53 protein-coding genes, 1 tRNA gene and 1 pseudogene (1 of these 55 cut by a window edge) are annotated in these 57,671 nt (G+C 51.6%); 27 read left to right on the top strand and 28 right to left on the bottom strand.

Going from position 1 to position 57,671, the window contains the following annotated elements:
- The 8 genes from rseP to BM025_RS16290 form a co-directional block, all read left to right on the top strand.
- A protein-coding gene (gene rseP / locus BM025_RS16325) for an RIP metalloprotease RseP (RefSeq protein WP_306455996.1) crosses the window boundary here: on the top strand, positions 1-477 show its final stretch. 846 nt of this gene lie to the left of the window's left edge; 477 of the gene's 1,323 nt are visible here — the last part of the coding sequence; its start codon lies beyond the left edge, outside the window; its stop codon occupies positions 475-477.
- A 588-nt stretch (positions 478-1,065) separates the two neighbouring features.
- Positions 1,066-3,408, top strand: a complete 2,343-nt coding sequence (bamA, locus tag BM025_RS16320) for an outer membrane protein assembly factor BamA (RefSeq protein ID WP_085850478.1) — start codon at positions 1,066-1,068, stop codon at positions 3,406-3,408.
- 95 nt (positions 3,409-3,503) lie between these two features.
- Positions 3,504-4,091, top strand: coding sequence for an OmpH/Skp family outer membrane protein (locus BM025_RS16315; protein WP_139204586.1), 588 nt, complete (start codon positions 3,504-3,506; stop codon positions 4,089-4,091).
- A 218-nt stretch (positions 4,092-4,309) separates the two neighbouring features.
- On the top strand, positions 4,310-4,768 hold the full coding sequence (gene fabZ / locus BM025_RS16310) for a 3-hydroxyacyl-ACP dehydratase FabZ (protein WP_085850480.1): 459 nt from the start codon (positions 4,310-4,312) through the stop codon (positions 4,766-4,768).
- Between the two features lie 53 nt (positions 4,769-4,821).
- On the top strand, positions 4,822-5,619 hold the full coding sequence (lpxA, locus tag BM025_RS16305; RefSeq protein WP_085850481.1) for an acyl-ACP--UDP-N-acetylglucosamine O-acyltransferase: 798 nt from the start codon (positions 4,822-4,824) through the stop codon (positions 5,617-5,619).
- A gap of 10 nt (positions 5,620-5,629) precedes the next feature.
- Positions 5,630-6,412 (top strand): LpxI family protein, encoded by a 783-nt coding sequence (locus BM025_RS16300; protein ID WP_085850482.1) that lies wholly within the window; start codon positions 5,630-5,632, stop codon positions 6,410-6,412.
- Positions 6,409-7,575, top strand: coding sequence for a lipid-A-disaccharide synthase (lpxB, locus tag BM025_RS16295; protein WP_090875433.1), 1,167 nt, complete (start codon positions 6,409-6,411; stop codon positions 7,573-7,575). The genes BM025_RS16300 and lpxB overlap by 4 nt, the downstream gene beginning before the upstream one ends.
- Before the next feature lie 118 nt (positions 7,576-7,693).
- Positions 7,694-8,173, top strand: a complete 480-nt coding sequence (locus BM025_RS16290; RefSeq protein WP_085850483.1) for a hypothetical protein — start codon at positions 7,694-7,696, stop codon at positions 8,171-8,173.
- Between the two features lie 88 nt (positions 8,174-8,261).
- Here BM025_RS16290 and mnmA read toward each other — a convergent pair whose 3' ends face one another.
- Positions 8,262-9,419, bottom strand: a complete 1,158-nt coding sequence (mnmA, locus tag BM025_RS16285) for a tRNA 2-thiouridine(34) synthase MnmA (protein ID WP_085850484.1) — start codon at positions 9,417-9,419, stop codon at positions 8,262-8,264.
- A 126-nt stretch (positions 9,420-9,545) separates the two neighbouring features.
- On the opposite strand from mnmA, the gene sciP reads away from it, so the two are divergent.
- From sciP to BM025_RS19635, 5 genes are all read left to right on the top strand, one after another.
- The gene (gene sciP / locus BM025_RS16280; RefSeq protein WP_085850485.1) at positions 9,546-9,824 is read left to right on the top strand and encodes a CtrA inhibitor SciP; all 279 of its coding nucleotides are present in this window, start codon (positions 9,546-9,548) and stop codon (positions 9,822-9,824) included.
- Positions 9,825-9,932: 108 nt separating this feature from the next.
- A complete protein-coding gene (gene ctrA / locus BM025_RS16275) occupies positions 9,933-10,646 on the top strand; it encodes a response regulator transcription factor CtrA (RefSeq protein ID WP_085850486.1) in 714 nt (237 codons plus the stop codon).
- A gap of 121 nt (positions 10,647-10,767) precedes the next feature.
- Positions 10,768-12,876, top strand: a complete 2,109-nt coding sequence (gene ligA / locus BM025_RS16270; protein WP_085850487.1) for an NAD-dependent DNA ligase LigA — start codon at positions 10,768-10,770, stop codon at positions 12,874-12,876.
- Complete coding sequence (gene recG / locus BM025_RS16265; RefSeq protein ID WP_085850488.1) at positions 12,873-14,966, top strand: ATP-dependent DNA helicase RecG; 2,094 nt, start codon at positions 12,873-12,875, stop codon at positions 14,964-14,966. The genes ligA and recG overlap by 4 nt, the downstream gene beginning before the upstream one ends.
- A gap of 111 nt (positions 14,967-15,077) precedes the next feature.
- Positions 15,078-15,200, top strand: a complete 123-nt coding sequence (locus tag BM025_RS19635) for a hypothetical protein (protein ID WP_280139353.1) — start codon at positions 15,078-15,080, stop codon at positions 15,198-15,200.
- 194 nt (positions 15,201-15,394) lie between these two features.
- On the opposite strand, the gene BM025_RS16260 is transcribed toward BM025_RS19635, so the two are convergent.
- Positions 15,395-15,826: an iron-sulfur cluster assembly scaffold protein gene (locus BM025_RS16260; RefSeq protein WP_085850555.1), complete on the bottom strand. Its 432-nt coding sequence runs from the start codon at positions 15,824-15,826 to the stop codon at positions 15,395-15,397.
- A 64-nt stretch (positions 15,827-15,890) separates the two neighbouring features.
- Between BM025_RS16260 and hisI the strand changes: the two genes are divergently transcribed.
- The gene (hisI, locus tag BM025_RS16255; RefSeq protein ID WP_085850489.1) at positions 15,891-16,250 is read left to right on the top strand and encodes a phosphoribosyl-AMP cyclohydrolase; all 360 of its coding nucleotides are present in this window, start codon (positions 15,891-15,893) and stop codon (positions 16,248-16,250) included.
- Between the two features lie 6 nt (positions 16,251-16,256).
- Here the strand turns inward: hisI and gluQRS are convergent, their stop codons facing one another.
- The 5 genes from gluQRS to BM025_RS16230 all read right to left on the bottom strand — a co-directional run bounded on the left by gluQRS (position 16,257) and on the right by BM025_RS16230 (position 22,488).
- A complete protein-coding gene (gluQRS, locus tag BM025_RS16250) occupies positions 16,257-17,099 on the bottom strand; it encodes a tRNA glutamyl-Q(34) synthetase GluQRS (RefSeq protein WP_085850490.1) in 843 nt (280 codons plus the stop codon).
- Positions 17,099-18,442, bottom strand: coding sequence for a methylenetetrahydrofolate--tRNA-(uracil(54)-C(5))-methyltransferase (FADH(2)-oxidizing) TrmFO (trmFO, locus tag BM025_RS16245; RefSeq protein ID WP_085850556.1), 1,344 nt, complete (start codon positions 18,440-18,442; stop codon positions 17,099-17,101). Before trmFO ends, gluQRS begins: the two co-directional genes overlap by 1 nt.
- Positions 18,443-18,533: 91 nt before the next feature.
- On the bottom strand, positions 18,534-21,317 hold the full coding sequence (gene gyrA / locus BM025_RS16240) for a DNA gyrase subunit A (protein WP_170842216.1): 2,784 nt from the start codon (positions 21,315-21,317) through the stop codon (positions 18,534-18,536).
- 122 nt (positions 21,318-21,439) lie between these two features.
- On the bottom strand, positions 21,440-21,913 hold the full coding sequence (locus BM025_RS16235) for a disulfide bond formation protein B (protein WP_085850491.1): 474 nt from the start codon (positions 21,911-21,913) through the stop codon (positions 21,440-21,442).
- A complete protein-coding gene (locus BM025_RS16230) occupies positions 21,910-22,488 on the bottom strand; it encodes a YqaA family protein (protein ID WP_085850492.1) in 579 nt (192 codons plus the stop codon). Before BM025_RS16230 ends, BM025_RS16235 begins: the two co-directional genes overlap by 4 nt.
- 138 nt (positions 22,489-22,626) lie before the next feature.
- Here BM025_RS16230 and ypfJ point away from each other — a divergent pair, with 138 nt between their 5' ends.
- A complete protein-coding gene (gene ypfJ / locus BM025_RS16225; protein WP_085850493.1) occupies positions 22,627-23,496 on the top strand; it encodes a KPN_02809 family neutral zinc metallopeptidase in 870 nt (289 codons plus the stop codon).
- Between the two features lie 156 nt (positions 23,497-23,652).
- Positions 23,653-23,739 (top strand) — tRNA-Leu (locus tag BM025_RS16220).
- A gap of 142 nt (positions 23,740-23,881) precedes the next feature.
- Here BM025_RS16220 and BM025_RS16215 read toward each other — a convergent pair.
- Together BM025_RS16215 and BM025_RS16210 are read right to left on the bottom strand one after the other, a co-directional pair.
- Positions 23,882-24,115, bottom strand: a complete 234-nt coding sequence (locus tag BM025_RS16215; RefSeq protein WP_085850494.1) for a hypothetical protein — start codon at positions 24,113-24,115, stop codon at positions 23,882-23,884.
- 385 nt (positions 24,116-24,500) lie between these two features.
- Positions 24,501-26,234 carry a thiamine pyrophosphate-requiring protein gene (locus BM025_RS16210; RefSeq protein ID WP_085850495.1) on the bottom strand — a complete coding sequence of 578 codons (1,734 nt, stop codon included), beginning with the start codon at positions 26,232-26,234 and terminating at the stop codon, positions 24,501-24,503.
- 107 nt (positions 26,235-26,341) lie between these two features.
- Here BM025_RS16210 and BM025_RS19765 point away from each other — a divergent pair, with 107 nt between their 5' ends.
- Together BM025_RS19765 and BM025_RS16200 are read left to right on the top strand one after the other, a co-directional pair.
- Complete coding sequence (locus tag BM025_RS19765) at positions 26,342-27,076, top strand: IclR family transcriptional regulator (RefSeq protein ID WP_085850496.1); 735 nt, start codon at positions 26,342-26,344, stop codon at positions 27,074-27,076.
- A 32-nt stretch (positions 27,077-27,108) separates the two neighbouring features.
- Entirely contained in the window at positions 27,109-27,651 is a 543-nt protein-coding gene (locus BM025_RS16200) for a 2,4'-dihydroxyacetophenone dioxygenase family protein (RefSeq protein WP_085850497.1), read from the top strand.
- 2 nt (positions 27,652-27,653) lie between these two features.
- On the opposite strand, the gene BM025_RS16195 is transcribed toward BM025_RS16200, so the two are convergent.
- The 7 genes from BM025_RS16195 to BM025_RS16165 all read right to left on the bottom strand — a co-directional run bounded on the left by BM025_RS16195 (position 27,654) and on the right by BM025_RS16165 (position 34,425).
- A complete protein-coding gene (locus tag BM025_RS16195; protein WP_085850498.1) occupies positions 27,654-28,421 on the bottom strand; it encodes an SDR family NAD(P)-dependent oxidoreductase in 768 nt (255 codons plus the stop codon).
- A gap of 10 nt (positions 28,422-28,431) precedes the next feature.
- Entirely contained in the window at positions 28,432-29,883 is a 1,452-nt protein-coding gene (locus BM025_RS16190) for an aldehyde dehydrogenase (protein ID WP_085850499.1), read from the bottom strand.
- Between the two features lie 12 nt (positions 29,884-29,895).
- On the bottom strand, positions 29,896-30,606 hold the full coding sequence (locus tag BM025_RS16185; RefSeq protein ID WP_085850500.1) for an ABC transporter ATP-binding protein: 711 nt from the start codon (positions 30,604-30,606) through the stop codon (positions 29,896-29,898).
- Complete coding sequence (locus BM025_RS16180; RefSeq protein WP_085850501.1) at positions 30,599-31,327, bottom strand: ABC transporter ATP-binding protein; 729 nt, start codon at positions 31,325-31,327, stop codon at positions 30,599-30,601. Before BM025_RS16180 ends, BM025_RS16185 begins: the two co-directional genes overlap by 8 nt.
- Positions 31,324-32,238, bottom strand: coding sequence for a branched-chain amino acid ABC transporter permease (locus BM025_RS16175; protein WP_244515882.1), 915 nt, complete (start codon positions 32,236-32,238; stop codon positions 31,324-31,326). The genes BM025_RS16180 and BM025_RS16175 overlap by 4 nt, the downstream gene beginning before the upstream one ends.
- A gap of 2 nt (positions 32,239-32,240) precedes the next feature.
- Positions 32,241-33,104: a branched-chain amino acid ABC transporter permease gene (locus BM025_RS16170; protein WP_085850503.1), complete on the bottom strand. Its 864-nt coding sequence runs from the start codon at positions 33,102-33,104 to the stop codon at positions 32,241-32,243.
- An 82-nt stretch (positions 33,105-33,186) separates the two neighbouring features.
- Positions 33,187-34,425, bottom strand: a complete 1,239-nt coding sequence (locus tag BM025_RS16165; RefSeq protein WP_085850504.1) for an amino acid ABC transporter substrate-binding protein — start codon at positions 34,423-34,425, stop codon at positions 33,187-33,189.
- Positions 34,426-34,613: 188 nt separating this feature from the next.
- Here BM025_RS16165 and BM025_RS16160 point away from each other — a divergent pair, with 188 nt between their 5' ends.
- Entirely contained in the window at positions 34,614-35,471 is an 858-nt protein-coding gene (locus BM025_RS16160; RefSeq protein ID WP_085850505.1) for a helix-turn-helix domain-containing protein, read from the top strand.
- A gap of 237 nt (positions 35,472-35,708) precedes the next feature.
- Here the strand turns inward: BM025_RS16160 and BM025_RS16155 are convergent, their stop codons facing one another.
- The 4 genes from BM025_RS16155 to BM025_RS16140 form a co-directional block, all read right to left on the bottom strand.
- Positions 35,709-37,940, bottom strand: coding sequence for an ATP-binding protein (locus BM025_RS16155; protein ID WP_170842215.1), 2,232 nt, complete (start codon positions 37,938-37,940; stop codon positions 35,709-35,711).
- A gap of 958 nt (positions 37,941-38,898) precedes the next feature.
- Entirely contained in the window at positions 38,899-39,207 is a 309-nt protein-coding gene (locus BM025_RS16150) for an antibiotic biosynthesis monooxygenase (protein ID WP_085850507.1), read from the bottom strand.
- Between the two features lie 44 nt (positions 39,208-39,251).
- Entirely contained in the window at positions 39,252-40,781 is a 1,530-nt protein-coding gene (gene lsrK / locus BM025_RS16145) for an autoinducer-2 kinase (protein ID WP_085850508.1), read from the bottom strand.
- A gap of 3 nt (positions 40,782-40,784) precedes the next feature.
- Complete coding sequence (locus BM025_RS16140) at positions 40,785-41,723, bottom strand: sugar-binding transcriptional regulator (protein WP_085850509.1); 939 nt, start codon at positions 41,721-41,723, stop codon at positions 40,785-40,787.
- A 230-nt stretch (positions 41,724-41,953) separates the two neighbouring features.
- Here BM025_RS16140 and lsrA point away from each other — a divergent pair, with 230 nt between their 5' ends.
- From lsrA to BM025_RS16115, 5 genes are all read left to right on the top strand, one after another.
- A complete protein-coding gene (gene lsrA / locus BM025_RS16135; RefSeq protein WP_085850510.1) occupies positions 41,954-43,435 on the top strand; it encodes an autoinducer 2 ABC transporter ATP-binding protein LsrA in 1,482 nt (493 codons plus the stop codon).
- The gene (locus BM025_RS16130) at positions 43,428-44,438 is read left to right on the top strand and encodes an ABC transporter permease subunit (protein WP_085850511.1); all 1,011 of its coding nucleotides are present in this window, start codon (positions 43,428-43,430) and stop codon (positions 44,436-44,438) included. Before lsrA ends, BM025_RS16130 begins: the two co-directional genes overlap by 8 nt.
- Positions 44,435-45,418, top strand: coding sequence for an ABC transporter permease subunit (locus tag BM025_RS16125; protein WP_085850512.1), 984 nt, complete (start codon positions 44,435-44,437; stop codon positions 45,416-45,418). Before BM025_RS16130 ends, BM025_RS16125 begins: the two co-directional genes overlap by 4 nt.
- A gap of 33 nt (positions 45,419-45,451) precedes the next feature.
- The gene (gene lsrB / locus BM025_RS16120; protein WP_085850513.1) at positions 45,452-46,468 is read left to right on the top strand and encodes an autoinducer 2 ABC transporter substrate-binding protein LsrB; all 1,017 of its coding nucleotides are present in this window, start codon (positions 45,452-45,454) and stop codon (positions 46,466-46,468) included.
- Between the two features lie 62 nt (positions 46,469-46,530).
- Positions 46,531-47,772, top strand: a complete 1,242-nt coding sequence (locus BM025_RS16115; protein ID WP_085850514.1) for a class II aldolase/adducin family protein — start codon at positions 46,531-46,533, stop codon at positions 47,770-47,772.
- A gap of 339 nt (positions 47,773-48,111) precedes the next feature.
- Here BM025_RS16115 and BM025_RS16110 read toward each other — a convergent pair whose 3' ends face one another.
- Positions 48,112-49,002, bottom strand: a complete 891-nt coding sequence (locus tag BM025_RS16110) for a LysR family transcriptional regulator (protein WP_085850515.1) — start codon at positions 49,000-49,002, stop codon at positions 48,112-48,114.
- A gap of 98 nt (positions 49,003-49,100) precedes the next feature.
- On the opposite strand from BM025_RS16110, the gene BM025_RS16105 reads away from it, so the two are divergent.
- On the top strand, positions 49,101-49,598 hold the full coding sequence (locus BM025_RS16105) for a lactoylglutathione lyase family protein (RefSeq protein ID WP_085850516.1): 498 nt from the start codon (positions 49,101-49,103) through the stop codon (positions 49,596-49,598).
- Positions 49,599-49,661: 63 nt separating this feature from the next.
- On the opposite strand, the gene BM025_RS16100 is transcribed toward BM025_RS16105, so the two are convergent.
- A complete protein-coding gene (locus BM025_RS16100; RefSeq protein WP_085850517.1) occupies positions 49,662-50,525 on the bottom strand; it encodes a delta-class carbonic anhydrase in 864 nt (287 codons plus the stop codon).
- A 610-nt stretch (positions 50,526-51,135) separates the two neighbouring features.
- Between BM025_RS16100 and BM025_RS16095 the strand changes: the two genes are divergently transcribed.
- Entirely contained in the window at positions 51,136-52,110 is a 975-nt protein-coding gene (locus BM025_RS16095; protein WP_085850518.1) for a LytTR family DNA-binding domain-containing protein, read from the top strand.
- A 424-nt stretch (positions 52,111-52,534) separates the two neighbouring features.
- Here BM025_RS16095 and BM025_RS16090 read toward each other — a convergent pair whose 3' ends face one another.
- Together BM025_RS16090 and BM025_RS16085 are read right to left on the bottom strand one after the other, a co-directional pair.
- Complete coding sequence (locus BM025_RS16090) at positions 52,535-52,933, bottom strand: ACT domain-containing protein (protein WP_085850519.1); 399 nt, start codon at positions 52,931-52,933, stop codon at positions 52,535-52,537.
- A gap of 16 nt (positions 52,934-52,949) precedes the next feature.
- On the bottom strand, positions 52,950-53,267 hold the full coding sequence (locus tag BM025_RS16085; RefSeq protein ID WP_085850520.1) for a DMT family transporter: 318 nt from the start codon (positions 53,265-53,267) through the stop codon (positions 52,950-52,952).
- Between the two features lie 220 nt (positions 53,268-53,487).
- On the opposite strand from BM025_RS16085, the pseudogene BM025_RS19760 reads away from it, so the two are divergent.
- Positions 53,488-53,805, top strand: a pseudogene (locus BM025_RS19760) (IS110 family transposase); the annotation flags it as partial.
- 97 nt (positions 53,806-53,902) lie between these two features.
- Here BM025_RS19760 and BM025_RS19230 read toward each other — a convergent pair.
- From BM025_RS19230 to BM025_RS19225, 4 genes are all read right to left on the bottom strand, one after another.
- A complete protein-coding gene (locus tag BM025_RS19230) occupies positions 53,903-54,235 on the bottom strand; it encodes an NUDIX hydrolase (protein WP_170842214.1) in 333 nt (110 codons plus the stop codon).
- A 286-nt stretch (positions 54,236-54,521) separates the two neighbouring features.
- Positions 54,522-55,397 (bottom strand): hypothetical protein, encoded by an 876-nt coding sequence (locus BM025_RS16070; protein WP_085850522.1) that lies wholly within the window; start codon positions 55,395-55,397, stop codon positions 54,522-54,524.
- A 633-nt stretch (positions 55,398-56,030) separates the two neighbouring features.
- Complete coding sequence (locus BM025_RS16065; RefSeq protein ID WP_170842213.1) at positions 56,031-57,002, bottom strand: tyrosine-type recombinase/integrase; 972 nt, start codon at positions 57,000-57,002, stop codon at positions 56,031-56,033.
- A 357-nt stretch (positions 57,003-57,359) separates the two neighbouring features.
- Positions 57,360-57,533 (bottom strand): hypothetical protein, encoded by a 174-nt coding sequence (locus BM025_RS19225; protein WP_170842212.1) that lies wholly within the window; start codon positions 57,531-57,533, stop codon positions 57,360-57,362.
- Between the last annotated feature and the right edge of the window lie 138 nt (positions 57,534-57,671).

Here is a 57,671-nt window from a genome sequence, read left to right as displayed (position 1 = left end):
CGTGATTTGCCATTGCCTGACGGCGGGTTTGAAACCCGTTGGTTGATTGGTATCAGCGGCGGATTTTTCTTTAGCCCTGCCACGGAAACTTTGCCGTTTTGGGACGCTGTCACAACGTCTGCACGCCAAGTGTGGGGCATCATCACCATGTCTGTGTCTGCCATCGGTCACATGATCACGGGGGCCATTTCCACCTGCAACATGTCCGGCGCGATTGGCATGGCGCAATTCGTAGGCAGCGCACCAACTTTAGGTGATTACATTGGCAATATTGCGCTGATTTCCACCGCCATTGGGATGCTGAACCTATTTCCAATCCCTGTTTTAGATGGCGGGCATCTGGTGTTCTACGCCTATGAAGCGATACGCGGTAAGCCTTTGCCCGACCGCGCTGTCAACCTAATGATGATGATCGGTATGGCTGTTATTTTGTCTATTATGGTTCTGGGGCTGTCCAGCGATCTGTTCTGTAAATAAAGCACAATCAGCGGTTCGCAGGCGTCCCATTGGGCCAGTTTGATGTACAATACTCATTCAAGATTATAGGGCCGCCGCGTGCTGCGGCCCCATTCTTGCCATAATTTTTTGTTAATTATATTTTTAAGGTAAATATAAAATTTTACTGGATGTGTGTTTTTTGGGGAATATTCCTCAAAGAGTTTTCCTCGAAACCACGTCTATATGTAGAGTGAGGTCAATCATGACAGCAATCATAGCGAGTTATAACAGCATTTCTATGCTGGCCAGTTTGAACTGGGATCGCCTTTTATACGGTGCGACTATCGCCGTCGCACTTGTTGTTGGTTCCATGTTTGGTAATCTATTTTTATAGACCCGTAGCATCCAAACACATCGCAAAAGAGATGCTCAACTGACGTTGGGTGATGTTTATGTTGCACGCTATACCACTAAGATAACGCTGAAAGAGCTAGGGCACCCCGCTGGTTGCCCTTTTTGCTGTGGGGCAAAGAGATGCCGCTTAGACACGCTGGATGCGCGCGCCTTTTGACAAGGGCAAATATTCCCGTTACTCAACTTATAACTTGGGTCAATGAGAAAGCTGTCATGCGGTTTCAAAAACGTGGAATTCACACCATCCTGCGCGGCTCTTTGCCGCGTGCTCTTGCACTTTCATGTGCAGCTTTTGCAATGGGATCAACCTCTTACATTGCTTTTCCCAGTGCTGCTTATGCGCAAGAGTTTCGGTTTAACTCTGTCGCGATTGAAGGCAATGGACGGGTTTCTTCAGATACGATTTTGTCCTACGCGGGAATCGTGCGTGGGCAAGGGGTCTCTGCCGGCGAATTGAATGACGCATATCAACGTGTTTTGGGCTCCGGATTGTTTGAATCTGTTGAATTTGTGCCAGAAGGCGCGCGTTTGGTGATTAAAGTCGCTGAATTCCCAACCGTGTCGCGGATCAACATCGAAGGAAACAGCAAGGTCAGTGACGACAGTTTGCTGCCTGCGATCAAAACCCAAGCCCGCCGCGCCTATTCCCCCGCAACGGTCGAATTTGACGCTGCCACGATTACAGAAATTTATGAGACCAAAGGCCAATTGGCCGCCACAGTCACGCCGCGCATCATCCGCAGAAACGACAACCGCGTTGATGTTGTGTTTGAAGTGACCGAGGGCAAAGGCGTTGAAATCGAGCGCCTGACATTCGTGGGTAACCGCGATTTCTCGGACACACGTTTGCGCCGCGTTTTGGAATCCAAGCAAGCTGGCGTATTTCGCTTTTTGGTTGGCCGCGATACATTCGCCGAAGACCGTGTTGAATTCGACAAACGCGTTTTGACGGATTTCTACACGTCACGCGGTTATGTCGATTTCGAAATTTTGAATGTCGCCGCTGAATTTTCACGCGAACGCAATGCGTATTTCTTGACGTTCAACGTGCGCGAAGGCCAAAGCTTTGATTTTGGCACTGTCAGCACGGTGTCTGAAGTGCCCGAAGCGGATGCTGCTGAGTTCAATAAAGTTCTCAACATTCGCTCTGGCCAGACATATTCACCGGTTGCCGTTGAAAATGTCGTTGAGCGTATGGAACGTTTGGCGACCAAAAAAGGCATCGATTTCTTGCGCGTTGAGCCACGCGTCACGCGCAATGATCGCTCACAAGCGCTCGATATCGAATTTGTGCTCATACGCGGCCCACGTGTTTTTGTGGAACGTATCGACATTGAAGGCAACGCCACCACACTGGACCGTGTTGTACGTCAACAGTTCCGCGTTGTTGAGGGCGATCCATTCAATCCCCGCGAAATCCGCGAATCCGCCAGCCGCATTCGTGCGCTTGGGTTCTTTAGCGATGCACGGGTTGATGCCCGCGCCGGCTCTTCTGAGCAGCAGGTGATTGTGGATGTAGACGTTGATGAGGCACCAACAGGTAGCTTTTCATTCGGTGCAAATTATTCGGTGTCTTCGGGCGCTAACTTGATTGCGTCTTACAGCGAATCGAACTTTTTGGGCCGTGGACAGCGACTGTCCTTTAACCTGACCACGCAACTTGATGACGGGAACCTGTCGTTCAATTTTGTGGAACCAGCGTTCCTTGGTCGCGATGTGGCCTTTGGCCTGTCCGCATCATATGGGCTGTCAAACCCAAGCTATTCCGATCACACAGAAAGACAGCTGTATGTATCGCCAAGCCTAACATTCCCCGTGTCTGAGCGTGGTCGTTTGGCTGTACGCTACCGTGCTGGGATGAGTGAACTGACAAACCCCGATGCTAATGTTCTACCTGATATCATCCAAAGTGATGTTGATGATGGGCGGGTCTTTGAGCAATCTGTCGGCTACACTTATAGCTTTGATACGCGCCGCAATGGTGTCAATCCAAATGCAGGGTTCTCATTTAAATTCAGCCAAGACTATGCTGGCCTTGGGGGCGATGTCGCATATCTGCGCAGCACTGCCGAACTTGCAGCCGAAACCAAAGTCATGAACGAAGCGGTGACTTTGCGCGCCAGCATCGAAGGCGGTGCCATCAAGGGCGACGGCATGGACACGCGTGTTTCAGATCGTTTCTTTTCAGGTACATCTATCATTCGCGGGTTTGAACCTGGCGGCATTGGCGCACGCGATCAGGCCGATGCGGATGGCGTTGCGTTGGGTGGCAATTACTACGCCGCTGCACGTTTAGAGGCGAATTTCCCATTGGGACTGCCAGAAGAATACGGGATCAAAGGCGGGTTGTTCTTGGATCACGGGTCTGTCTGGGGGCTTGATAATAACATTGATGCAGCCGGCAGCGATGATTTGAACTGGCGCACGGCTATTGGGGCGTCCATCTTTTTGAAAACCCCCATTGGTCCTTTGCGGTTTAACTTTTCACGGGCCTTGCAAAAAGAAGACTACGACAGCGTGCAAAACTTTGATTTGACCATCGCGACCGAGTTCTAAACGTGAGGCAGATCTGGTCAGTTTGTTTGGGGATTTGTGCCAGCGCAGTGCTTGTTTTGACATCCGCTGCGGCACAAGACACCTTGGACACGCCAATGGATCTGCCTCGTGTTACGCTTGATACAAATGCTGCAACGCCCGCGCCCTCTGGGCAGGTGTTGCATGCGCCGATCATTGCGTTTGACCGAGAAAAAATCTTTCTCGAGTCCAAACTGGGACAGGCGCTTGACGCGAAAATTGAAACGTTGCGCGCCGAACTTGTGGCCGAAAATGATGAAATCTACGCAGATTTAGAAGCAGAAGAACAAAATCTTTCAGCTCTTAAAGACAGCTTGTCCAGCGCCGCTTTCAAATTTAAAGCGGATGCGTTTGACGCCAAAGTGACCGCCATTCGATCAGAGCAAAAGGCCAAATCAGATGCCGTGCAGCAGGCTTATGACCAAGGAGCGCGTGATTTTGAGCAAAATTTGAATGTTGTTCTCACACAGATTGCCCGCGAAGTGGGCGCCGTTGCAGTGTTTGAACGCAAGCAAATATATTTGATGTCGGGCAGTATTGATATTTCGGTCGAAGCCGTCAGGCGATTGGATGCCCAGATAAACACTAAGTCAGACACGGATGCAGACATCGAAGGCAAAGATGATATCGGGGCAACTGTCCCCACTGATACGACTGACCCGTAGACAAAGCCATAAACGAACATGCTGACTTGTCAGGACAAGGCACCATTGGTACACACATGCTCTCACGCACAAACGTGACACTGCGTGGCCAGCCTTGAAATGCCCCAACGACCACCGACGATTGGAGGCGCTGGACTTTCGGACGCAGTCTGAGCATGATCAGGTTACAAACAACAGGCCCACAAGGGCAAAGACACGAAATACGACAAGGGACGAACATGACAGAGAGCTTCAAAACAGCAGATATCGATCTTATTCAGCGCATTATCCCGCATCGGTATCCGTTTTTGCTGGTAGACCGCGTTGTTGATATCAATGGCGCAGAGACCTGCACTGGGCTTAAAAACGTCACTTTCAACGAGCCACATTTCCAAGGTCACTTTCCAGGTGCCCCCATCATGCCCGGTGTGACTATTGTCGAAGCGATGGCGCAAACGGCGGCGGTGATGGTTGGCGTGGAAAACGGTCTCGCTGACAAAGATTTTCTGGTCTATTTCATGTCTATCGAGGCCTGCAAATTTCGCCGCAAAGTCGTTCCCGGCGATGTGTTGAAAATGCACATCACCACCAAACGCGGTGGCGGCAAAGTGTGGAAATTCGATGGTCGCGCCGAAGTAGATGGCGAGCTTGCGTGCGAAGCATCCTTTACCGCGATGATGGATTTGCCCAAAGAGTGATCTGATCTCTCAATGTGCCTGACCGCAAGACGACCTTACATTCGGAGCCCTCGATGAGCATAGATCCAAGTGCCAAAATTCACCCCTCAAGCATCATCGAAGACGGCGCTGTTGTGGGGCCAAACTGCGTCATCGGCCCGTTTTGTCTGGTGGGGCCGCAGGTCGTTTTAGGGGCTGGCGTCACGTTGAAAAGCCATGTTGTTGTGTCTGGTGACACAAACATTGGCGATGACACGGTGATCTTTCAATTCGCCTCTATCGGTGCGATCCCACAGGATTTGAAATACAAAGGCGAGGCGACCAAATTGGTCGTCGGCAAGCGCAACCGTATTCGCGAATATGTCACGCTGAACCTCGGAACCGAGGGTGGTGGCGGTGTCACGCGTCTTGGTGACGACAATTTGCTTATGGCCTCAGCGCATGTTGCACATGATGCGCAGATCGGCAATCGAGTGATCTTGGTCAATTCCGTTGCCGTCGCGGGCCACTGCGTGATTGACGACGATGTTATCATCGGCGGACTGTCTGGCATTCATCAATTTGTGCGCATTGGCCAAGGGGCTATCGTTGGCGCTTTGTCTATGGTCACGGCAGATGTCTTGCCGCTGGCTTTGGTACAAGGGCCACGCGCTGAATTGGACGGTCTCAATCTGGTGGGGCTCAAGCGTCGCGGCGTGCCACGCGATGACATCAACCAACTGCGTGCCGCGTTTCAGATGCTCAAACAGGGCGAGGGATCGTTCAAAGATCGTGCCGCGCGCCTGTCAGAAGATTTCGATAGCGAATATGTGGCGCGGATGATTGCCTTTGTCATGGGCGACAGTGATCGCGGGTTTTTAACACCTAAATAGGGTCTCACGCATGAGCAGAACTGCTATCATCGCGGGATCAGGGGAACTGCCACGGCTTTTGGCCGCTGCTTTGGATGCCCCTGTGTATGTGACCCTTGATGACACGTCAGTGCCCGATGGTATTGAACACATCCCTGCACGGATCGAAAAGCTTGGACGGCTGTTTAAGGCGTTAAAGCAAAGTGATGTTACATCCGTGGCTTTTGCGGGTGCCATGGCGCGCCCCAAAGTGAACCCTGCTTTGCTGGACCGCCACGCGCTGCGTTTGGCCATGTCTTTGGGCAAGGGAGATGACGCGTTGCTGCGCGAAGTTCTGGCGGTGTTTGATGACCAAGGTTTTGCGATCAAAAGTGCTGTCGATATTTGCCCTGACTTGGTGTTGGATCATGACACGATTTGGGGCACAAAGCCCAGTAAACAAGACGACAAAGACGCCGCACGTGCGCTTGAGGTGTTGGGCGCTTTGTCCCCCTTGGATGTCGGCCAAGGCGCTGTCTGTGCTGGCGGGATGATGTTGGGAATCGAGACGTTGCAGGGCACGGATTCAATGCTTGGCTATGTGGCACAAACCCCCGAACATCTGCGCCGCGCCAAAGGCGTGTTTGTCAAAGCTCCGAAACACTCACAAGACTTGCGCATCGACATACCCACCATTGGTCCAAACACAATTGACGCCGTTATCGCGGCTGGTTTGGCGGGGCTGATCATTCCGGCAAGACAGGTCATCGTGCTTAATCGCATGGCGGTTAAATCCCGCGTTGAAGAGGCAGGTATTTTCCTGAAAGCTCAATGAACACTGACGCCCTAAACTTGAAAGTCTTTATCATCGCTGGCGAGCAGTCTGGCGATAAATTGGGTGCCGCTGCCATGGCGGGGCTGAAATCTTTGCACAATGTGGATTTTCGCGGTGTTGGTGGGCCTTTGATGGCCGAACAAGGTCTGGAAAGCCTATTCCCGATGGATGAATTGTCATTGATGGGCATCATGGAAATCTTGCCCAAGTATTTTCACCTCAAACGCCGTATTCGCGAGACTGCCGAGGCTGCAATCGCATGGGCACCTGATGTGATTTTGACCATCGACAGCCCTGATTTTTGCCTGCGCGTCGCGGATATTGTCAAAGCGCAATCCGATCTGCGCATTTGCCATTATGTTGCCCCGACTGTTTGGGCATGGCGTCCTGAACGGGCTGCTAAAATGGCCGCAAAAGTCGATCAAGTTCTGGCGTTATTTCCGTTTGAACCGCGTTATTTTGAGGCCAAAGGGTTGCGCTGTGATTTTGTCGGCCATCCTGTGTCGACCGAATATGTCGCCACAGACGCCGAAGTCGCGGCATTCCGCGCTGAATTCCAAATCAACAAGGCGCCTTTGGTTCTGGTCCTGCCGGGATCACGTAAAGGCGAGGTTGCAAGGCTTTCTGATGATTTCGGTGCTGCGCTTGGCCTGTTTGCTAAAACCCATCCCGATGCGCGTTATGTGTTGCCCATGGCTGGTCCTGTTGAGGCGCTTGTGCGCGAGAAAATCGCCGATTGGCCCGTGCAACCGATCTTGATCAAATCCAGTGACAAATATGCCAAACGCGCCGCGTTCAAAGCCGCAGACATCGCTTTGGCGGCGTCTGGTACTGTGTCGCTTGAACTTGCGGCCAACCAAACGCCGATGGTGATCGCCTATAAAATGCAATGGCTGACGCAAAAGATCGTTGAGCGTAAATTGCTGATCGACACCGTCACTTTGGTCAATTTGGTGTCTGAGACACGCGTTGTACCGGAATATCTGGCGCAAAAGTGCCAGCCTAAAGAGATCGCAAAAGCGCTTAGTAACGTTCTGCAAAACCCAGATGCGCAAACCGCAGCGCTTGATTTGACCATGCAACGTTTGGGGCAGGGTGGTGACGCCCCCGGTTTGCGGGCGGCACGGGCCATTTTGGATGGAGTGCGCAAAGCAAAACCTTAACTTTGATTTGCACGGATCACAGTCCGCTCGCGGAGTTTCTATCGGTTGTGAAGAGACGTTTCTTGTTGTTGATGTGGCGTGCTCGTACGTAAGCGCGACACATCAAAAAGAGAAAATTATGCAAACCGTTCAATCCCTTACAAACACGAAAATTCTATTATCTGTCGTCCTTGCAGGTTTGATCGGCGAAATTGCCTTTGAACTTTATGCGTGGTTGATCTCGCCCGCTCTGTTTGGCGTCACCTTGCAACCGTCTAATCTGGTGATTGCGATGACTGCGAAATTTACAGGGGTGAAACTGTCCCACATCGCGGCCTTTCCGATTCACTTTGTGATTGGAGCGCTTGGATTTGGGGTGTTCACCTATTTGATCCGTCTGCTGATGCCGACGCGCGTTTGGTTTACGGGGTTTGTATCAGGGTTCATCTTGTGGTTCGTCGCCCAAGGTCTTTTGGCCCCAGTTATTGGGCGGACATTTATGATGGGTTTTGGCACATATACGCAGTCATCCTTTATCGGGCATGTTGGAATGACGATCATCATGGCGCATCTGATGGCACTGCTTATGAAGCGTTCTGTGGAATTGCCTGCACCCTAACTGCGAAAAAGCCCATGTGCAGACGTATTCTTACGCACACATGGGCCATTTTCATTTTATAGGGCTCAAAATCTAATAGCGTTCAGGGTTAATACCCGCGCCAAATCCAGCCGCCACCAAAGATGCGCGTGCTGTTATCATCATAGAACACGCACGCTTGGCCTGCTGAGACGCCTTCTTCAGCGACGATCAATTCCACCTCGGCTTCTGTATCAGAAATAGGGCGAATGATTGCTTCACGTGGTGGACGGGTTGAGCGCACACGAACCAATACATGCCATTCTTTACGTGATGACAGCGGCTCATCGCCCAGCCAATTGATTTCACGCACAGGAATTTTGCGCGTGGCAAGCATGTCTTTCGGGCCAACGATGACCTGTTTTTTATCGACATCCAATTTGACCACATAAAGCGGATCAGCCAAGCCACCGATGCCAAGCCCGCGACGTTGACCGACAGTGTAATGCAACACGCCGTTGTGCTGGCCCAAAACAGTGCCATCGGTGTCGACAATGTCACCCGGTTCCGCAGCCCCAGGGCGCAGTTTTTCAATCACAGAGGCATAATTACCGTTTGGCACAAAACAAATGTCTTGGCTGTCGGGCTTGTCCGCCACGGCCAATCCGTATTTTGCCGCCAAAGCGCGTGTTTCGGCTTTTGAGGCAAGGTGCCCCAATGGAAAGCGCAGATAATCCAATTGCTCTTCTTTGGTTGAGAACAAGAAATAGCTTTGGTCACGGTTTGCGTCGGCTGCGGAATGCAACTCCGCACCGTTCTTGCCCATTTTACGCTGAATATAGTGACCTGTGGCCATGCAATCGGCGTCCAAATCTTTGGCCGTGTTCAAAAGGTCTTTGAATTTCACCCGCTCGTTGCAGCGAATACAGGGCACAGGCGTCGCGCCCGCCAAGTAGCTGTCGGCAAATTCATCGATCACCGCGTCTTTAAACACGTTCTCGTAATCCAAAACGTAATGCGGAAAGCCCATTTCTTCGGCGACGCGCCGCGCATCGTGAATATCACGTCCCGCACAGCATGCGCCTTTTTTCGACAAAGCTGCGCCATGGTCGTACAGCTGCAAGGTCACTCCAACGACATCATAGCCCTCTTCTGCCAATTGCGCCGCCACAACAGAACTGTCGACGCCGCCAGACATGGCAACGACAACGCGTGTCTCAGATGGGGGCTTGGCAAAGCCAAGAGAGTTGATCGGATGTGTGGTCGTATCAGTTGCAGCATTAAGCATGAACAAAACCTTTCCAGAAGATGTTCAGAATATATGAAAATCCTATATATTCTCAATGGCAGGTTTCACCACCCATTAAGACCCTTGCGTCACAACAAATACGTAAAGTTGATGAGGGTGAGGCCCATGTATTTAAAAAAAGTAGACGGCCCGCGCGCCGTAACCTTGCCAAATGGCAGTATTATGACCCGCGCAGACCTACCGCCGCCTGAAACACGGCGCTGGGTGGCATCGCGTAAAGCCATTATTGTTAAAGCTGTTGCATTTGGACTGATTCCTTTGACCGAGGCCTTGCAGACCTATGGATTGAGCGAGGAAGAGTACAATTCTTGGAAGAATGCCATTCAGAATCATGGTGAAGTCGCTTTAAAAGCCACTTCAGTCCAAAAATATAGACAACCTTAGGTTGAATATACTAAAAGGTTAAAACTGGTAACGTGTGGTTAACCATTTTTGATCAATAATTTTATCCAACGAGCGTTCGATAAAATTTAGCAACGGAGACCCAAAAGTATGCGCATTCTGCTGGTCGAAGACGATCCCACAACTTCTAAAAGTATCGAGTTGATGCTGACACACGCGAATCTTAACGTCTATACGACTGATTTGGGCGAGGAAGGGATCGATCTCGCAAAACTCTATGATTATGACCTTATCCTACTGGATCTTGGTTTGCCTGATATGAATGGCCATGAAGTATTGCGCCAATTGCGCCTCGCACGGATCGAAACCCCCATTTTGATTCTATCTGGTGCCGATGACACAGATAACAAAATCAAAGGATTCGGATTTGGCGCGGATGATTATCTCACCAAACCATTCCACCGTGAAGAATTGGTTGCCCGTATTCACGCGATTATCCGGCGGTCTAAAGGGCATTCACAATCTGTGATCGGCACGGGTAAAATCGAAGTCAATCTTGATGCAAAAACGGTTTCTGTGGAAAATAAACCCGTTCATCTGACAGGCAAAGAATATCAAATGCTTGAACTTCTTTCGCTGCGCAAAGGTACAACGTTGACCAAAGAGATGTTCTTGAACCACCTTTATGGTGGCATGGATGAACCAGAGTTGAAAATCATTGATGTGTTCATTTGTAAGCTACGCAAAAAATTGTCCAATGCGACAGACGGCGACAATTACATCGAAACTGTCTGGGGGCGCGGCTATGTTTTGCGTGATCCTGATCCAGCAGATATGCATACCCCAATGGCCATTGGCGCCTAAGTTGGCCAAGCAACACTGCGGTTGTCGCGGCAGTGTTCAAGCTTGTCATTGAATTCTCCCACTGGACCTCTCCGCTGTGCTCTCCTAAAACTTTCGGAGACAAAGTTGGAGAGGTTTCTTTATGTGTGTGGACGTGGCTGTCAGTGAGTTGACCGAAGATCAAGCGCGTAGCGAACTTGCGCGCCTGTCAAAGGTTCTACTTGCCGCAAATAATGACTACTACACAAAAGACGCAAAACTGATTGATGCGGATTATGATGCGCTTAAATTGCGTAACGCCGCGATTGAAAAACGGTTTCCTCAGCTAAAAAGAGACGACAGTCCAACGGATCAGGTCGGTGCTACGCCAAGTGCAGGCTTCGGTAAAATCACACATGCTGTTCGCATGTTGTCTCTTTCAAACGCGTTCAATGACACAGACGTGGAAGAATTTGATGCATCGGTTTCCAAGTTTTTGGGCACGTCAGACGGCATTCTTTACACGGCTGAACCCAAAATCGATGGGCTATCCCTTTCAATAAGATATGAGCAGGGACAACTTGTGCACGCCGCAACGCGCGGTGATGGCGAAACAGGTGAAAACGTCACGGAAAATGCCAAAACAATCCAAGACATTCCTCATCAAATCCAAAATGCTCCTGATATCTTAGAGGTGCGCGGCGAAGTTTACATGAGCCATGCTGACTTTGAATCACTTAACGCGCGTCATGCTGAGCGCGGCGGTAAGGTTTTCTCAAATCCCCGCAATGCCGCAGCGGGCAGTTTGCGCCAACTTGATGTCGAAATCACGCGCGCGCGCCCGTTGAAATTTTTTGCCTATGCATGGGGTGCGCTGTCCACGCCTTTATCAGACACGCAAATGGGGGCGATTAATGCACTGGAATCTTATGGTTTTTCCACAAATCCACTCACCAAACTATGTGCCTCACCGCAAGAAATGATTGCCCACTACCGTGAAATCGAAGCACAACGTGCGACCCTTGGCTATGATATTGACGGCGTCGTCTACAAGGTGAATGACCTTGCTTTACAAGGCCGTCTTGGGTTTCGCTCCACCACGCCACGTTGGGCAATCGCACATAAATTTCCTGCAGAATTGGCTTGGACGCGCTTGGAAGCCATTGATATTCAAGTCGGGCGCACTGGTGCTTTAAGTCCCGTTGCCCGTTTGTCACCCGTGACGGTTGGCGGGGTTGTTGTTTCAAACGCGACGCTCCACAATCAAGATTATATCGAGGGGCGCGATGGTAAAGGCGCTGACATTCGAGGTGGAAAAGACATTCGTGTCGGTGATTGGGTGCAAGTCTACCGCGCTGGCGATGTCATTCCCAAAATTGCCGATGTCGACATCACAAAACGCACTGGCGATGAGGTGGCGTTTGTTTTTCCAAATGTTTGCCCCGAATGCGGGTCCGAAGCTGTTCGCGAAGATGGTGATGCCGTTCATCGCTGTACAGGTGGGATGATTTGCCCCGCACAAGCCATTGAAAAGTTAAAGCACTTCGTCTCGCGCGGTGCTTTTGATATCGATGGCTTTGGCGCCAAGCAGGTTGAGCAGTTTTACAATGATGGCTGGATTTCTGAGCCCAGCGATATTTTCATGTTAGAAGAACGCTACGGATCGGGGCTGCAACAGCTGAAAAACCGCGAGGGTTGGGGCGCGAAATCTGCGCAAAAACTTTTTGATGCTATCTCTGATAGACGAGAAATCGATTTGGCACGCATGATCTTTGCGCTTGGCATTCGCCATGTGGGCGATAGCTCGGCGGCATTGCTTGCGCTTAATTATGGCGATTGGACCTCATTTGAGGCGGCAATGACCAATGCGACGATTGGCGAAGGCACCATATGGGATGATCTTTTGTCAATTGATGGCGTCGGTGCGGTCATGGCCAAGTCTTTGATTCTCGCGTTTCATCAAGACGCCGAGCGTGCCTCGATCGACCGTCTGGCTGCGCATTTAACCATAAAAAACGCACAAAAACCGGCCAATGACAGTCCTGTCACGGGAAAAATCGTTGTTTTCTCGGGGACTTTGGAAAAGATGAGTCGTGCAGAAGCCAAAGCTACAGCTGAAAGTCTTGGGGCTAAAGTCTCTGGATCCGTATCTGCCAAAACTGATATTTTGGTGGCTGGACCAGGGGCCGGATCGAAAGCTAAAAAGGCAGCGGAACTTGAGATTTTGACATTGGACGAAGACGGTTGGCTTGACCTGATTGGTGGATCATGAGCGCATCACGCCCTGAAATTTTATTTCCATTGTTCGCCGGACTTGAAACTCTGGCTGGCGTGGGGCCCAAAACCGCCAAGTCGTTGAGCGGTCTATCTGTCGAAAAACCACGTGATTTGTTGTTTACCCTGCCGCATGCCTTGATCGATCGACGTCGCATTGACACGGTTCAGGGGGCTCGTTCCGGCGATGTCGTGACCGTTGAAATCACGGTTTTGCGCCATTTGGTTCCCAATCGCAAAGGGTTGCCACATCGGGTTTTTGTTCAAGATCAACGAACAGAATTTCAAATTGTGTTCTTTCGCGGCGCGTCTGATTGGATTGAAAAACAACTTCCCGTTGGTGAAACCCTTTTAGTGTCTGGCAAAGTTGAGTTGTACGAAGCGCAAATTCAGATACCGCACCCCGATCATATTCTTGCCGTGGATCGAGAAAGCGAGCTGCCTCATTTTGAGCCAGTCTATCCGCTTACAGCTGGTGTGACGCAAAAAATAATGGCCAAGGCCTGTGCTGATGCCATTGATAAAACGCCAGATTTTGCGGAATGGATTGACCCACACTTGCGATCACGCGAAGGCTGGCCGAGCTTTCGGACTGCATTACTTACGGCGCATAACCCACTCAGTATAGACGAAATATCCCCAACATCGGCTGCCCATCAAAGGCTTGCTTATGATGAATTTTTCGCACATCAATTGACGTTGGCACTGGCGCGCACATCCGTTAAATCGAAACCTGGACGAGCGTCGATTGGCGATGGTCGCCTGCGGGCGCAAGTCTTAAAGGCGCTTGCGTTCAAGCCAACCGGGGCGCAGGGCCGCGCCATGGATGATATCCAAGCAGACTTGGCGTCGCCAGAGCGGATGAACCGGCTTTTGATGGGTGATGTTGGATCAGGCAAGACATTGGTTGCCTTTATGGCGTTGCTGATTGCGGTGGAATCCGGCGGCCAAGGCGTTTTGATGGCGCCGACAGAAATTTTGGCACGCCAACATTTGGCTGATCTCAAACCCCTTGCGGAACAGGCCGGCGTTGTTCTTGAGTTGTTAACAGGGCGTGACAAAGGCAAGGAACGCAAAGCTAAATTGAGTGCGCTGAAGCGCGGAGATATTCAAATTCTTGTGGGCACCCATGCGGTGTTTCAAGAGGATGTGATTTTTCACGATCTTAGGCTGGCAATTGTGGACGAACAACATCGGTTTGGTGTGACGCAGCGCATGGCATTGGCGGACAAAGGGCGTTTTTCTGATGTGTTGGTTATGACAGCAACACCGATCCCACGGTCTTTGTCTTTGGCACAATTTGGCGACATGGATGTGTCAATTTTGGATGAGAAACCGGCGGGTCGCATGGCGATCAAAACGGCGCTCAGTTCAACTGAGCGGATCGATGATGTTGTGGCGCATTTACGGTCTGCTGTGGATGCGGGGCGCCAAGCGTATTGGGTTTGTCCACTTGTTGGCGAAAGCGAAGTGATGGATCTGGTCGCTGCAGAAGAGCGGTTTAAACATTTACGTGCCGCTTTGGGCGAGGGAAAAGTCGGTTTGGTGCATGGCCAAATGGCGTCTGAGGAAAAAGACCGTACAATGGCCGCGTTTGCAACGGGGCAATTGGCGGTTCTTGTCGCAACGACTGTTATTGAAGTCGGGGTGAATGTGCCCAATGCATCTATTATGGTGATTGAGCGGGCAGAACATTTTGGTTTGGCGCAGTTGCATCAGTTGCGAGGGCGCGTGGGGCGCGGGTCTGTCGCGTCAACCTGCCTGCTGTTGTACCAAGCTCCGCTGAGTGAAACGGGACGTCGGCGTCTTGAGCTTTTACGAGAAACCGAGGATGGGTTTCGGATTGCAGAAGAGGATTTGGTAATGCGCGGGGCAGGGGATTTGCTTGGTACCGCGCAATCTGGCGTACCAAAGTTCCGCATTGCCGATATTGAAACTCAATCTGCGCTGATGGCACTGGCACAAAACGATGCCCGTAAATTTCTATTGGATGATCCAAAGTTAAAATCTGAGCGCGGGCAGGCTGTGCGTGTTCTACTTTGGTTAATGGAAAAAGATCGTGCAATTCGTTTAATTACAGTAGGTTAGGCGCGATATTGACATTTTGTTCGCAAATGTTCTTAAAAAGTTCTTTACACGAGTCGTTAAAAATGAGAACAAATAGGCAACAAACTGTTAACCTCTCGAAAGGACGACAAGATGATCCGCGATATCAAATCCGTTGTAGAACGCTCAAAGGGCACTTTGGTCGAAGATATGATTGGTGCAACTGCACTTTTGGTCATCTTGTTTGGCGGACTTCTTGTCCCTGCATTTTTCTAAGTTTCTGCCCGTAATCTGAACGCAGTTTGCCACCTCATGTCCCAATGGGTGTCAGCCTAGCTTACCTATTCATGTTTGCTTGCGGAGCCTCAACCCCGTTGTCCAGCGTTCAGATTTCTACTGACCCGCCGCCTTCTGTTGTGAAGTGCGGCGGTTTTTTTTGCTCAGTACATGATGGAAAAACCGGTGAAAAATCAAGCAAGCGACGCCAATGCTTTGTGAGCTGCCGTCAAAGATAGCAAAATAGAAGCATGTCTATTTTTGTACTCACGTGCAGGCAAAAGTGCCTCAAACCCGTCAAAGGGTGCCGATGGGACTGGCCCATCTTGTTTGAGAAACGCAGTGAATTGGCTCAAGGCTTGGGCAACGTCATCGAGATTGCGACCAATGATATTTTGCCCCACAACAGCCGCGGCAGCTTGGCCCAAAGCGCAGGCTTTCACATCTTGGGCAAAGTCCGTGATACGACCATCATCGGCGGTAACATCAACGGTGACAGTCGACCCGCACAGTGGCGCACGTTCGCGCACGGTGGCATCAGGCGCATCAAGGCGACCGAGATGGGGAATATCGGCAGCCAGCGCCAAAAGGCGGGCGGAATAGAGCGCAGCGAGATCTGTCGACATGGTTTGCCTTTCAACGACTTGGGTCTTAGATAGGGCATGCGGTAGCCCATTGAAAGGACCGGCCATGACGTTTGATCCCAGTTCGCTAAAATATGATGACAAGGGGCTAATCCCCGCCATTGCGCAGGACGCAGATTCTGGCGAGGTGTTGATGCTGGCTTGGATGAATGCGGCGTCTGTAGCCATGACGCTTGAAACCGGAAAAGTGACCTATTGGTCGCGTTCGCGTCAGTCGTTTTGGATCAAAGGCGAAAGTTCCGGCCATGTGCAAAAGCTGGTCGATTTTCGCTATGATTGTGATCGCGATTGCATCTTGGTCACCGTCAACCAAATGGGTCCTGCCTGTCACACAAATCGGAGGTCCTGTTTTTACACCGCTGTACGCGATGGTGAAACGGTGGAATTGATGCAGCCAGAGGTATGATGCGACTTAAAGAAGTCCAACCATCTGTCTGATATCATTTGGTGTTGCGCCGTCATTGCGATATTTCGAAATGGCGCGCGCGTCATCGCGTTTGGCCAAACGTTTGCCTGCATCGTCGCGGATCAGATCATGGTGATAATACTTCGGTGGCTTGTGTCCAAGTAGATGCAGTAGCAGCACTTGAACTTGGGTGAACTCAAACAAATCGACACCGCGCACCACATGGGTGATGTCTTGGCGGATATCATCAATGGCTGAGGCCATGAAATACGCCGCAGTTTGAATGTCTTTGCGCCCGATAATAATGTCACCTACGTCACGCATAAGTGCATTTTTATCAATGTGATATGTACCTTTATTGATTTCACCCAACTCTTCAAACACAAGATCCATATTGCCTAAGGTGTCACAAGCGCGATCCATATGTAGACGGATTGCATCGCCCTCGGCGCGGTCCGACATGGCGCGGTGTTTGCAGGTTTGCGGATAAAGGTGGTGCGGCGCGCCTTCTTGTGGGGCAGACAGGGCCGCAGCGATGTCTTTGCGACTACACCGACACGGGTACGTCAACCCTTGTGAGATTAGTTCTGCAAGGCTCTGATTGTATACATCTAAGTTCTGAGATTGAAACAGAGGTGCCGCATCCCATGTGATGCCAAGCCACGTCAAATCATCCAGGGTTTGTTGCACGTATTCAGGTTTTGATCGCTCTAAATCGGTGTCTTCAAATCGCAGCAAAAAGCGCCCGCCATTGGCGCGCGCCATGTCATACGCGATCAACGCAGAATAGGCGTGCCCGAGATGCAGCGGCCCTGTTGGGCTTGGTGCAAATCGGGTCACAAATGACATTAACTTTGACCTTCAAGCCATTGATTAAATGTTTCTTTAGCGCGATCAGTATAGGCTTTGTAACGATCTTTGCGACCGCGTCGCCCGCCTTTGAGACCTTCAACAGGTGGGAACAGGCCAAAGTTCACGTTCATCGGCTGAAACGTTTTTGCTTCTGCGCCGCCCGTGATGTGATGGATCAGCGCGCCCATAGCTGTGTTGCCATTAGGGGGCGTGATGGGCGTGCCCAAGATTTCATGAGCGGCTAAACGACCAGCCAGCAATCCCATAGCGGCAGATTCTACATAGCCTTCGACACCCGTGACCTGACCTGAAAAACGCACATTTGGCTTTGATTTCAAACGCATCTGATCATCAAGCAATGTGGGAGAGTTCAAAAAAGTATTGCGATGAATGCCGCCTAGACGGGCAAATTTTGCCTCTTCCAAGCCGGGTATCATCTTAAAGACCTCGGCCTGAGCGCCGTATTTCATTTTAGTTTGAAAGCCGACGATGTTGTACAAAGTGCCTAGTTTATTGTCGCGGCGCAGCTGTACCACGGCATAGGCTTTGGTTTCTGGGTCATGCGTGTTGGTCAGGCCAACAGGTTTCATCGGGCCAAAACGCAGCGTTTCACGGCCGCGCTCGGCCATGACTTCGATCGGCAAACAACCGTCGAAATAGCCAGCTGTTTCGCCCTCGTGGAATTCGGTTTTATCAGCCGCCAAAAGTGCGTCGATGAAAGCCTCGTATTGGTCTTTGGTCATCGGGCAGTTGAGATAGGCTTTTTGCTCTTCTTCTGTCTCGCCTTTATCGTAACGCGACTGCATCCACGCCACATCCATATTGATGCTGTCGCGGTAAATGATCGGCGCGATGGCATCGAAAAACGCCAGACGATCTGCGCCGGTTTCTTTGGCAATCGCTTCACCAAGTTTGGGCGAGGTCAGGGGACCTGTGGCGAAAACCCACGTGCCCTCGGATGGAATTTCATTCACTTCGCCATATTCAATCGAGATATTTGGATGAGCGTTGATTTCTTGCGTCACAAATTCGGCAAAGGCTTCGCGGTCGACAGCCAAAGCACCACCAGCGGGCAATCGGTGTTTTTCGGCAGCGGCCATGATCAAACCATTGGCCGCCCGCATTTCCCAGTGCAAAAGCCCAACGGCATTTTGTTCATCGTCATCGGATCTGAACGAATTGGAACAAACCATTTCGGCCAAATTACCCGTTTGGTGTGCAAAGGTTTCAACCTTGGGCCGCATCTCGTGGATCACCACTTGTACGCCCAAATTGGCAGCTTGCCACGCTGCCTCTGATCCGGCCATTCCGCCGCCAACGATGTGTAATATCTGTGTCATGCCGCTCATCTAGCCCAGTGCTGCGAGAATTTAAAGGAAAAGCGGAGACTCCAGGAGAGCCCCCGCCAAAATCGAAAGACACGTGCGACGTTTAGCTGTCGCTTGGTGTCTGTGGTGACGCGTCTGTGGCATCGGTGTCGGTCGCTTCAACCTGATCTTCTTCATCACTTTCCGCGATGTAGGCGACAGAGACGACTTCTTCGCCTTTTCCTGTGTTGAACACCTTAACACCACCCGCAGAGCGCGAGCGGAACGAGATGCCTTGCACAGGGCAGCGGATCGATTGACCTTTTGAGGTGGCCAGCATGATTTGATCGTCCAAAGTCACAGGGAAGGACGCAACAAGAGCCCCGCCGCGCATGGCTTTGTCCATCGCTGTCACGCCCATACCGCCACGCCCGCGCACGGGGTAATCATGGCTGGACGACAGTTTGCCAGTACCGCCTTTGGAAATGGTGACCAGCAATTCTTCTGCGGCCTTCATTTCCTCAAAGCGCTCTGGTGAGATCGCACTTTCGACGGCGTCTTCATCGTCATCCGTGCCCTCGACCTCATCCGCGCCAGCTTGCGCACGACGCATTTTCAGATAGGCGGCGCGTTCTGATGCTTCGGCCTCGAAATGGCGGATCACAGACATCGATACGACTTCATCATCGGTCATTTTGATGCCACGCACACCGAGCGAGGCACGCGAGTTGAACACACGTACATCAGTCACAGGGAACCGGATCGCACGACCAGAAGAGGTGACAAGCATCACATCATCGTTTTCATCACAGATGCGGGCGTTGATCAGGCGAGTGCCTTCGTCTTCGCCCTCAAATTTCATCGCGATCTTGCCGTTGGCTTTGACATTGGTGAAATCTGACAAACGGTTGCGGCGCACAGAGCCTTTTGAGGTGGCAAAGATGACTTGTAGATCATCCCATTCCACTTCTTCACGGTCCACAGGCATGATCGCAGCAATGCCGACGCCGGTTGGAATGGGCAAAATGTTGACGATCGGCTTGCCTTTGGCGGTACGACCACCAAGTGGCAAACGCCATGTTTTCAGCTTGTAGGCCATACCGTCATCCGTAAAGAACAACAGTTGCGTGTGGGTGTTGGCAACGAACAGCGTGGTGATCACGTCTTCGTCTTTGGTCGCCATGCCAGACAGACCTTTGCCGCCACGCTTTTGCGCACGGTAATCGGCCAAAGGCGTACGTTTGGCCCAGCCAGAGGACGTAATGGTCACGACCATGTCTTCTTTTTCGATCAGATCTTCGTCAGAGGCATCGCCAGACCAGTCAACAATTTCGGTGCGACGTGGCACGGCAAACAGGTTTTTCACCTCTGTCAGCTCATCGGAAATGATCGACATAATGCGTTCGCGTGAGGCCAAGATTTCAAGAAAATCTTTGATTTTGCCTGCAAGTTCTTGCAACTCGTCAGTGACTTCTTTGACGCCGATCTGTGTCAAGCGCTGCAAGCGCAGATCAAGGATCGCGCGGGCTTGAACTTCGGACAGGTTGTATGTGCCATCTTCGTTGATGGTGTGCGACGGATCATCGACCAGCTTGATATAGGGCGCGATGTCTTGGGCAGGCCAACGACGTGTCATCAGTTTCGAGCGGGCTTCAGCTGCATCGGCAGAAGACCGGATGGTGGCGACAACTTCGTCAACGTTGGTCACAGCCACAGCCAAACCACACAAGATATGCGCACGATCACGTGCCTTGCGTAGTTCAAACGCAGTGCGGCGGGCGACAACTTCTTCGCGGAAGATAATGAAGTTGGTCAAGAAATCGCGCAATGTCAGCTGCTCGGGGCGACCATTGTTCAGCGCCAGCATGTTACAGCCAAAGTAGGTTTGCAGCGGCGTAAAGCGGAACAATTGGTTCAGCACAACTTCGGGTGTGGCATCGCGTTTCAATTCGACCACGACCCGCACACCGTTGCGATCTGATTCATCTTGAACGTGCGAAATGCCTTCAACGCGCTTTTCGCGCACAAGTTCTGCGATCTTTTCGATCATCGTCGCTTTGTTGACCTGATAGGGAATCTCATCAACAACGATGGCATAACGGTCTTTGCGAATTTCTTCGACGCGGGTTTTCGCGCGAATGATCACGGACCCACGGCCTTCAAGATAGGCTTTGCGCGCGCCAGCACGCCCCAGCATCATCGCCCCAGTGGGGAAATCCGGACCAGGGATGATTTCCATCAAGCGTTCCATGGACAGATCGGGGTTTTCGATCATGGCCAAGGTCGCATCAATGACTTCGCCCAAATTGTGTGGCGGAATATTTGTCGCCATCCCCACAGCGATACCACCAGCGCCGTTGACCAGCATATTGGGGTAACGTGCGGGCAAAACAGTGGGTTCGCGGTCTTTGCCGTCATAGTTCAGCGTGTAATCAACGGTGTCTTTGTCGATATCTGCCAGCAAATAGGCGGCAGGTTTGTCCATACGCACTTCGGTATAGCGCATCGCAGCTGCCATATCGCCGTCCATAGAGCCAAAGTTACCCTGACCATCAAGCAAGGGCAGGGACATGGAAAACGGCTGAGCCATCCGCACCAAAGCGTCATAGATCGCAGAGTCACCATGCGGGTGATATTTACCCATCGTGTCGCCAACAGCACGCGCAGATTTACGGTAGCTTTTGTCGTGGGTGTTGCCAGCCTCATACATCGCAAACAAAATGCGGCGATGCACAGGTTTTAGACCATCGCGCAAATCCGGAATGGCACGGCTCACGATCACGCTCATTGCGTAATCCAGATACGAGCTTTTCATCTCTGCGGTGATAGAGATCGTCGGCCCGTCGTGAAACATTGGCTCGCGTGGTGTGTCGTCTTCAGACTCAGGAGTTTGTGGAGTGTCGCTCACGATGTCCGCCTGTGGTTGTTATGAGGTCTATATATCGTTGACCTGCAGTCTAACCCAGACAGGATATAGGGTGCAATGACTCATTGCCCCTCAGAGGCGATACAAAGCGTTCAAATGGGGGCTTAGGCGTGCTTGCGCGCAGCGACCAACCAAATCGCCACCAAAAGCGCTGAAAACGCGAAATTATAGCTTGCCATAGACAGCCCTAAAAATTCCCAAGACACTTGATCGCACATCACAATGGCATCCACCGGTGAGCCGGGCAAAAGATCGCCCCCCGTCAGGCCAGACAGCGCATCGCCGCCACCTGTACAAGATGTCGGACCTTCCCACCATTTGCGCTCAACCCCAGTGTGAAAGGCGCCCAAGCCTGCGGTGACGGCCGCGGCCAGCGCGCCAAACCAAAGCAAAACACGTGATTGCACGCCCATGTAGGCCGCGCCAACAAAAATCGCTACCACATGAGGCCAGCGCTGCCATAGGCACATTTTACAAGGCGCATAACCCAAAGCTTGAAAGAAAAACGCCCCAAGAAGCAAAGCAAGCGATCCGCCGGCTGCCAAGGCAACAAGTTGTGTACGTGTAAGATTTTTCATATGAATTTCACAGCGCAAAAGCCGCCCAATAAAAGTACAACAAAGGCAATGAACATCAGTCCAAGGCGCTTTTCGATAAAGGTGCGAATGGGTTCACCGAATTTCCACAACAACGCGGCCACAATAAAGAACCGCAAAGCCCGTGCGGTGATTGAGGCGGCGATAAAGATGGGCAGGGACAATGCCGTCGCGCCAGATAAGATCGTGATCACTTTATAAGGGAACGGGGTGACGCCAGCTATCAGCACAGCCCAAGCGCCCCATTCATTGTATTTCAGCGCGAATTCATCAAAATACGCGTCTTTTCCGTAGAATTCCAACACAGGTCGGCCAATTGTCTCGAATGCGCCATATCCTATGTAATAGCCCAACATGCCGCCCGCGACAGATGCGGCTGTGGCCACAAAAGCAATTTTAAAGGCGGCTTTGGGACGTGCAACAATCAGCGGAATCATTAAAATGTCAGGCGGGATGGGAAACACCGAGCTTTCCACAAAGGCGACAAAGGCCAATGCCCAAAGCGCGCGTGGGTGCTGTGCCATGGACAAAGTCCAGTCATATAGCCGTTTCAACATGTGCCTGATGTCCCTGCTGCTTGTTTTAACTCTTTTGGCTGCATTGTTCCCTTAGCGTCAAGGTCCGATAGAGCTTTTTCCCTTGTGAGACGGCTTGCTGACGCTAATGTGAGCAGGTTAAATTTTGAGGGTAGAGTAATGAAGTGGCAAGGTCGGCGCGGTTCGCGCAATATCGAAGATCGTAGACGCAGCAGTGGCGGTGGCGGTGGTCGGGCAACGGGTGGCAAAGCTATTGGCGGCGTTGGTTTGATCGCGGTGCTAATTATTGGCTATGCGCTTGGCATTGATGTCACACCTTTGCTCAATCAGGTCGCGGGCACAGGCAGCACCACATCGCAAAGCAATCAAATAACAGCGGCCGATGAAAAAGCGGCACAGTTTGTATCTGTAACATTGGCGGACACCGAAGAAATTTGGACGGACCTGTTTCAAAGCCAAGCGCGCACCACATACCAAGCCCCTGTTTTGGTGCTGTATAAAGATGTGACCCAAAGCCCTTGTGGTGGGGCTTCTGGCGCGACGGGGCCGTTTTACTGCCCAGGTGATAAAAAGGTCTATCTCGACACGGCGTTTTTCACCACGATGGAGCGTCAACTTGGGGCAGGGGGTGACTTTGCTGCCGCCTATGTGGTTGCGCATGAAGTGGCGCATCACGTGCAAAACGAATTGGGCATCTTGGGTCAAGCCAATCAAGTGCGGGCACAATCGTCAACTGAGGGCAGTAATGCCATTTCTGTGCGTATTGAACTGCAAGCCGATTGTTTTTCCGGCATCTGGGCGCGTGAAGCTGACAAACGCTTTAACACGCTTGAGCGTGGCGATATTGCCGAAGCCTTGAATGCGGCCAAACAAATCGGCGATGACACGCTACAAAAGAACGCAGGGCGCGTGCCGCAACCCCATACATTTACCCATGGCACCTCGAAACAACGCCAAGCTTGGTTCAAAACGGGTTACAACAGTGGTGATCTGCGAGATTGCGATACATTTTCTGCAGATCGCCTTTAGAGCAACCCCAGTAAAATAAGGCGCGTGCGGGTGTCCGAAAAATAAAATGACATTTTTTTTGCAAGAACTGTCATATCCCTCTTGTGGACCCGCGCGCGCTTCGCTAAATCCCCTCTACGACGAAGCGAACGGTCTTAACGACCTTGAGTTTCATCTGCCCGCGTGGTGGAATTGGTAGACACAGGGGATTCAAAATCCCCCGCTGTAACAGGCTTGGCGGTTCGAGTCCGCCCGCGGGTACCAATATATATAGGGTTGTCCACCAACCCAACCTACGATGAGTAAACTGAATGTTTGCTCAAAACACACATTCCAAACTTTATAGCTTTAGTCATGAGATTTGAGATCAAAATCTCGCCTTGTGTCTGCTATTTGCGTTCAGTCGTCAGTCAATCTGAGCCTCATTTTTGACAGCGCTAGCGCATGCAACCTGCGCACCGATGCCGACCTCTTTCGCCACTGTGACGCGGGAGTGCAGACGGCGCTCTGTTACAGCTTCACCCAGTAAGATTTCCTCTGGCGAGATCGGCCAATCATCGAGAATGCACTCTCGCAAGATGTTACAGAATGGGGCAAATCCATCCTCTACCGGATTCGTTTCGTTGAAGGTCTGATACATCGCACCGAAGGTCCTATTCGGTTCATCAGGGTGTCCTTTGGTCGACACAGCAATCTGGTCGACTGCATTGTCGTTCGTTTAGTTTCAAGCAAGCGTTATGGATTTGTGTCCGTGTATGGGAGGAATGATGACGCTTTATTTCACTTTTTACTCTTAAGTGACGCGCAGATAAAGGAATTGTCGATAGGCAACAGATTCAAGGCTGAAGTCAGGGCTAATTCAAAGAACAGTCGTCAGCAAGTTAGGCGAATTGATGAAATGATTGCACCGTGAATACAGCAAATTATTCACCCCCAAGTCTCTAATAGGCGCGTTTGTCTAACTGTATTGGGATGAGGTTGATACATTTTCGAATGCCTTCTTTTGCTTTATAGGACGTACCGGTTCAATGAGGCGCGGTTCTTGCAATCGCGATGTTAAGCAGCACTTGCCTGCGTTCTGTCGTTGCCACCTTTATGGCGCGGTCCAACGCGTCGGGTAAATCGGCGCCATCAGTAACTGTTTCGGTCCAGGCGCGGCTGGCTTCAGCGGTACGGGTAAAATCCGGGCTGGGCCGGAGCGAGGTCAGCGGCACTTCGTTAGAGGCACGTGCGGCACCCTCAGGATACAGCCCTTCGACCGAATGGCGCACAGCACCCCATTCTTCGTTGTTCAGAACGAGAACGATCACGGGAATATTCTGTGCCTCTGCGACGAGGTGGCAGGCGGTGGGGTTGGCAAACATGTAGCTGCCGTCCCCCATAGTGGCAAAGACCAACCGGTCGGGGCAGGCCATCTGTGCGCCAATGGCGGCGGGGAACCCCCAGCCAAGGCCGCCTGAATGAGGTTCTTGAAAATAGCTGTCGGGCTGGTCGAGGTCCAGCGGCATGAGAGGACACCCGAGTTCATGAAACACAGTGGCGCGGCGGCCATGCTGTTTGGCCTGTGCTTTGATGGCCCGGCCAAGACATAAACTGACCCACTCCTTGGTCATCGGCGCGCCAGAGCCGCTTTGCGCCGCTGCGATCATATTATCCCTGTTGGTTTGTGCGGCCAATGCGATGCTTTCACGACGGGCTGCAAGGCGTATCAGATCCGTTTTTTGATCAGCCATTGTCAGGGTGAGCGCGTCGATTATGCGGTCAGTTGGCCCCGCTAACGTGATATCTGCCGCAAAATTGCGGACTGGTGTACGTGTGAAAAGTGGATCGGGTCCGGCATGGATCACTATTACATCATCACGCAGCTTCACTTTATCCGGAAACCAAGGCGCAAGGGCATCAAGGACCAAAACCACATCCGCTTCGGCCAGCAAAGGTTCTGGATCGGCCCCCACCTGACACGGGTGGGATAAGGGGAGCGCCAATTGGTTGGACCAATAGTGCGATAAAGGCAGGGCATAGGTTTCGCACAAGGTCTGAAGAGTAGCAAAGCCTGCCGCGTTGCCTGCTCCGCGCTGCGCAATAACGAGCGGCTTTTCAGCGTGCGCCAATGCTTTGGCCGCGCGTGCCAGATTGTCAGGATCAGGGGCGGTAATGACGGGGGTCATGCGTGAAGGCGCGTCAAGCCCGGCACGCGGGCATGGCTCGCAGAGCACCTCGCGTGGCAGACTCAGATAAACTGGTCCCTTGGGTGTCGAATTGGCAACAGCCCAAGCGCGGTCCATCAACTCAGAGATCTGATCGGCAAAACGCAACTCGTAGTGCCACTTTGTAGTCTCGCGAATGAGAGCCTCTTGATCGAACATCTCTTGTCCCCAGCCAATAGGGACAGTGCGCGCGCCAAACCGCGTGTGTTCGGTCACTGGGGTGCGACCAGACATCAAGATCATCGGCACTTGATCACACCACGCGTTGATCGTGGCCGTTGCACCGTTTGCCAAGCCTACATTGGTATGCAGCAACACCGCTTGCGGGCGGCCCGTCATTTGCCAATAGCCATGCGCCATCGACACTGCCGCATGTTCGTGGGGAACGGTAATGGGCGTCGGTAGGTCAATCCCAGCGTGACGGGCTTCGATCAATCCTTCGATGATCGGCGGAAAATCAGTGCCCGAATTGGTAAAAACATAGTCCACACCGAGCGCTTTAAGTTTGCCGAAGATTGCGCCTCCGGCGGTAATTGAGGACTTATCATTCATTCGTAAAACCTTTCGAGCGACATTATTATTGCATATAGTGAGATTCTATTTGCACATAATGAGATTATTGGCCACATTAGGTCAAGCCTATTTCGGAGATCATACCAATGGCCACTTCGCTCAACTTGTCTGTTATGAAAGCTTTCGATGCGCTTGACCTTTTTGATGAAACCCGTCCGGAGTTATCAGTAGAGATCGTGGCCCGCGAATTACGAATGACCAACGCGACGGCGCACCGGTTCATGACCACCCTCGAAATAGCCGGAGTACTGACCGCTGTCCGCCGTGGGGTCTATGCTCCTGGTCCTCGACTGTCTCGCTTGGGGCGTATGGCGGAGGATCTTTCGCCGTTGCCGCCCAGTCTTCAAGCCGTCCTCGACAGGCTGAGGCAGGACTTGGGGGAATCGATAATGGCTTGTCGTTTTACGCCACGCGGACCGCTTTGTGTCGCAGTGTCGCTCGCGCAGCGCCCGATCTCGGTTCAGATCCGGACAGGGACCACCTTGCCGATGACGTGTACCGCGCAGGGTCGGTTGTTCCTTGCCGGAATGCCGCCGCGTGACCGGACGCAATGGGGCATCTCACAAGGCGAATGCCAAAAAACACTGACCGCATTAGAGCCGCTTTTGACCCGTTTGCAGTCTGAGGGCCACGCGCTGAATCAGGGCTATAATGAACCAGACATTGCTGCGATTGCGGTGCCGATCACGGTGGCAGGCCGCACAGTCCTGACCCTTTCCGCTTTCGGAACACTAAGTCGATTTGACGAAAGTTTTTTCAAACGCGCTGAAAGGGTTATGAAGTTGGCGGCAGCCGATCTGGTGGCCGAGATAACTCCCTGAGCAACCTAAAATGCAAGAAAAGGAGTATACAAATGAATGATGAGTCCAAAAATACCGGTGCGGAATTCTGGCGTGATCTTAAACCCATCACGAAAGTATTCCAGCCGGACGCAAGGCCGGAAGTCTATTTGCCCAATGTCGCTGACGACGACATGCGGTACTATGTTCCATTCACAGAAACGGTCTTTTCCAAGCCGCTTTGGATATCGCCTAGCAAAAATCAATGGTGCGACGTTTTGATGGCGACCGGTCCGGGGTTGGTGAACCGACATTACCACCCGCACGAGGTCTTTGCCTACACGATCTCGGGCAAGTGGGGGTATCTTGAACATGATTGGATCGCCACCGCGGGCGACTTTGTCTACGAGACGCCCGGCGAAGGGCACACCCTTGTGGCTTACGAGCACGAAGACCCGATGAAAGTGTATTTCAAGGTCACCGGCCCTTTGATCTGGTTGGACGAGGACGGTGAGCCTGATGGCTATTTCGATGTTCATCAGTATATCGCCATGTGCAAAAAACATTACGATAAGTCAGGAATCGGTGCTGCCTATATCGAGGGTCTCTTCCGCTAAAATCACGCCGACATGCCACCATCGGCCATAAGCACATGGCCGGTGGTAAAGGACGATTGCGACGAAGCGAGATAAAGCATTGAGGCCGCTATTTCGTCGGCCGTACCATGGCGCCCCATAGGGATAATCTCGTCGAAAAATGCGGTGCCGTCACGCCCGATTTCGGCGCCCAGACCATCCTCCACTCGTTTTTGAAACCCGTTGGCGATCGGCCCTGGTGCAATGGCATTCACCCGAATGCCACGTGGGGCAAGGTCTTTTGCCAAAACGCGCATCAGACCAGTGAGCGCGTGTTTGGCGGTGATGTAGGCGTACACACCGGGATCGCCCCGCGTCGCAGCCACGCTTGAGGTCAGCACGATGCTTCCGCCTTTGTTCATGTGAGGAACACCGTGTTTTGCCAGCAAGAAAGCACCGCGTACATGTACCGCCATGACGCTGTCGAAGACTTCGGTGGGGTAGTCTTCGATGGGGGCTACAGTGCCGAATGTTCCTGCATTGGATATGAGGACATCGATCAAGCCAAAACGATCCACAGTGCGCGCCACGGCACGTCTGACCTGCGTCTCGTCTGTGACATCCGCGGCAATGCAAAGCACGTCATCGGCTGCCTTGCCAAAGACTTCGGCACAGGCAGTGTCGAGCGCGGCGAGATCCAAATCGACCAGCGCCAGTCGCGCTCCGTGATGATGCAGAAGACGTGCAGCTGCCAGTCCAAGCGACCCAGCACCCCCAGTAATGAGGCAAACCTTGCCTTTGAGATCAAACATCAGTGCCTCCTTAAATCGGATAGTGGGGTTGACCATCCTGAATGGTAATCCAGCGCAGGGTGGTGAATTCCTCGATTGCAGCCATGCCACCGAACCGACCGTAGCCAGAATCCTTGACACCGCCAAAGGGCATCTGCGCTTCGTCATGCACCGTAGGCCCGTTAATGTGGCAAATGCCGCTTTCAATCCGTTTAGCGACATTCATAGCGCGAACCGTGTCGCGCCCGAAGATACTTGCCGACAGACCATATTCAGTATCATTGGCCACGCGCACTGCCTCGTCTACGCTGGCCACACGGACCACCGATGCGGTCGGGCCAAAGCTTTCCTCGGTGTAGATGCGCATCGACGGTGTGACATGGTCGATCAGCGTAGCCTCCATAAGGACGCCGTCCGCATAACCGCCAGCCATGATCTTTGCACCTTTGTCCTCGGCATCTTGCACCAACCCCATGATCCGGGACACAGCACCTTTGTCCACGACACAGCCAAGCGACGTGTTGCCTTCCCGCGGATCGCCAACTGTCAGGCTGCGGACCTTGGCAGTCAGTTTGTCGACAAAGGCGTCTGCGATGGTATCCATCACCACAAGCCGCTCTGTTGACATGCAAATCTGGCCTTGGTTCATGTAGGCCCCAAAGGCAGCAGCGGCGACGGCGGCATCAAGGTCGGCATCATCCAGCACGACCATCGGGGCCTTGCCGCCCAGTTCCAATAGCGCAGGCTTGAGGTTTTCGGCCGCCAACTTGGCGATGATCCGTCCTACCCGTGTCGATCCGGTGAAATTCACCCGGCGCACGGCGGAATGGGAGATCAACGCCTCGACAATCTCGTTGGCATTGTCTGGCGCGTTGGACAGGACGTTAAGCACGCCCTTGGGCAAACCCGCATCCTGTATCGCTTCGACGATAAGCGCGTGAGTGCGGGGCGAAAGCTCCGAGGATTTCATCACCACCGTATTACCGCAAGCCAGCGGCATGGCGATAGAGCGCACGCCAAGGATAACCGGCGCGTTCCAGGGGGCCATCGCCAGCACAACTCCTGCAGGCTGGCGGATCGCCATGGCAAGAGAACCGGGTCTATTCGAGGGGATGACTTCGCCCTTGATCATCGTTGTCATCGATGCAGCTTCGCGCAGCATCCCAGCCCCCAACATGACGTTGAAACCTGCCCAAGCGGCAGTGGCACCGAGTTCGTCCGCCATAGCGCGGGCAATTTCGTCCGCGCGTGCTTCGAGATTGTCGGCTGCTGCCAACAGCAGGCGTCGCCGTTCCGACGGGCCGGTATTCGACCATTCAGGAAAGGCGCGCGCTGCTGCATCGGCAGCGCGTTTTGCATCCGTGACGGTCGCGGCGGCGGCTTCGGTTGCAACGCCGCCGGTCAGGGGATTGTTGCGAGTGAAAGTCCGGCCATCTTCGGCCTGAACCTTTTCACCTTCGATCAGTAAGTCCAAAACGTTCATATTTTTCTCCATTTACAGGTCACCGCCTAGAAAGGCCTGTCTGACAGCCGCGTCGTTCATTAATTCATCCGAAGTGCCCGAACCGGTTATCCGACCCGCTTCGAGCAGATAGCCCCGATCCGCGTGACGCAGGCTGATCTTTACGTTCTGCTCGACAATCAAAAGGCCCACACCGGTTTTGCGCACTTGTGCCAGTGCCTTGAACATCTCGCTGACCACGATGGGCGCGAGGCCAAGGCTCGGTTCGTCCAGCAACAGGAATTCAGGTTTCGACATCATCGCGCGGCCAACGGCAACCATCTGTTGCTCGCCACCGGACATCGTCTGCACGAATTGTTTTCGTCGCTCTGCAAGTCGCGGAAAGATGTCGAAGACTTGCGCGAGGGTATCTTCCTCGGACGCGCGGGCGCGCGGCGGTGTCGCACCAAGACGCAGGTTTTCCTCCACCGTCATGCGGCCCACGATACCGCGTCCTTCGGGCACAAGGGCAATGCCGCGATTGGTCACATTATAAGCCGGCACGCCGGTCATTGGATCACCGTCCAACTCGACAATACCTTCGGCGGTAGGGACCATGCCAGCAATCGCTTTTAGCATCGACGACTTACCAGCACCATTTGCCCCCAGCACAACGACGACCTCGCCCTTGGTTACTGAAAAGTTAACTGAATCTACTGCAAGGTGCTTGCCATAACGGACAGTCACGTTTTTTAACTCAAGCATGATCGTCTCCCAGATAAGCCTTGATGACAGCAGGTTCCTGTAACACCTCGGCAGATGGCCCCTCGGCGATTTTTTCGCCCGCACTCATCACGATGCATCGCGAACAAAGCGCGCGCACGGCTTCCATGATGTGTTCGACCAGCAATACGGTCATCCCTTGCCCTTGCAGGTTTTGCACAAGATCGATGCCGATACGCAGCTCGGACGGATTTAGTCCCGCGAGCCATTCATCAAGCAGCAGCAGATCAGGCTCAGACGCCAGTGCGCGTGCCATCTCCATCCGTTTTTGATCGATGTAGGTCAGATTGCCGACACGCTCATCACCGCGCCCCTCCAACCCGACAAATGCCAGTTTTTCTTCCGCAAGCGCGCGGGCCTCGCGTCCCCAATGCCGCTTTTTTCCAAAGGCCAGCGAGAGCTGCACGTTCTCTGCCACGCTTAAAGTGGGCAGTGGGCGGACAAGTTGGAAGGTGCGGGCGACCCCATGTTTTGCGACCTTGTGCGGCTTCATCATGGTGATGTCCGTACCGCCAATTCTGACCGTGCCACCATCGCAGGGCAGGGCGCCCGAGATCATATTCAGCACGGTGGTTTTGCCTGACCCGTTTGGCCCCAAAAGACCCACGACCTCGCCGGGTTGCAGTTTGAACGACACGTCCTTGACCGCGACCAGCCCGCCAAAGCGCTTGTGCAGGTTCATAATTTCAAGAGGTTTACTCATGTTCGGCCTCCTTTACGCAGGTCGTCGATCTTGGCCAAAACCCCGTTCGGCATAACAAAGACGATTAGGATGAAGAGCAGCCCGAGGATGATAGAAAAGTGATCGGGGAAACTGACGGACAGCCACTCGAACAGCAAGAACAGAGGCACTGCGCCCACCAGAGGCCCCCAAAGCCGCATCGCACCGCCCAAGAGCGCCATGATCAGCGTCATAAAGCTGACCGTCGGATTGAAGACGATGGAAGGCTCGATATAGGTCCAGCGCGGTGCCTGAATGGCCCCGACAAGGGTGATTATCGTGGATGAGATGACAAAGAGAAGCAGCTTGATACGGGTCACATCTACTCCGGCATGGGCGGCGACGGTTTCGTCATCACCAAGCGCCTTAAGCGCCAGACCAAAGCGTGACCGTCCGATCGCCCATGATATCAGAAATGTCACAACCGCAAGTGCCAGAAGCTGCCAATAAATGTGCCGTCCTTCAAAAGGTAAAAAGATATAGCGGCCCATGGTGTAGGTCACGTTGACCTCCCACCAGCTGACAGTCTGGCGAACCAGCTCGGCCAACCCAAAGGTGAAAATCACGAAATAGACCCCAGCAAGGCGCAAGGTCGACAGGCCGACCATAAGTGCCATGATCATGCCGATGCCAGCAGCACACAGCAGTACCAGCGGATAAGGCATCACTTCGTTCAGAACGGCGACGGTGTAGGCACCGACCCCGAAAAACGCCACTGTCGCCAGTGAAATATAGCGCGTCGGCCCAGAAAACAGCGCCCAAGCAGTGGCCAATGTGACGTAGCCGGTCATGCCCAGCAGGACGCCGGTCCAGTAATCGGAGATAAGTAGAGGCGCGCAGGCCAGTAAAACGACTGCTACGCCGGCAAGCGCGAAACCATGTAGTGTTTTCATGTTCATGCCTTTCCGAACAGACCGTTGGGCCGCACAAGCAGCAGCACAAGAAACACTGCGTAAACGGCGGCCAGTGTTAGACCAGGATCGACATATGCAGCGACAAAAGTTTCAACGAGGCCGAGCAACAGGCCCGCGACGATGGCACCGGGTACGCTGCCTTTACCCCCAAGAATGACGACGATCAGCGCCTTCATCGTAAAGACAACACCAGCGGTCGCAGTGAATGTCTGGAACATCGAGAGGACCACGCCACCAGTCGCTGCCATCGCGCCACCAATAGCGAAAGCCGTTCGTGCCGCACGGTCTGTGTCGATGCCAAACAATGGCGCGCTTTTGGGTGCCAGTGCCACCGCACGCAAGACCATTCCCCAGCGGGTGCGAAACAAGATGACCACCATAGCCCCCCCAATCGCCAGACTAAGGACGAGCGCCAGCAACCGGTTTCCGGCGACCACGGTGCCCAGCACGTTGACTGGTGTGTTCAGAAAACTGTAGCTTGCGTAGCCACCACCAAAGAGCGCCAAAAGCACGCCTTGGATTACAAAAAGAAGCCCGAAAGTCACAAGGATACTGTCGACTTCAAGCGCGCCTTCGTCCGGCGCACGCGCCACCAGCGGCTTCATCAGGATCCTATATATCAAGTCGCTCACGACATACCCCGCAGGCACGAGGATCAGCAACGCGACAAGCGGATTGATCGCAAAGGTCGTAAAAAGAACATAGGTGGCAAAACAGGCGGCAATAATCATGTCCCCGAATCCGAGGTTCATAATTCGCGCGATACCGTATTGAATGGTGAGGCCCATCGCGACAAGCGCATAGGTGCCGCCGAGCACAAGCCCGTTGACGACGTGTTCAAGCATGGAAAGTCCGATCTTGTTCTGTGTGAACAGAGGCGGCGGATGGTTCCGCCGCGCTCTTGCTCGTAGGTTGTATGTACGGGGGTTATTCCCAGTCGGGCTTGGGCAATTTAACCTGGATCGTGCCATCGCTTCCTTCGGACGAAACGGCCACAAACTTGCCGTCCTGCCATTGGCCGACCCAGTTGATTGCGCGCAACTGGTTGTCTTCGAGCTGCGTTTCTGATCCCAGCACGGTGGAAAATGTACCGCTGGACAACTCTTTGGCAATCTCTGCCTTATCAAGGCCGACGCGTTCGATGGTTTGCTCTAACATCTGTAGCGACGCATAGATCAGGACCGATCCCCAGTAATCCGCACCACGGCCGACCAGTTCCTCGTGTTTCGCGCGATAGGCATTGTTGAGCTCGTTGTTTGGGTCAACACCGCCAAGGCTCATGATACCTTCTACAGATCCATCCGCAATTTTTGGATAGACAGGGAAAGCTGCACCAACCCCAAGGTAAAAGACCGGTGGGCTGTAGCTCGCTATTTTGGCCTGTTTTGTCAGGGCGAAGGTGTGAGGTGGATATGTAAAGGCTACAAAAGTGTCCGCCTCGGCGTTACCTGCCTCGTTTAGAATAGTGGCGAAATCAGATGTTTCCGGCGGAAAGCTTTTGTCATAGGCAACATCGAAACCTGCCGCTTCAAAGCTGGGTCGCGCCGCTTTTACCAGATCAATTCCAAAGCCATCTGCGACAGAGATCATGGCGATTTTATCGTTGATCCGGCCCGCTTCACGCTCGGCTACGAGAATTTCTGTAAACGCAGAAACATAGTCCTCGCTGCCGCCCATGAACCAGAAACTGGTATCCCAACGCTTGACAAAGTCCGAGGCTTTGTCGGTCACAGCCGCCCCAGCGAGATGAGGATAACCGAATTTGGCCATCAATGGTGCAACCGCAAGGTTGAAGCCAGTGCCCCAAGGTGGAAGGATAATATCCACCTTGTCTTGTGACGCCAAACGCTCGACCGCGCGGACCACTTCCTCTGCCGAGGAGCGATCATCATAGGCTATGACTTCGATCGGCAACTGGCTGCCATCTGGCATTTTCAACCCACCTGCGGCATTCACTTCTTTTACCCACAGCTCATAGTTGGGCGTGACTGTCATATCCGCGCCGCCCGCATTTGGGCCGGATTTGGATATCGCATATCCAACGGTCACCTTGTCGCGCTCCTGTGCGGCGACACCGTGCGTAGCAGCTGTAATTGAAAGCGCTGCAATCGCGCAAGTTGTTAGGCGGCGCGTCATGCGGCCCCCCTCAGAAAACAAATTTTTCATTTTATTCCTCCCAAGATGTCACAGGACAATGAGGTCGGTTTGACCTGCCGTCCCGATCCCACGCAGTTCCCAAAGCGGGGGATAGAGACAGCGTAAGCCGTCCCGATCTTTAAAATAATAGACATTTTGAGGGTATAATGGTACTTTTGACGGATTAACCAATTAGATCACTAAGGAAACCACAGGCTTTGGAACGTCAAACCATTCAGGCAGAGCGCATCAAGAGCGCGCTGACCAAGACCGAATTTGCGACGTCTGGCGGGCGGGCTATCTTTGTGATTCTGGAATCGGGCCGCGGCACTTTCATTTCTGACGAGGTCGAGCGTGATGTTGCTGGCCCCTGTCTGATCTGGTCACCGTCAGGCTGGTCCACTCGGATAACACTCGCAGCTGGGACAGCGGGGGTCCTGATCCGCATGCCCGAACGCGCCCTTGGTCGCGCGCTGCCGACCGATTTGATCTCGGCCCATGTACGCCAAATTGTAAGCCGTCGCATCTTTCTGTCCGACGTGACGCCCCCGATGATGCAGTCTTTTGTCACGCTGTTTGACAAAATTGAGACCGAGTTGCACGCATTGGCACCGGGCACCGACGCCGTTCTACACCACTGCGTTTCGCTGCTGCTGATCGAAATTTGGCGCGCCGCCGCGCCACCGCTACAAGCGACCGAACCACAGCCGCATCGCATCTCTGACAGTTTTCTCAACCTTGTGGAACTGCACCTGCAAAACCACTGGACCGTCGCCGAATATGCCCGCCGCATTGGTGTGTCACGCGACCGGCTGAACGAAACAGTACGCCGCGCGATTGGCATACCTCCGCATCAACATATGCAGCGGCGATTGATGGAAGAGGCAAAGACGCTGTTGGTTACAACCAATCTGCAAGTGGCTGAGGTCGGATATAAACTCGGTTTCAGCGATGCTGCATATTTTACGCGCTTTTTCCGTCGTCACGAAAGCCTTGCCCCTGCGCAATTCCGTCGTACCTACACCCCGCTTTATCGCACAAGAACGAAAGAGGTTTCCTTTGCAGAATGGCCATAAGTCCAATGGCAATTTTACATACGTAACGTCGATTTATCTTCCTGCTAAAATATTGAGCACCACTCTTTTAGAGCGCCACGCAAATTGATGTGCTCAATAACTTGTGGATGGACGCCATCACCAAGCCCATGCCTTTGGGTTCAAATTCGGGCACAAAACTTTCGCCAAATTGCTGTGCGTCTGGACATCACAGGCATCTATCAAAGAAAATTCATCGAATTTATATGCGAAGTTGAACTACACCACAGCTAAGGTTTCTGAAGCGTCAGTCAGAGGGCAGGTGAACCAGAAAACGGTTTCTTGGTCCGGCTCACTCTCAAACCCGATCGTGCCACCCATCAATTCAATCAAGGTGCGCGAGATGCTTAACCCTAATCCGGTGCCGCCTCGTTGACGCACGTTGGAGCTGTCTGCCTGTGAGAAGGGTTGGAATATTTTACTACGAAACTCTTCGGATATACCCGGCCCTAAATTGCTCACTGAAATTTTCATATGGGTTGGCAGAACTTCGGCATTAAGCCGAACTGTTGTCCCAGAATGCGCAAATTTACATGCGTTCGACAACAGGTTTGTCAAAACCTGCATAACACGATTCTTGTCTGTTGAGATCATCAGTTCAGCTTCAAGATTCTGCACTTCCACTCCGACGTTCCACTGCGAGGCATAAGTTTCGACCTGTTGGGATGCGTCACTCAAAATCTCGTTAAGATTGAACGAATTCACTTCAACGTTCATATTGCCCGAATTCATTTTCTCCATGTCCAGAATGTCGTCAACAAGGCTGGCGAGGCGATCAGAATTGGACAAAGCAATCTCGATCAATCGGTCAGAAACCTGCAGTTTTTCAGCCGGGGACTGAGCCTTCAAAAGTCCGAGTGCGCCTTTGATTGAAGTCAAAGGTGTACGAAGTTCATGACTGACCGTGGCGACGAAATCACGTTTCATTCGCTCCAGTTTGAAAATTTCTGTCACATCAGTCTGTACCCCGAGCATCCTGAGGGCAGTCCCGTCTGGCGCACGCTCTACCACGACGGCATCGGACTTGATCCAGCGCCATTCATCATTGGCGACATTTACGCGAAAACGAACTTTAGCGCGGTCTGTGCGGCCTTCAATGCAGTCTGCCTCTGCTTTTTTGAAAGGGACAAGGTCATCTGGATGCATGCGAACTATCTGTTCTTGGTAGGGGTTTTGGGAGTTTGCAAGAGCTTCAGTTTGCATGTTCGCGAGCCAAGTATCTGAGACGACTGAGGTTTTGCGCTCTAAATTAATATCAAAAACACCAATTTGAACGCTCATCAGTGCGAGGTTCCACCGTTGTTCAGCCTCGGCAATTTCCTTTGCATGCCTTTCGGTGACGGAGATGTCGCGCATGAGCAACGTGATCCGTGGGTCACCTTCCGCAGTGAACCACGTTTTCTTTTCGACTTCGATAATCACTGGCTCAGCGGTCTCGATCGTCGAGGTCACATGTAGTTTTGACCACCCATCATCGCCTTGCATATCCATGTCAGGCAGCACTTCACCAATAGAATTTCCATCCAGACCCATGTGGTTCGTGAGCGGCAAAAGAAGATTCAGTGCGGCTTCGTTTGCATGGAGGATTTCGCCTGATTTATTGACCGAGAGGATCGCAAGCATCGCATTCTCAAGAATTGAGCGCTTCTCTTTATCTTGCGTTTCAAGGTCTCTGGTTTTTTGCGCGACGGTGACAGCGATTGTCTGGTTTTTCCTGATCAACACGTGCAAGATTGTGCTGACCAGAGCTGTAATCAAAAGCCCAAGTGTCAGAACGATCCACCTTGCGCGGAATGGCTGGATAGCGTCGAACTGCGGTGTACTTCTAAATGATAAAAAGAAGGTTTGCCCGAATTTCTCTATCGACTGGTTACGGCTATAGTCTGATGCGTCAATGGTGGTCGCAGGTACAGTGTTGATATTATCAATAGCCATATTTGCATCAAATTCGGCATGTATTTCTATCATTTTGCCTTGCGCATTTGTTAGGCCTTTGAAGAAATCCTCGAGATTCAAAACAGCAAAAGCAAAACCAATAAAGTCACCTTTCTGCGGTTTGTAGATTGGCTTAAGCATAAACACCCGAGAGCCGCCGATTTGAGGAACGAGATCTGGGAAGTGTCCAGCGACAAGAGTTTGCCCCGTATCACGAGCTTTTTTTGCGATAGCAAGCAGATCGGGATTACTTGCAAAATCCAACCCCAGAAACATTTGGTGGTTGGCGAGTGGCTCAATATATTGCACGACAAAATGATCGTCTGAAAGCGTGGGTGGCAAGCCGCTCAACTGACTACTGCTCTCAGTGAGCGCGAACAAATTACCGCGCAGGCCACTTTCTTCAGGGGTCGCCGAGGCAAGACCGATGGCATCAAGCATCAACATACTATCGTTCACGTTCAGAGCTTGAGCGTAGCTTGACATCTCTGACGCGGTTATTCCGTCAGATGCCATGACTAAACCATTGAGACCATCAAGGATCCGACTGTAGTCTTCGAAACGTCGATCAAGAGAGATGAGACTTTGATCCACCAAAATCTGAAAAGATTCTTGCGATCTACTGTGTGCAATTTTGTGCACTAGTAAAAATGAGGAAAAGGATAGTCCAAGAAAAAAAACCAAACTGATCCCTTGGTACAATCGCGCACTGTGATCTGAAGACATTTCTCACCTATTGAATGTATGGCTTTTGCATGCGGTTGAAAACACGCAATAAATAAATATGCTGCTGCTGTAATTTGAGTGAGTGATGCTCTGTAATAAGGGCAGAAATATGACGCTAATCTGAACCTACAGAGGTGTTTGTTTCGAAATCTGCAACATTAGAGGCTTGGGGATTGTGTGGGCCTGACGCGTGTGGGCACCTGTTCAGAGGAAACCGGCGCAAAGATTATTCATTCTTAAGCAAGCAGCACACCGCAGGCATCAACCAAGGCAGATTTGTACGATGTGCATATGTAGATCGTCGGGGTCATTTTGTTCTGTGTCACTCATTGGAGCCACATCCTTTTTCATGTCGCTGCTGATCCAACTCTGTCTAAAGACGTATGCTTTTTATCGATGCTGTGTTCAGCCTGTCATAACCGCCCTTCATCGCAGGCGGGAGATTTAAACCCAGAAAACTTTTCAACCCAACATTTCAAAGGAACTGTTAATCTTGAAAGGCGGAAGGCGCACGAACCCCCTAATGTCGACGATGTCCTGCACCTTGTCGTATGCGACAGGCCCGTTCTGAAAAAAACGTTTTTTGTTGAGAAGTATGGAATGAAAGCTAGTGGCCGCATCGGGCTGTATGGCCCTTCACTTATTCAGCCACGACTTCCTGCCGAAGGGTCTCAAAGCTCAAATCTAAACCAACGTCACGCCCGAAAATCTGTCTTTTAGGTGCGGCAAAGGCATTAAAATTTTTGAGTTAAGATGTTTTTGCCCCTTGGACATGTATCGGCGCAAAGTATGTTTTCGTGCGCCCGTTCAGGGTAATTGGATCAATCATTTCAACACACTTTTTGTAGTGTTGCGTCTCGCGGTGGTCATCCAAAGCAGCATCGCTTTCAAAAATTTCATAAACAAAAAAATTGTTGTTGTCGTCGGGGTCATGCAAGAGATCAAAGCGGATATTTCCGGGCTCTTGGCGTGTGCCGTCGCAATTGATTTTGAAAGCTTCAAGGAACACGTCGCGGGTGCCTTCTTTGACTTTGATGTTGACGAGTTGAATGAGCATTTTAGGTCCTTTTTGAGAAATAATGAAAAGTGGGAGCGGCGGAATTAGGTTCCGGGGGCTTGCCACATTGATGTTGTGATGCCCTCCAAAACGAGGTCCCGCTGGAGGGCATAGGCTTTCGCCCAACGCTCGCCTGCATCGTCATAAAGCGCGCGCAGGTCCGTATTCGGAGTGAATTCGTGTTCGATTTGCGACCAAGCCATGCCGCCCTCAGCGAGTGACGAAAACTGAGATGCACCTGTCGCCGCAGCAATCGCGCAGCCTTGTGCCGTCGCCTCTTTTACCTTGGGTGTGGCAACAGTGAGGCCCGTGACATCCGCTAAAATTTGCGACCAATGCGCCGACTTCGATGCGCCGCCAGCAAAGATGATGCGTTCGGGGCGTTTGCCGGACAGTTCAAAAACAGCTTGCAGGTTGCGGTGGGCGACAATCGCTGCATTTTCTTGGAGTGCTCGAAAAATTGCTGCGGGACCAGAAGCTTGAGGATCAAGCGATAGGTTGAGAAGAGAAGGGGCAGCATGAAACCATTCGCCATACCGCATGACGTCGGAGAACACGGGAATGATCCCATGCGCGCCAGCGGGGACGGACATTGAATCGGCTTCCAGCTGTGTATAGTTTTTCCCCTGACCAAAAGAATCGCGGAACCATCGCATCACAGCGCCAGTAAAGAAACTGATGGCCTCTGCCTGATTTAGATCAGGAACGACATGGGGGTTGATCCGCAGGTTCATCGTTGGGTCGGTGAGCGTGGTCGGGACATTAACGACCTGTTGCCAAAACGTGCCGCCTAGGACTGCGCAATCGCCCTCATGTACGATCCCGAGGCCCAGTGCGCCCGTTTGACAATCTCCGCCGCCTGCAATCACAAGTGTACCTGCGGCGAGGCCCGTGGCATCTGAAGCTGCTTGATGGACTTGCCCCACAACATCGCCCGTACTGACGCCTCGCGGCAATAATCCTGTCGGCAAACCAACAGTGGCAAGCGCATCATTGAGCGGTGCGCGGTCCTGTAAACCGATCAGGCCCGTTGTTCCGGCGTTTGACGGCTCGGACGTCAGTTCGCCAGAAAGGCGGTAAAGAATCCAATCGGAAAGCATCGTAAGTGCGCGCGCACGTTCAAGCACGTCTGGCATGTGCGTGCGCAGCCAGATCAATCGCGGTATCGCGCCAAGTGCATAAGTTTGGCCAGATCGCGTATAAATATCTGCTTCAAGGTCAGGGTAATCTTGCTTGAGCGTGCGCACCTGCGCATCAGAGCGCGCATCGACATTGGCACAAGCCCAAATTTCCGCCCCACTTTCATCGTGTAAAACGAAAGCTTCCCGCATTGCCGTCGCGCTAACGGCTTTGATGTTTTTTGGATCAATGCCCGTTTTAGCAATCACTTCGCGACAACAGCGCGCAAGGATTTCCCAGTTTCCTTCTGTGTCAAAATCCATCGACCCCGGATAACGCGGATCACTTGCGTGCCACCATTCTTGTCCCACGGATCCAATTTCAGCGCCGGATTGATCAAAAAGAACGGCGCGTCCGCTGCCTGTTCCCGCATCGATTGCCATGAAATATTGCATTATTTATCCTTCAGCGGCGTCCAAGAGTGCCAGTGCGGTCGGCTCGTCGGTTATGAGAATATCGATGATTTCGCCACGAACGGCAGACAGGATCGGCCCAACTTTTGTCGGCCCGCCAGCTGCGGCGATAACTTGTTTGGAGTTGCGAAGTTGTTCTAGATTCACGCCCACAACGCAATCATGCAGGGGCAGGTCGATATCCTCACCGTTGCGGTCATAAAAGCGACACAAAATATCTCCGCGCGCGCCACTGCGGCGCAGTGGGTCGATTTCGCTGGCGGATACATACCCATGCGCGACGACGGTTGCTGTTTCGCTTAACCCGCCGATGCCAACGAGTTTGTAATTTGCCTCTAGCGCTTTGGATACAAGTGTTGAAATGGATGGCTCACATTTCAATGCGGCGGCAAGTTCGGGTGTTGAGACAACAAGCGGGGCAGGGATAATGTTGACGTTTTTGTGCCAATTCGCCTCGCGCATCCCTTCGACATAGGTTTGGACGCCGCCCGTGAGAGCGTACAGGCCAATACCACGTTCTTGGGCTGTATAGCCGAGCATGCGGATTGAATGAGAAACGGTTTCGCCCCAGCCAACAGATAGACTGTCACCTGGCTTGAGTTTTTGCATGAGGTACTGCGCGGCGGCGTGCCCCACGCGTAGGTTTGTATCCTCAATAGTGCTTTCTGGGATCACGCGACAATCCGACAATCCGAATTGTTGCTTCATGCGGGTTTCAAGTTCAAGGCAGCCTTGTTGGCGGGAATTAATTCTAACCTGAATGAGGCCCGAGGTGCGCCCCTCGTCAAGAAGGCGCGAGACTTTGATCCGCGAAATATTGAGAATATTGCCAACTTCACTCTGGGTGAGGCCATCGTTGTAGTAGAGCCAAGCGACGCGTGCGAGTAGGGCTTCGTCGGCATCTCCATTTATCAGGTCCGTCATGCTTACCTCCCCAGCATTACATGCAGTGCAAAATAACTATCTTAAAAACATTTGAACAAGTCAATATCAATATTAAGGAATTAATTTGCACATATTTTGACAAAATCATGTTGACAGACGGCTGAGTCAGTGAACAAATGATTTATATAAATTCATATGAACATACTTGGCTAAGTCACTTAGTCCTGCAATTTGTTCGGATATGTTCCAAATGACGTCTGGGAGGAGTTATGGAATTTTCACTTGCAGAGCTAAATGCTGTCTCAAAAAGCTATGCCAATACTCCCGTGATCAAAGGGGTCGACTTTTCCGTCCGTGCCGGTGAGATTCATGCCCTTCTTGGTGGAAACGGGGCGGGGAAATCCACCCTTATGAAGATTCTTGCAGGACTTGTGCCTGCCTCTGGTGGGCAGGTTCGGATTGGCGGGCAACCACTTTCGCCAGCTACGCCAGCGCAGGCGCAAGCCATGGGGCTTTATCTGGTTCCGCAAGAGGCGCATATTTTCCCAAATCAATCGGTTTTGGAAAATGTCTGTGTTGGTCTGCCTAAATCCGCCGCGGAATACCGCACGCGGATTACGGATTTGATCGCGCAGCTAGGCGTCTCTCTTTCTGTGGATGTTAAGGCTGCGACTTTAGAGATTGCAGATCGCCAAATTGTCGAAATTCTGCGGGGCCTTGTGCGTGATGCAAAGGTGCTCATTCTTGATGAGCCAACCTCGGCCCTGACGCCAGTAGAAGTTGATACACTTTTTACGCGGATGCGTGGTCTGCGCAACTCTGGGCACGGATTGGTGTTTATTTCTCACAAACTACATGAATTACGTGCGGTTTCTGATCGCATCACTGTGCTGCGCGATGGCTATGTCGTGCACAGTGCGGACATGGCGGATAGCGCCGATGCGGATATCCTCAGCGCAATGAGCCCTGGCGTGACCACGCTCAGCGCACGCGCTGGCGACAAACAAGGTCACGCCGATAAAGCTGCTGTCCTGACGTTGCAAAATATGAGCGGCGAAGGATTTGTCGACATCTCTTTCGACGTAAAGCAAGGCGAAGTCTTGGGGCTGACTGGCGTGGTCGGGGCAGGGCGCACAGAGCTTGCTGAAACCTTAGTGGGGTTGCGCCCTCGTGCGGCGGGAAATGTTACGCTTGATTCTGTCTCTTTTCGTGCCAAGTCTCCTTTCGAGGCCATAAAAAAAGGCGTTGTTCATCTTTCAGAAGATCGTCAGCAATATGGGCTTTTCCTTGAAGCACCACTCTTTTGGAACACGTCATCGCTTGTCTATGATCGGTTGCCATTCTTTTTACGTACGCGTTATGAGCGCAAACGATTTGACACGTATCGCACGGCGCTTGGGATTAAATGCGAAAGCCCCGATCAACACGTTGGAAGTTTGTCAGGTGGCAATCAGCAAAAGGTTCTTTTGTCAAAGTGCCTCGCGGCCGAGCCCAAGGTTTTGATCCTTGATGAACCCACGCGCGGTGTCGATGTCGGCGCGCGAAATGACATCTACAGCATCATTGAACAGTTGGCCGAAAATGGCACTTCAGTGATCCTAATTTCATCCGATTTCGATGAAGTTGTGCGTCTGTCAGACCGGATTGTGGTCATGGCTGGCGGGCATCTGGCAGGTGAGCTTCCCAGCGGAGCATCGACTGACGAGATCGCGCAACTGGCCTTTGAAGCCGAGGAGACGGCGCATGCTTGAATGGATCGCCCGCGACCGTGTCGCGACATTATTCATGGTTACTGTCGGCGTGATCCTTGCTGTCGGCGCGGCCTCTCCTGGGTTTTTGTCTTTAGGAACTGCGTCGATTGTCTGGTCGAACGGTCTTGTTTTGATGTTGGTCGCGCTTGGGATTTTCCCAGTCATTCTGACACGTAATATCGATGTTTCCGGTGGATCGGTTTTAGGGCTGTCTGCTGTCACCTTGGGGCTTTCCGTCAACGCAGGATTTGCCATGCCGATTGCGATAGCAATGGCGATGGGGGCAGGCATTGCAGCGGGTGCGTTAAACGGATTTTTAGTCGCTGTTTTGGGCGCACCCTCAATCGTTGCAACGCTCGGAACACTTGGGCTGTTTCGCGGTGCTATGCTAATAGCAACCGGTGGTGAATGGATCGAGGGCTTGCCAGAAAACCTTAAAGCTTTGGGGGCACGATCCTTTGCAGGGCTATCGGTCATGGGGGTTGTGACGGCTTCGATCATCATCCTTTTATGGGTCTTTTTACGGTCACGCCGTGGTCGCTGGTTTATGGTGGTTGGCGACAATCGCGAGGCGGCACGTCACCTTGGTTTACCCGTCAAGCGGATCGAATTTCTTGCATTTGTTTGGGCGGGCGCTGCCGCATCGGTTGCGGGTATTACCTTTGCGTCTCAAATCGGGTTTGTTCCAAATCAGGCAGGTACTGGCATCGAACTTCGGGCTATTGCAGCCCTTGTTCTTGGCGGGGTTAGCCTGTTGGGCGGGGTTGGATCCGTTGCGGGCGTTGTCATTGGGGTGATCTTTTTCACCTCTATCGACACGTCGCTCGTGTTTCTCAAAATCCCAGCCTATTGGAACGATCTTATCGGCGGTGCGATGCTTCTTACCGTGCTCTTGATTGATGGGCGTTTGCGCATCGCTTTGGAAGCACGCGACCGCGCAGCGCGCTATCGTCGCGGCGAACAAGGCGGACCTGATCTTAAAAATGCGGAGGACGCAGCATGAAAAAGTACCTCATGAGATGGGAGGTCTTGCTCCTTGGTCTTTTGGCAATCGAGCTTGTTGTCTTTGGTCTGATAAATCCGCGCTTTTTGTACCCCAGTTCGCTGTTGTACGGGACATCGGATTTCGTGCAAGTCGGCATTGTCGCCGTACCGCTGACATTTGTGATTATCGCTGGGGGCATCGACGTTAGTTTTGCTTCAACCGTCGGATTGTGCGCTATCACTTTTGGTATTGCCAACTTTTTTGGCATGCCTCTGGCTGTATCCATTTTGATAGGCTGTGCGACTGGCGCATTGGCCGGCGTTTTAAATGCCACGATCATCCAATTGACGCGCTTGCAGCCTTTGGTCGTTACGCTTGGCTCTCTTTATATGTTCTCTGGTGCAGCTACTGTGCTGTCGGGTGTCGTTGGGGCAAACGGATATGAGGGCATCGGCGGATTTCCGGCTGGTTTTACGGCGCTCGGCTATGCGAGCATATTCGGGCTGCCGATGCCGCTTTTCGTCTTTCTGTGCTTTTCAGCTGTGCTTTTGGTTTTGTTGCACGCGACCCGTTTTGGGCGGTTGGTGTTTCAAATTGGCCAAAACGAAAACGCGGCGCGTCATTCGGGAATGCCGGTCTTTCGGGTCCAGCTTATAACTTATGTGATGACAGGCTGCGCGGCTGCGCTCGCAGGGCTTTTGCTTTCGGCTTATTTCGGATCGGCACGGGTTGATCTTGGAAGCGCGACGCTTTTGCCCGCGATCACGGCAGCGGTCTTAGGCGGTGCATCAATTTACGGTGGCAAGGGATCTGTGCTGGGCACGATCATCGCCACATTCATCATCGGATACCTACAACAGGGACTGCAAATGAGTGGCGTCCCTAGCCAAATTTCCAGTGCGTTGTCCGGAGCGCTGCTGGTTCTCGTTGTGGCGCTGCGCCACGGCGTGGCGCTTTTGCGTGATTTTTTTCCGGGTCGCCTGCGCCAGTCAAACTGACGTCTGCAAAACTAAAATGGAGGAGGAACTACTATGCGTAAATCATTGAAACTAATGGGAACAGTCGTAGCTGGAGTGATGATGGCCAACGTGGCCGTTGCGGAGGACATCGCTTTTATCCCTAAACTTGTTGGTGTGGGATTCTTCACATCAGGCGGGAACGGCGCGATGGCAATGGGCGAAGAGCTTGGCATCAACGTCACCTATGATGGGCCAACCGAACCGAGCGTTTCTGCGCAAGTGCAATTTGTGAACAACTTCGTCAATCAGGGCTACGGCGCGGTTATCGTATCATCCGTTTCCCCTGACGGTCTGTGCCCTGCGCTTCGTCAAGCTATGGCACGTGATGTTTTGGTTATGACATGGGATTCAGATGTGAACCCAGAATGTCGTTCTTACTATATCAATCAAGGCACACCTGATCAGCTTGGTGGCTTGCTTGTTGATATGGCGAATGATGGCCTTAAAGAGAAAGAAAAAGCAAAAGTCGCGTTTTTCTACTCATCGCCAACTGTGACAGATCAAAACGCTTGGGCAGATGCGGCGAAGGCAAAAATCGCAGCAGAGCATCCAGGTTGGGAAATTGTAACCACACAATACGGTTACAACGATGCACAAAAATCGTTGCAAACAGCGGAAAGCATCCTGTCAGCCTATCCTGATCTTGATGCGATCATCGCACCTGATGCGAACGCGCTTCCCGCTGCCGCACAAGCTGCGGAAAACCTTGATCGGGCAGGGGATGTGACCATCGTTGGGTTCTCGACACCAAACGTGATGCGCCCTTATGTTAAACGCGGCACAATTGAGCGTTTCGGTCTATGGGACGTGACGCAGCAAGGTGCGATTTCTGTCGCGGTTGCAGCGCATGTGCTTGAAAACGGTCCATTGAATGTTGGCGATAAAGTTGACGTTCCAGGCATCGGTGAAGTCGAACTTTCGCCAAACTCGGTACAAGGCTACGACTACGAAGCAGACGGCAATGGCATCATTCTTTTGCCAGAGCGTGCGGTGTTTACTGCTGAAAACATCGACAACTACGACTTTTAATCACGATCATAAATTTCAAGTGGGGGCGCATGTCGCCCCCGCCATCAATGTAAGGAGCTACCATGCTGTCCGCTTGGAATGACATAGACGCCCAAAAATTTATCGATAGAGCCGTCGCGGCTGGGCAACCAGAGGCGCTAGGGTTGCGGATTTATACGTCGCGACTGATCGGTCAGGAACCGGATTTGGTGCTGCACGGTGGCGGCAACACGTCTGTGAAAATTCCAGAATCCGAAGGGGGGGCCATCATTCATGTTAAAGGATCTGGGTGGGATCTTGGCGATATTGAAGCCCCAGGCTTGCCTGCCATGTGGCTAGAACCACTTTTGACGACCCGTGCGATCCCGCATATGTCGGACGAAGATATGGTGGCATTTTTGCGTAAGAACCTTCTTGATCCAAACGCACCGAACCCATCAATCGAAGCTTTGCTTCACGCTTATATGCCACACGCTTTTGTCGACCATACCCACGCGACAGCAACCTTGGCGCTGGCAGATCAGACCGATATGCAAGATGTGGTCAAAGAAATTTACGGCGACAGAATTGGTTTTGTGCCATATGTCATGCCTGGTTACAGCCTAAGTCACGCGTGCAATGATGCCCTTAATCGCGATCCAAACGTCGATGGGCTTTGGCTGGAACAACACGGGTTGTTTACATTTGCTGAAACAGCAAAGGCCAGCTACGAATTGATGATCGAATTTGTTACAATGGCTGAAGAGTATTTGGCAGGCCGCAACATTGTGATCCCTGGTCCAGAAGCAAACGACGCGGACGCACCCGCCGCTTTGACTGACGCCTTGCGTGCGGCTCTGACTGAGCAAGGGTCTTTGGGCGAAACACCTGCACTTGATTTTCGCACAAGCCCCTCTATCCGTCGGTATCTTGCGCGCGACAATATCGCCGAACTGTCCCAGCGCGGCACAGCCACTCCCGATCATGTTATTCGCATCAAACCATTTAGCATGCTTTTGTCAGCTACCGACGGTGCTGTTGAAATCAAAGCGGCGCTCGCGGATTTTGCTCAGCGCTACACCGCATATTTTGAACGTAATGCGGCACAGGCATCGGACGAAAAGGTTATGCTTGATCCGCTACCGCGCAGCGTTTTTGTACTTGGCGTCGGGCTTTTTGGGATTGGGGCCAATGCAAGCTCTGCAAAAATTGCAGGCGATCTTTTGGAACAGACGGCGCGGATCGTCAACGGAGCAGAAGATTTTAAACGCTTTGCTCCAATTTCGGAACCGGATTTATTTGATATGGAATACTGGTCGTTGGAGCAGGCGAAGCTCAAGAAATAATGCCTGCCTCTGCCGTCAGTGATTTCCGGTCAAACGTTGGCATCAAAGACTTCATGCTACGAGAGCGCCCAATGAGGATTTAGAAACTCCTTCCCCTTAACGTTCGCACGATACAGTTGGGGTTGCCAGAGACTACATATCGCGCCCGAAAATTGAGCGCTTAGTCAATGACTTTACGAAAAATGAGATGCTGCGGTTTGTATACGTTCATGCACGGCGCAGCATTTTCGCGGAAACAATGCCCGCACTGCGGGACAAAACTGCCGTTCAATATACTGATTTGAACGGCATCTACCTGTTCCAGCCTATACCTATTATTTTTATTGCCCCTGATAAACGTTACCTCAAAGCCTTTGCTGTTTGGATAATGAAGTCGCTCAAAGCGGCGATGCGCGCTATTTCGCTTCGGCCCTTTCGCGAAATCACCCACAGATCATGGTATCGTTGTGTCGGCAGTTGAATAATCGCCAAGTCCTGTTTTCCAGCAAACGCATCTACGCCGGATTTGGGTAATATTGTGTATCCAAGCCCCTGCGCTACTGGAATGGGTATTTGCCCTATTTGGTTGACGAAAGTCCTTACCCTTAAGCTATCAGCGCCTTTGTAATCCTTTGGGAAGTTTAGTGAAAAAAGATCATCCGCATATCCATACCCGTCTGGGTGCGCGACAAAGCCAAGTTTGTTCAAGAGATGGAGATCAAGCTTTTGTCCCTTGAGGGATCGCGGAACAACCAAACACAACTCTTCACGGGTCAATTCAATTGCGTCCAATCTGGGATGGTTGATTGGTTCAGCGACGATCCCCAGATCAAACTCTCCACTCAAAACGGAACTTACAATACTCGTATGCGGAGCGGCCGTAACATTGAGGACAAGATCGGGCGCGTGATGCATCCGATCAAGAAGGTGTGGGTAGAGCCACATGGCGAAGCTGCCGGAACACCCAATGCTGATGTTGCCAACGTTTGGATCATCGGCTTGGATAGCGTCTTGCAGCTCGCGCTCTTGCTGACGCCGCGCAAGGCCGATGGCCAGCACCGTTTCGCCTGCAGGGGTGAGTGTGAAGGATTTTCCATCCTTTGATATTAGGGGCTTACCGACTTGGGACGCCAGTTTGTGCACGTGCTGCGATACACCAGGCTGGGTCATCCCCAACAGCTCTGCTGTCCGCGTAAAGTGTCCGACGTCGCACAGCGTCGTAAAGGTGTTCAGCCACGTGGCGTTCAACATGATTATCTCAATAAATTATGAAAATCATATAAAATGATAATTTTTAATACGAATTGAGTCCATCTATATTTCCCGCAACACTCTTGAAAGGAAACACTATGAAACCGACACCACGCTCATTTTCTCATATTGGCTTGTCCGTGCCCGATTTGGACAAGGCGATTAAATTCTACGGCGATGTCCTAGGGTTCTACGTTGTCATGGAGCCAACTGAAATTGTCGAAGACGACAGCGACATTGGCCAAATGTGCTCGGACGTTTTTGGCAAAGGTTGGGGGCGCTTGCGCATCGCGCATCTGGCGACGGCTGACCGTATTGGATTTGAGCTGTTCGAATTCGAAGGACACGAGGCACCACAAGATAACCTTAACTTCAGGCAACACGGCACGTTTCATTTTGCTATTCAGGATCCGAACCTTGAAGACCTATTGGCAAAGATCGTGGCCGCTGGCGGTAAACAACGTATGCCCGTGCGCGAATATTTTCCTGACGAGAAACCATACCGCATGGTCTACGTAGAAGACCCCTTTGGCATCGTCTTTGAACTCTACAGTCACAGTTATGAACTTACATACTCTAACGGTGCATATTGCTGACGGCCTAGATCAGTGGGGCGTACTGAATAAGAAAGCCCGTTCAGCACGCCCCTAGAGCTTTTCTTAATGGGCTTCCGACAAGAGTTCAGGATTCACGACAAGGTTGCGAACGCCATGCGCATGATCTTCGTCGAATGTATTGCCCTGTAACCACGTATCAACCGAGCTAATCGAAACTTTGGTAACCTGCGGACGCACGCTCCAAGTGACTTGAAACGGGGATCCTGTTACGTTGTAACCTGGACCAGTTGTAGAGCCCGCATATTGAACAGGTGTGCCAGTGTCTGTTGGGATGTTGGTCGCCTGATGTAGGCCATCAACGACTTCATGATGCGTGAGATCCGTAAAATCGTGAGCAGCATCATCGTTTACCAAAACGTACACTTGAGTTTCCACACGAAGCTGTGGGTTGTTGATCGCTTTGCTGAGACAAGCCCCTAGAGTGGCGCCAGGTTCAATTTTTGCAGTGGTGTGAACATAGTGCACTTCGATGGTATCTCCGGGAACAAGATCGCCATGATCGGTTTCGCCAACGTGGTGGTCGTAGGCGGCCAGTTCAGCTTCGGTTAAGTCGCCATCATATTTGAAACCAGTGCCGTATCCATGACCATCGCCGTTCCCAGCGTATGTCGTGAATTCACCGCCTTTGTGCTCGGCATTTTCGTGAAAATGGATGTTACACAAGTTCATCTCGTGATATGCGGGTGCTGTTTCAAATGCGCGATGGTTTGTACCGTGCAGGGTGTCTATGTCGCGTGGAGATTGTGGTCCGAAACCAACCCCATCGGTGCTTTCTGCCAATACGTGACGTTGCTCAGAGATCACTTTGTCAGAAACCTGCGCGTGATCAGCGGAGCTTGCATATGCAGAAAAGCCCGCAAGTACGACAGACGCTACGCTACCTGTAAGCAAGAGTTTCTTTTTCATTTTGGTCCCTTAGTCATTTTAGTACCGCTCAAACTGAGCACCTGTGAACAGCTTGTCACGAAGACAAGATTAAATAATTTTCTCAGCCTACTCTTTTGCGACTTACGTCAGTTTCCATCATATTTTAGAATCTGGTGCCCTCTGAATATTGGACACTTGGCATTGTCGAACTGATTAAAGGTGCAAGCCGAACTGATTAAAGGCACAATTGCCAAACTGCGCAGAGTTAGTATCAGTTAAAAAACACAGCAAATTGGGCACTGGAATGTTGTAGTCACGACAAGGCGTGAAATGTCACGAACCACCCAAAAGGTCATTTCGTGACGACTGAGTTGACCAAAAAAATGCAAAATAAGGCGAGACAAATATATTATGGATGCTCACGTCGTGCTTTGATTACAGTGACTTGTATCGTGTCACAATGAGATGCTATTAAATTTTGGGTGCGAAAGCACGCAAGGCAAACTTGAACGAAACACTCTAAGTTTGGGCACAGTATTCCTGTCATTTAGGAAACGTAAATGCGTAAATTCCAAGCGTTATTATATCTTTATCTAACGTATTGCTCTAGCATGCTTAAAACCTAATCAGACATGTTAAGGTTCTTGAAATGGAACAACGAATAGCCGATAGGTTTTTGCGCCCAGCCCAAACCCACGAACGTGACGCATATATCGAATGCGTGTCCATAGTTGGCACGAAGCTTTTGTTTAACTTGAAGCTCTTGCCAGTCTTTTTCAAGCAACCCGATATCTGGCTATTCATCAGTTCTTTCGTGGTGTTGATGACCATACTTGACCCGACCGATGCCGTTGGTCTTTCTAGCTATTGGGCGGTCGCTGCGACCTGGATGTTGGTGGCTATAATGTATGTTGGGCTTATGGTGAGTGTCCTTACCGTGCTCTACCTTACGTTGAAAAATACACGTATTAGAACGGTCATCTTGCCTTTTGTGAGCTTTGCCATCTTGAGCGTTTTGATTGCCCTAGGGACGCCGATTGAAAAAATATTCATTGGTGATTTAGGGCGAGACACAACTGCAATTCAATTTAACGAGATTTTCTTTTGCTTTCTTGTCGAACAGGTGTTCTCGACACTTTATGTTTCAATGGGATTTCCGCTTATGATGCAACGATTGGACCGGGGGAACACCACGGCAGCGCGCTCCACGACGCTACCGCCTAAAATGCAAGCTCATGAGAGCACGGACCTGACGGCACCCATTCCACCGCTTCTTGAGGGGCGTGTTGTACAATTTGGTAAGCTTTCGTTAAATATCACGGATATATGCGCTGTCTCTGCGGATGAGCACTACGTGTGCATCCAAACATTGAAGCGGCAAGAACACACGCGAGAGCGGTTTTCGCACGTGATCGCGCATTTGCCTGCGGGTCTTGGGTTTCAGGTTCATCGATCCCATTGGGTTGCGTTTTCTGCGGTCAAAGACATAGTTCAAAATGGCGCGCAGCATAGTGTGGTATTGCAGAATGGAGACAATTTACCAGTTTCTAAAGCACGAAAGCGCGCGTTCAAAGAAGCTCTGATGATTTCTAAAGCGCTCGCCCTTAGATGCGCTACCGAATAGCGCAGCGAAAGTCCGATTTGTGATCAATGTGTAAGACAATTCTATATTGATTCACAACATAAATTGGATTGTTTACAGGCGTCCCTCAAAAGAGGATTTTGCCCCGATCTTGATTTACCGAACAAAGCCACCGCTCTGTGGACGTTCTACAAACGTGACGAGGCGGGGATCAGAAAAGCCCTTTCCGAGCTTTCGGCCTTTTTGGACTAGGGTAACTTTGCATTCTTACAGACTTTTTTCGCTGGGCTTGCGCACCTTACCAAAAACAACCGTTAGTGGAGAGGTTAGAGTTTTAGGTCTCAGGTACTTGTTTCTCAAAAGAAGCCATTGGGGCAACCGCAGCGAACGGCAAGTCCGAGCCCTTAATGACGGATGCTGCACTTAGCCCCAACGGCAGCAATGAGACCAAGCAGCACTTCTACAATCAAGTCTTGGTCGCGAATTCTTTAAGCACACGGATCGCATCCATTTCTCGGCCATCAGGCACAAAAAGATGATCATGGGAAAAGCCCGAAACAGGATTTACCCCCATGTCATGTTTTGCGAGCGCCGTTGTAATACGCGCCAGAAAGCCCACGGCCTCGAGTGACGAATGGATATTCAAAGTGATCATGCGACAGGGAAATTCGTAAGCAATATTATGCGCTTCGGCCTCTTCTTTTAGCAGAATAAGTGTCATTCCTTCGGATTCGTGGAACAGCATTCTGGGGCGAACCCCAGCGGGCACCACGCCGTCGGAAACCGTTGCAAACACATACAGACCGTCGACAAGTTCCGCCGCCATACTGCCCAAGAGTTTGTCCAAATTTGTCTCGCCCACCATGATTTTCGTCCTATCCTTAATGCGTTTCAAGGCTAACAAGAAACATACCGATCATCAGGCAGGCAACTCCGGCAATGCCAAAAACGCCGATATCTTGCTTGAATACGGTGATCCCAATAACAACGGAGCCGACAGATCCGATGCCCGTCCAAATTGGGTATGCTACCCCTAAAGGCAAAGAACGCATCGACCAATACAACGCCCCAAGGCTGGCAAGCATCAAAGCCGCGGTCGCAATGAGTAAGCTAAACCTGAAGCCTTCGGAAAGGGACTTTAGGCCAGCCGCCCATGCTGTTTCCAATAGACCTGCGATGAAAAGTGTAATCCACGCCATTTCGACCTCCATAGTATCGGGTCGTCCCGGAAAGCTCATATGGTGTCAGGTCGTCCTGACTGAGCATTTTGTGGCTTTTACCGCTTTTTGTGTCGGAGCACAACGGGTTGGGAGCTGTCATTGCATACTGTGGCGCGGACGGCAACTAATGGGATGTACCGGCAGATTCACCCAGCAGGTTAGACTGAGCTTAGTTTCATCTGCATATAGGTGAAGTCGCATGGCTATGACAGAGTTTAGTGAACTAATGCCTGTTGGCATTCATATCGGCAAAGATACTTTCCATTTGGTTGGTTTTGACCCCCGCATTATTCCTACGATCTACGTAAAGCCGTTCAATAAGGGCCAAAAGAACGATTGCAACGATGCTGAGGCAATTGCCGAGGCGGCACTGCGTTCGAATTTGGAAACGGTTTAGGAGAAGACACAGGGCCAGTTCGATTTGCAGGCATTGCATCGCGTGCGGTCACGTCTGGTGTCGCGTCGGACAGCAACCATCAATCAAATCCGCGCTCCGTTTTCGATATCAGGAGTAACAAATTCTGATAATTTGGGCGAAGGCCGTCGATCCGGCCATTCGTGCATCGTGCAGTATTTTGTCGGTTAAAACGCCGGGCAGCGGATCGAACTGACGGTCAGCGTGCCGTTAGCCGATGCGCCTTCAATCCGTCTGGATAGAGCCGAGGCCGATCAGGTTGGTCCAATGTGTCGAGTGAGAACCACTCTGCAAAGCATATGGTCCCGCTGTCCTCTTGAAACTTGATGCGCGTTTTGGTGTCATAAGCGGTATCGGAAAATTTCACATCGAAGATCGCAATCAACTCATGTCCGAGACTGCCTTCATGAGTGTAGATATTCTCCATGAAAACAGGCGGTCCGATGACCTCTACGGTGACGCCGAGTTCTTCGTGAAATTCGCGAATGACGGCAGCCTCTGCCGTTTCGCCAAACTCGACTGTACCCCCCAAGGGGCGAACACCTTTCACTCGTCCGACACCATGGGCGGAAACCGCGATGCTGCGGTCTGAACTAAGGTCCGGTTTGGCGGGGGTATAGCGAATTGGCGTAATGTATTCAGCGAGTTTTACAGCTGGAGTGTGTCGCCATTTACCCCGAAAATATTGGGGCGCAAGCTCTATACATGCACCCCAGAAGATTTAATAACAAGTCTGATTAGAAAATTCAAAACAGACTGACGACAAGGCAAAATCATCCTGTTTTAAAGGGGTGATTTTGCGTGAAGCATCAAAGGCTCTACAACGGTTGTTCGATCTCGTTGGCGTTATAGCTTACCCATTTAGCAAGGCTGGGAAGTCGCGAACCATGGTTCGTCTTGCCGCCAAACTCATAGGTTACACCGACAAACAAAGTGCCAAACGTATCTCCATAAGTATTGCCGTCCCCAGAGACATTATCAAAACTGATCTGTGTGGCTTCATATCCTACACTGAACAGATAATCACCAATGGCACGCTCAACCCCTAAAGAAAGGCTGATGATTTGATTGTTTTCTGAACCCAAATATTTATTACCGCCCGCAAGTCCCAACGCACCAGTTAAAGCGTAGTTGCTTGGTAAATTGTAGCTGCCTCCGAGATTGATGAACGGCGCTTCTCTGGTGCCTTCATCGAATTCATCACTACTGTCGAGATACCCTATTTGGCCATAGTAGCTTCCAAATGTGGTGGCTTTGCTCATCTCTGCGCCAATATAGCCAAACGTCATTTTTTCATTGGTGTCGCCATAATCATTTAATGTGCCCCCTCCAATGAAACCACCGTAGCTAAAGTCACCTTGATCCTGAAGTAAGCGCAGTGTCAGGCCTGCTGTCGATTTGGTCGCGTCTTCATCTTGGACAGATCCGATTTTAGCTGGACTGATATAACCGAAGTCCACTGCGGCAACACCGGTCATGCCATTGCCAAGTGTCCTCGCATAGCTCAATCCAATATCTGCGGATGTGCGTTCATATTCACCATCAATACCGCGACGTGCATCAAAGTCGTGGCCTCCGTATTGATTGCTCCAAGCGCCAATCGCGCCAGTAAGTTGAAACGAGGAATCTTGTGCTACAGCGGGCGTAGATACAATCAACGCCAAAAAAGCCAGGAAGAGGGAAAAGTTTGTCATATCGCATCCTAACAAGTGTTTTGATTAATCGTTTTTTTAACGCCTCCCATACGCTAACAAAATTAAATTATTCAATAAAATGCGCAGATTTTAATTTATGTGCGAAAATTGCCGATCAGTTTGGGCTGGCGCATAATCCCATTCAACAAAGGAAAATGAACTTGAGCTAAACACTTAATGAGAGAAGCGACCGATGCTGCGATATATATCTTTGGCCAGTCTTGGCCAATTGTCACGCTACACTAGAGAATTAAATGCCAAGGCTGCTTGCTGTGTCGAGAGGGGGCGTTTCAACACATCAGCGCAGCGGTAATCGACGTGGCGGGTAAGAAAGGTTTGGGTGCCAGATATAAAATATCAGTCGGTGCGATTTGCTGACACCTGGGATTCTCTTTTTGTTAAAAGAGGATGCTGTCTAAAAGTGGGAAAGATTCTCTAAATGTTCATGGGTATTTGAGGTGTTTTAAGTTTCCCACTTTGGCGGTAAGTGTTGATTTTATTGGAAATTGGTAGGCCCGGCAGGACTATCAATCTCAATTTAAGTAATTGAATTGTAAGCATAAATAGTTCCCACTTTCCCACCGCTTTGAAAAGTGGGAAACTTTCTCTGTTTGTTCTTTGAGTGTGGGGAGGTCATGCAGTGTCTTTATCATTATTCCATAGGTGGGCAATTTCAGCCTCAAATCTTTGCATTCCTTCCATTGCCAGTGCTCGGTTGTTTGCGTCTTGGACGTAGGTTTGTGCTTGGCGCGGATCTGTGTGTGCGAGAACAGCCATGATCGTGCGCTCTGAGAGGCCAAGGTCTGCAAGGATCGTGGCAACTGACTTGCGAAGGCCGTGCGATGACAGGCCTTCTAGTCCAGAATCGTTGGCCCAAGCCGTGAAGCGTTGTGATAGACTTTTTGCGCTGTAATGCCCGCTATGATTTGCTTGCAGCCAAATCAGTTGATTGTAGTCATCGCCCAATTCTTCTTTCAGAATATTGAGCATGGGTGTTGTTGCATTGGCCCAAGTCTTTTGGCGGCGGCCGCGTATTTTACCATCTCGCACATCGCCTCGACCAAGTTCGCGAACCCCTGAAATTTCACGTGCCGTGAATAGTAATAGTGCTAAGCATTTTCTTGCGTTGTGCCCCTTAGGGTAATGGTTTTTGAATTGCAGGACGTCATCCATAGACCATTTTTTGTAGCCAAGCGTTTTTTGTTTTGGTCTTTTTACACCTTTGGCTGGATTGCTGTCTGCAATCTGGACCTCTTCGGAACAAGCCCAGTCGTATGCGCCTGATATCGAGTTGAGGAAGTTACGGCCTGCTCCTGGTCCTAACGTGTCACGGACTTTTGCGAGGTCTCGGGGCGTCACCTCTTTGTAGGGTACAGTACCGTAAACTTTGCAAAATCTTAAATAGAAATTTTTCCTTTGAATCTGAGTGTTTGGAGCCAAAGCTTTGAATGTAGATGAAGTTTGATATTGCCGCAAAAGCCATTCACATGACCCGCGATTGATACTGCGATCTGCGCCGATATCTTCGCCTGCAAGGTACATTTTTAGCAAGCGTACATATTCAACGTGTGCGTCTTTTGTTCCGGTTGCAGAGAGGAGGCGCACTTTTTTGTGTCCAGGCGGTTTGAAATACTGCCTTTGGTTTCCGTGTCGATCTGTGTCTGAATAAAGGTACCTGGTGCGCTTGGTCATATCTTTTGTGTGAAATCATGTTGTGGGTCTGTGTCGCCTTCGACCATTGCGCGCTCTAGCTCGCCGCGCAACCAAAACCTTCCACCTGTTGTTTTTATGCCTTTGGGGAATTTTCCGCAGTCAACAGCACGCAAAAAGGCACTTGTAGACATACCGCAATAGTATGCGGCGTCCTGGGCTTTCATACGAAATGGCGGGTATGCGGGGCTTAGATGCCTGATTTCTCCTGTTATGTTTGCGTGTTGTCCCATGATTATCTTACGTTTTGTTTTACCATGGTGCTTTGGCGATTGTAATCGGTGCTTTTCCGTCGACGGCGCTGTTGCCTGTCGCGAACACTTGCTGGACTGTTTTTACATCGATGCCGGCGCGATTGCCTGATGGCGATGCTGGTTTTTGAGAGTGCAAGCCGGGGCGGGCAATACACTGTAATGTTTTACTCATGACCGTTCTCCATAAATATCTGCTTACCTGTGGCCTTCATCTCCATCGCTGGCCCCTGTTTCCAAGGTCCAGAAAAAGAGATCACGCTTCCGGCGTGCCTTTAAAAAGCGGCAGGTCGGTGTGCGCGACGGCGAGGTC

The sequence above is a fragment of the Pacificibacter marinus genome (genome assembly GCF_900109555.1).
Taxonomy (GTDB): domain Bacteria; phylum Pseudomonadota; class Alphaproteobacteria; order Rhodobacterales; family Rhodobacteraceae; genus Celeribacter; species Celeribacter marinus_C.
This window is presented reverse-complemented; position numbering and strand designations above follow the sequence as displayed.

What these genes read in the sequence shown, in the direction of transcription:
- lpxB (WP_090875433.1), top strand. Translation starts at nt 6,409, where the DNA reads ATGAACACTGACGCCCTAAACTTGAAAGTCTTTATCATCGCTGGCGAG.
- BM025_RS16230 (WP_085850492.1), bottom strand. Translation starts at nt 22,488, where the DNA reads ATGTTGAAACGGCTATATGACTGGACTTTGTCCATGGCACAGCACCCA.
- BM025_RS16100 (WP_085850517.1), bottom strand. Translation starts at nt 50,525, where the DNA reads ATGAAAAAGAAACTCTTGCTTACAGGTAGCGTAGCGTCTGTCGTACTT.
- BM025_RS16170 (WP_085850503.1), bottom strand. Translation starts at nt 33,104, where the DNA reads ATGCTTGAACACGTCGTCAACGGGCTTGTGCTCGGCGGCACCTATGCG.
- BM025_RS16115 (WP_085850514.1), top strand. Translation starts at nt 46,531, where the DNA reads ATGCTGTCCGCTTGGAATGACATAGACGCCCAAAAATTTATCGATAGA.
- bamA (WP_085850478.1), top strand. Translation starts at nt 1,066, where the DNA reads ATGCGGTTTCAAAAACGTGGAATTCACACCATCCTGCGCGGCTCTTTG.
- lsrA (WP_085850510.1), top strand. Translation starts at nt 41,954, where the DNA reads ATGGAATTTTCACTTGCAGAGCTAAATGCTGTCTCAAAAAGCTATGCC.
- gluQRS (WP_085850490.1), bottom strand. Translation starts at nt 17,099, where the DNA reads ATGTCATTTGTGACCCGATTTGCACCAAGCCCAACAGGGCCGCTGCAT.
- BM025_RS16180 (WP_085850501.1), bottom strand. Translation starts at nt 31,327, where the DNA reads ATGAGTAAACCTCTTGAAATTATGAACCTGCACAAGCGCTTTGGCGGG.
- lsrK (WP_085850508.1), bottom strand. Translation starts at nt 40,781, where the DNA reads ATGCAATATTTCATGGCAATCGATGCGGGAACAGGCAGCGGACGCGCC.
- BM025_RS16300 (WP_085850482.1), top strand. Translation starts at nt 5,630, where the DNA reads ATGAGCAGAACTGCTATCATCGCGGGATCAGGGGAACTGCCACGGCTT.
- sciP (WP_085850485.1), top strand. Translation starts at nt 9,546, where the DNA reads ATGTATTTAAAAAAAGTAGACGGCCCGCGCGCCGTAACCTTGCCAAAT.
- BM025_RS16190 (WP_085850499.1), bottom strand. Translation starts at nt 29,883, where the DNA reads ATGAACGTTTTGGACTTACTGATCGAAGGTGAAAAGGTTCAGGCCGAA.
- BM025_RS16185 (WP_085850500.1), bottom strand. Translation starts at nt 30,606, where the DNA reads ATGCTTGAGTTAAAAAACGTGACTGTCCGTTATGGCAAGCACCTTGCA.
- BM025_RS16165 (WP_085850504.1), bottom strand. Translation starts at nt 34,425, where the DNA reads ATGAAAAATTTGTTTTCTGAGGGGGGCCGCATGACGCGCCGCCTAACA.
- lpxA (WP_085850481.1), top strand. Translation starts at nt 4,822, where the DNA reads ATGAGCATAGATCCAAGTGCCAAAATTCACCCCTCAAGCATCATCGAA.
- BM025_RS16110 (WP_085850515.1), bottom strand. Translation starts at nt 49,002, where the DNA reads ATGTTGAACGCCACGTGGCTGAACACCTTTACGACGCTGTGCGACGTC.
- BM025_RS16125 (WP_085850512.1), top strand. Translation starts at nt 44,435, where the DNA reads ATGAAAAAGTACCTCATGAGATGGGAGGTCTTGCTCCTTGGTCTTTTG.
- BM025_RS16140 (WP_085850509.1), bottom strand. Translation starts at nt 41,723, where the DNA reads ATGACGGACCTGATAAATGGAGATGCCGACGAAGCCCTACTCGCACGC.
- BM025_RS19225 (WP_170842212.1), bottom strand. Translation starts at nt 57,533, where the DNA reads ATGAGTAAAACATTACAGTGTATTGCCCGCCCCGGCTTGCACTCTCAA.
- mnmA (WP_085850484.1), bottom strand. Translation starts at nt 9,419, where the DNA reads ATGCTTAATGCTGCAACTGATACGACCACACATCCGATCAACTCTCTT.
- BM025_RS16210 (WP_085850495.1), bottom strand. Translation starts at nt 26,234, where the DNA reads ATGAATGATAAGTCCTCAATTACCGCCGGAGGCGCAATCTTCGGCAAA.
- BM025_RS16085 (WP_085850520.1), bottom strand. Translation starts at nt 53,267, where the DNA reads ATGGCGTGGATTACACTTTTCATCGCAGGTCTATTGGAAACAGCATGG.
- lsrB (WP_085850513.1), top strand. Translation starts at nt 45,452, where the DNA reads ATGCGTAAATCATTGAAACTAATGGGAACAGTCGTAGCTGGAGTGATG.
- hisI (WP_085850489.1), top strand. Translation starts at nt 15,891, where the DNA reads ATGACGTTTGATCCCAGTTCGCTAAAATATGATGACAAGGGGCTAATC.
- BM025_RS16105 (WP_085850516.1), top strand. Translation starts at nt 49,101, where the DNA reads ATGAAACCGACACCACGCTCATTTTCTCATATTGGCTTGTCCGTGCCC.
- BM025_RS16315 (WP_139204586.1), top strand. Translation starts at nt 3,504, where the DNA reads ATGGATCTGCCTCGTGTTACGCTTGATACAAATGCTGCAACGCCCGCG.
- BM025_RS16290 (WP_085850483.1), top strand. Translation starts at nt 7,694, where the DNA reads ATGCAAACCGTTCAATCCCTTACAAACACGAAAATTCTATTATCTGTC.
- BM025_RS19635 (WP_280139353.1), top strand. Translation starts at nt 15,078, where the DNA reads ATGATCCGCGATATCAAATCCGTTGTAGAACGCTCAAAGGGCACTTTG.
- BM025_RS16155 (WP_170842215.1), bottom strand. Translation starts at nt 37,940, where the DNA reads ATGGCATCTGACGGAATAACCGCGTCAGAGATGTCAAGCTACGCTCAA.
- recG (WP_085850488.1), top strand. Translation starts at nt 12,873, where the DNA reads ATGAGCGCATCACGCCCTGAAATTTTATTTCCATTGTTCGCCGGACTT.
- BM025_RS16070 (WP_085850522.1), bottom strand. Translation starts at nt 55,397, where the DNA reads ATGACAAACTTTTCCCTCTTCCTGGCTTTTTTGGCGTTGATTGTATCT.
- BM025_RS16130 (WP_085850511.1), top strand. Translation starts at nt 43,428, where the DNA reads ATGCTTGAATGGATCGCCCGCGACCGTGTCGCGACATTATTCATGGTT.
- BM025_RS16175 (WP_244515882.1), bottom strand. Translation starts at nt 32,238, where the DNA reads ATGAAAACACTACATGGTTTCGCGCTTGCCGGCGTAGCAGTCGTTTTA.
- BM025_RS16235 (WP_085850491.1), bottom strand. Translation starts at nt 21,913, where the DNA reads ATGAAAAATCTTACACGTACACAACTTGTTGCCTTGGCAGCCGGCGGA.
- BM025_RS19765 (WP_085850496.1), top strand. Translation starts at nt 26,342, where the DNA reads ATGGCCACTTCGCTCAACTTGTCTGTTATGAAAGCTTTCGATGCGCTT.
- BM025_RS16200 (WP_085850497.1), top strand. Translation starts at nt 27,109, where the DNA reads ATGAATGATGAGTCCAAAAATACCGGTGCGGAATTCTGGCGTGATCTT.
- BM025_RS16095 (WP_085850518.1), top strand. Translation starts at nt 51,136, where the DNA reads ATGGAACAACGAATAGCCGATAGGTTTTTGCGCCCAGCCCAAACCCAC.
- BM025_RS16260 (WP_085850555.1), bottom strand. Translation starts at nt 15,826, where the DNA reads ATGTCGACAGATCTCGCTGCGCTCTATTCCGCCCGCCTTTTGGCGCTG.
- trmFO (WP_085850556.1), bottom strand. Translation starts at nt 18,442, where the DNA reads ATGACACAGATATTACACATCGTTGGCGGCGGAATGGCCGGATCAGAG.
- BM025_RS16090 (WP_085850519.1), bottom strand. Translation starts at nt 52,933, where the DNA reads ATGGTGGGCGAGACAAATTTGGACAAACTCTTGGGCAGTATGGCGGCG.
- BM025_RS16150 (WP_085850507.1), bottom strand. Translation starts at nt 39,207, where the DNA reads ATGCTCATTCAACTCGTCAACATCAAAGTCAAAGAAGGCACCCGCGAC.
- ctrA (WP_085850486.1), top strand. Translation starts at nt 9,933, where the DNA reads ATGCGCATTCTGCTGGTCGAAGACGATCCCACAACTTCTAAAAGTATC.
- fabZ (WP_085850480.1), top strand. Translation starts at nt 4,310, where the DNA reads ATGACAGAGAGCTTCAAAACAGCAGATATCGATCTTATTCAGCGCATT.
- BM025_RS16195 (WP_085850498.1), bottom strand. Translation starts at nt 28,421, where the DNA reads ATGTTTGATCTCAAAGGCAAGGTTTGCCTCATTACTGGGGGTGCTGGG.
- BM025_RS16215 (WP_085850494.1), bottom strand. Translation starts at nt 24,115, where the DNA reads ATGTATCAGACCTTCAACGAAACGAATCCGGTAGAGGATGGATTTGCC.
- ligA (WP_085850487.1), top strand. Translation starts at nt 10,768, where the DNA reads ATGTGTGTGGACGTGGCTGTCAGTGAGTTGACCGAAGATCAAGCGCGT.
- ypfJ (WP_085850493.1), top strand. Translation starts at nt 22,627, where the DNA reads ATGAAGTGGCAAGGTCGGCGCGGTTCGCGCAATATCGAAGATCGTAGA.